A 55,292-nucleotide genomic window follows, 5' to 3' on the forward strand; every position below is an offset into this window, starting at 1 on the left:
TGATAATCTGCACCGACAGGGCACACAGAATCAGCCCCAGTACGCGGATCACGACGACCATGCCGACGCGACCCAGCATCTTGGAAATATGGCCGGTAAACAGGAAGGTCAGAAGAACCGCCAGCGAGGTGGTAGCAATAGCGCCCAGCCCCACCGCCATGCCGGTTATGCCATATTTTTGGGCCTCACCCGCCTGAATGATGACGGTCGAGATAGCGCCCGGCCCGATCAGAAGCGGAATAGCAAACGGCACGACGAACTTTTCAAATGTCTTTTTGGCGCGGTCACGCCCTCTGATCGGCGCCCCGTGGGCATCGACGGTATCCTCGGTCAGTGACTCGGTTTCCTCAAACATGGCAAGGAAATCGCCACGCGTCATGTCTAGCCCCAGCAGGAACAAAAGGATGCCACCGGCGATACGGAAGGCATCCATCGAAATGCCGAAGAACTGAAGAAGAGCCAGACCGGTAAAGAAGAAGAAGCTCAGAAAGAGCGCTGCAAAGGCCGAAATATAAACCACCAGCCATCGACGCGCCGATTCTGACTGAGTGCGCGTGGCGGCCGCAAAGATCGGCACATTGCCGATGGGATCGAGCAGCGCGAACAGGGTTATGAAGAAATTCACATAAAGCTCAACCAGCCCTAATGAGCCACCCGACATTATTCACCCTCCTGCAATCGACTCGATTTGTAACAGAGCCACCCATCCGGTTACAGGGAAAACTTTCCCACAAACCGGGAGCGCAGGGTTCACGTTTTCCACATTGTGCCCCGCAAAATCCGGTGTATGTGAAACCGACTGCTACCGGAGCGCCGTTATGACCCTGCCTGCCGATCCTCGTATCATCGTTGCCCTTGATGAACCTGATCTCGCCGCCGCCCGCCATCTAGTCGAGGTTCTGGGTGATCACGTCAGCTTCTACAAGGTCGGTCTGACGCTTCTGGGCCAGGGCGGTCTGTCTTTAACTGAGGAATTAGGACGTCGCGGCAAAAAGGTCTTCCAGGACTGGAAGCTGCATGACATCGGCGCTCAGGTCGAAGGCGCCGCCGAAGCCATATCGCGAGGGGCCTGCGATATGCTGACTGTCCATGCCGAGCCGCAGGTCATGAAGGCCGCCGTGCGCGGCCGCCAGGGCAACACGAAGCTTCTCGGCGTTACGGTCATGACAACGCTTAAACAAGAGGACCTCGATGAGATGGGCTATGGCACGGCGCTGGAGGATCTTGTCAGGCGCCGCGTCGATCAGGCCGTAGACGCAGGTATGGACGGCGTGGTCGCCAGCCCGCACGAAGCGGCAATGATCCGAGCGCGGGTACCGGCTGATTTCCTGATTGTTACTCCGGGCGTGCGCCCGGCGTGGGCCGATGCCAATGATCAAAAGCGCATCGCGACGCCCGCCGATGCTGTCAGTAGCGGAGCCTCGCACATGGTCATCGGTCGGCCGATTACGCGCGCGCCCGACCCCGTGGTGGCCGTGCAAGCCATTCTGGCGGAGCTGCAGGGGTAAAACCCTGCAATCAGGCGCTGTCCGATTTAGAAATCGCTGACGATGCCCTTGCGTTCCCAGTCCCCAAAGCGTGTGGGTTCAAGTCCTGCAGGGCCACCTTCTTCATAAGGCCGCTCAGCAGCCTCATTTTCGGCTCGCGCCCGTCGCTCGGCGGCTTCGGCGAGCGCGCGCCTGGCCTCTGGAGTCAAAACGCGCTCGGCAATGCTCTCCTTTTCAGCATCATCAATCGATTGCGAAGTCGTTTCGTTATTTTTTTCAGATGACATTTTCGTCAGTGCCTTAAATTTGTCTGCGCTTTCCTTATATGTATTTTGCAAGGGCTGCCATCGCAACCCTATTACTTAACTTTGAGGAGAGCTTCTTACCCATGAACCCGTTTAAGACCTTTATGCTACTGGCTGGTATGACCGCGCTGTTTGGCGCGATCGGTCTGGCGATTGGCGGGCCTACGGGTATGCTGATCGCGCTTGGCCTTGCTCTTGCCATGAACGCTTTTGCCTATTGGAACTCCGATAAGATGGTCTTGAAGGCCTACCGGGCCGAACCCGTCGATCCCGCCAGCGCCACCGGCCTGATCCGTACGTATTACGACGATATTGCCGAAATGAGTCACCGGGCGGGACTTCCGATGCCGGCGGTCTACATCATTCATAATGATCAGCCCAATGCCTTTGCCACCGGACGCAATCCGCAAAACGCTGCCGTTGCCGCAACGACCGGATTATTGCGCATGCTCGACCGCAGCGAGATTCGCGGCGTTATGGCCCATGAGCTTGCACACGTGAAAAATCGCGACACCCTGATCATGACGGTGACGGCGACACTGGCCGGTGCCATTTCATCGATTGCCAACTTCGCCATGTTCTTTGGCGGGAATAATGATGATGAAGACGGCATCAACCCGGCTGCCGCTATCCTCATGGCCATCGTCGCCCCGTTGGCGGCCATGCTGGTGCAGATGGCCATTTCACGCGTCCGCGAATATGAAGCCGACCGCGTCGGGGCAGAACTTTGTGGCGATCCAGAGAGCCTTGCCCGTGCGTTGCACAAGATTGAGCAGTACGCCCACGGCATTCCAAACCACGAAGCCGAGCGTAACCCGGCATCGGCGCACATGTTCATTATTAATCCTCTGTCGGGAAAGCGGATGGACAATCTCTTCTCGACTCACCCCGCCACGGACAATCGGGTCCGGGCCTTGATGGAGCTGGGTGTGCGGATGGGCAATCGTCGTGGGGGCATGACCAGCGTGCCGACGACATAAGCGGGTTGGGGCGCGACACTTTTGCTGATATAGCCGCGCCTTAGCCGCCCTTTGCGGCCACTGTCTCCGCTCAATACGGGGATACCGACGTAACGCACAGCATCTTCTGAGAGTTTGCATGCCCCAAAATTCCGGCCGCACTTCCGGCAAACCATCACGCGCCCGCGCCGCCACCGCGCGCCCTTCCGCCCGCCCGAGCCGTCCGAACGCGGACGCCGCAGAAACCATGGAGAACGATATCGGCATCGCGGCGCGCGTGACGGCCATAACCCTGATTGACGCGGCGCTGGAAAAGCGTAGCGGCTTTGACGAAGCGGCCGCGAGCCCCGATTTTCTCAAACTGTCAGAAACAGAACGCGCCTTCGCGCGCGCCCTGTCCCTGCTGGTCCTGCGTCGACTGGGGCAGCTCGATCACGTCATTCACAAAAAGACGCAGAAAATGCCGCCTGAAGCGGTACGCCAGCTTCTGCGCATCGGCATGGCGCAGATCTTCTTTATGCAGGTGCCGGATTTCGCTGCCGTTTCTACCACAGTGAAGATCGCTGAGCGTGAAAACAAGACCCGTCCGTTCAAGGGTCTGATCAATGCCATTCTGCGCGGCCTCATCCGCGAGGGCAAACTGTCCGACGTCAATCCGAAGCGGCTCGTCCCCGACTGGCTGTGGCAACGCTGGGTGCAGACCTATGGCGAGGACAATGCCGAGGGCATGGCCACGGTCCTGACCGAAGAGCCGGCCACCGATCTCAGCTTCCGTAATCCAGCGGAGCGCGACGCACTTAAGGAGGCTCTGCAAGGTGAGGTCGTGGGGCCCGTCAACCTGCGCTCGGCACTGCGTGGCGATTTGCGCCAGTGGGCCGACTACGAGGCGGGCAAGTGGTGGGTGCAGGACATCGCTGCTGCCACCCCGGTCAATCTTCTGGGTGACCTCAGCGGTAAGACCGCGCTCGATGTCTGCGCCGCCCCAGGCGGCAAGACGATGCAACTGATCGCCAGGGGCGCGCAGACCGTTGCTATCGACCGCTCCAAAAACCGTCTGCGGCGCGTCGAGGACAATCTGGCGCGCGTAGGGATGAGCGCCGAAATCCATAATGCCGACGCCTCGACCTTTGATGATCCGCGTGCCTTCGACGTCGTGCTGGTCGATGCGCCCTGTTCGGCCACGGGCACCTATCGGCGTCAGCCAGACGTTTTGTGGGCCACCCGCCCCGCCGACGTCGCCAAACTGGCGGACGTTCAGCATCGCCTGCTAGATGCACTGGCCCCGCGCGTTAAACCCGGTGGCGACTTCCTTTACTGCACGTGTTCGCTGGAACGTGAGGAAGGCGAAACGCAGATCCTGGCCTTCCTGCGCCGGAACAAGGATTTCACCCTCGTCCGCCACGGCGCTGATCAGCACCCGGACATACCCGCCGCCTCATTTGCGCCCGAAGGCTGGTTGAGATTGCTGCCGCATCAGCGTAAGGGAGGGCAGGACGGCTTCTTCGTCGCGCACCTGAAACGCAACCCCGCTTAAGAGTTTTGCATGACCACGCCGCTGATTTGCCCTTCGATTCTGGCCTCCGACTTCTCCAAGCTGGGTGAGGAAGTTCGCGCCATAGACGCAGCCGGGGCCGACTGGATTCATATCGATGTGATGGACGGGCATTTCGTTCCCAACCTGACCATCGGGCCCGATGTGGTGAAAAGTCTGCGTCCGCATACGCAAAAGACCTTTGACGTGCACCTGATGGTGACACCGGTCGATCCCTATCTCGAGGCCTTCCGCGCCGCCGGCGCGGATGTCATGAGCGTCCACCCGGAATCGGGCCCTCATCTGCACCGCACGTTGAAGCAGATCCGCCATCTGGGGGCCAAGGCCGGGGTCGTACTCAATCCTGCGACACCGCTCGACGGTCTGGAGTGGATCATGGAGGACCTCGATCTGATTCTCCTGATGAGCGTCAATCCGGGTTTTGGCGGGCAGAGCTTTATCGAGAGCCAGTTGCGCAAGATCGAAGCCGTACGCAAAAAGCTCGACGCACTGGGCCATAGCGCCGTGCTTCAGGTTGATGGTGGCGTAAACCTGCAAAACGCCGCCGCCTGCGTTGCGGCCGGTGCCACAGCGCTTGTCGCCGGTACGGCTGTCTTCAAGGGCGGGCCGGACGCCTATGCCGCCAATATTAAGTCGCTCAAGGGTCTCTGACCCGATGCAGGTCTATGAGCAGCCCATTGCCATAGCCGGTCACGCCGCGGTTCGAACACCGTGGGGTAAGGTCGTGCGGGCGTGGGCACGCCGTCAGGCCGCAGCCGAAATTTTCGGGATGCCGGGCTATCGCCTTTCCTTACGCGGCCCCGACATCGAAGGCTTTATCGCCGCGCCTCACGAAATTCGCCCGCCCAATCCGCATTTAGGCAAGGCCATGATGTCGGGGCGTTACAGTCTGGGTGGGGCTCGCATGAGCGTGCAGGGAACCGGCGATCCGTGGAACCGCCCCTCCCCCACGCGCGCCTTCGCGATTGAGCTTCACGGCTTCTGCTGGTTACGCCACCTCTTCACGCAAGGCGAGGAGGGAATCAAGGAAGGCCTGCGCCTCTTCCTCCTGTGGGACAAGACATTCCGCAAATGGACACCCTTCGCCTGGGATCAGGGGGTCCTTGCGCGTCGTCTGATCAGTTTAAGCGTCTTTGCGCGGCGACTGTCGGCCTATGCGTCCGAGGCTGAGGTCCACACTCTGGCGCAATCCATGGCGGAACAGGCCCGCCATCTTTGGCGGTTACCGCGCAATCTGGCATGGTACACGCAAAAGGCAACAGCGCTTGTGCTCGTTGGCTGCGTCCTTTCCGGGCGCGCGGGCGACAGTCTGCGGCGCAAAGGGCTGCAGATTCTGCCAAAGGCGCTAAAGCGCACCATCCTGCCAGATGGCTCGCACGTCTCTCGCAGCGTTCAGGCCGGACTTGAGCTGCTCTATGATCTGCTGCTGATAGAGGATGGGTTGAACCAGCGTGGCCTGGCCCTGCCCGACTATCTCGAGACCGCTATCGAACGCCTCGGCCGTTTTGTGCGTACCCTGTCGCACCCGGACGGATCGCTGTGCGCTTTTCAGGGATCAGAATCCCTGCTGGCCGAACAGGTCGCCCCGGCCCTGCTGCACGAAGAAAAGCGCCCTCTCGCCCCATCTTCCCTGCCGGTTTCGCTCGAACACGGCCGTTATCAGCGTCTGACCGGGCGCTCCTTGTCAGTCTACGTTGATACAGGAGAGCCTCGCTTTGGCGCTATGGGCTATGCGGCCTGCGATCACCCGATGAATTTCGAAGTGTCGGGCGGGCGTGACAAGCTGTTTGTGACCCCTGGATGGGCACCGGGGCAGTCAGATCACCACGAATTCCGCATCATTAATGCTGCCAATACCCTGACGCTCGGTGATCTGCCTATCCTCAGCCCCATCACCGGGCGCTTTGGAGAGCTGCTGCATTTCGGGCTTGAGGGGATGCGCTACCGCATCCGCAGCCGCCGTATCGAATCCGAAGACGCCGGCTCGCTAATCGAGATGGAACACGAAGGCTGGCGCCCCGTCTTTGGCATCAAACACGAGCGCCGCCTCTATGTCGATCCGCAGCGCGACGAACTTCGCGGAGAGGAAAAGCTGATCCCGGTCGAACCGAAGAAGGAGCTTCCGGAGCAGGCCCCCTATGCCCTGCGCTTTGTGCTGCATCCGGAGGTACAGGCCTCACTCGCGCGCGATAAGCGCTCTGTCCTTCTGCGCGGCCCCGGTGGACGTGGCTGGTGGCTCAGGCACGACGCGCGCGAGGTGAGTATCGAAGAATCGAGCGTGTTTGAACGCGGACAGCCGCGCAAATCGACAACGCTTCTGCTGCGAGGCACGGTCCGTCTTGCTACGCCGCTGCGCATCCGCTGGAAGCTCTCGCCCGCAGAAGCCTAAAAGCTACGAGGCGGCGAAAGCCACTTAAACGTTTCACTTCCAGACCTCACATTTTCCGTTACAAATGAAGGGGGATTGTGGGTTTTCTTTTACGCCCCCCTTGTGTAAACCGCGCGCATCTTTCCCCCAAATACTGGATGCGCCCATGCCCGCCGCCCCTGATTTTCCGCCCGCCCCCGACCTCGTCACGCCCAGGCGCGCGCTTATTTCTCTGTCGGACAAGACCGGCCTGATCGAAGTGGCGCAGGCTCTGGTATCAGCGGGTGTCGAAATCATCTCGACCGGCGGGACGCGCGGTGCGATTGAGAAGGCCGGCATCGCCGTCAAGGACGTGTCCGACCTTACGCAGTTTCCGGAAATGATGGACGGTCGCGTCAAGACGCTGCACCCGAAGGTGCATGGCGGCCTTCTGGCCTATCGCGATGCGCCAGAACACGCCAAGGCACTCATTGATCACGATATCGCCCCCATCGACATCGTGTGGATCGACCTCTACCCCTTTGAAAAGACGGTCGCTTCGGGCGGTGGCTTTGAAGCGGCAATTGAAAATATCGACATCGGCGGGCCGGCCATGATCCGTTCGTCGGCTAAGAATCACCCTTACGTGGCTGTCTGCGTCGATAAGACCGGCATGGACGAAGTGATCGCCGCCCTGAAAGACAGTGGTCAGACGAGTCTGTCTTTGCGTAAATCGCTGGCCGCGCGTGCCTTTGCCCGCACCGCCGGTTATGACAGCGCCGTTTCGACCTGGTTTGCCGGGCAACTGGGCGACAGCTATCCTTTGCACAAGGCCGTTGCCGGGACGCGGCTACAAACCATGCGTTATGGCGAAAATCCGCATCAGTCAGCTGCCTTTTATAAGACAGGCGAAAACCGTCCGGGTGTGGCTACGGCGAAGCAGCTTCAGGGCAAGGAGCTGAGCTATAACAACGTTGCCGACACGGACGCGGCCATTGAGCTCGTGGCCGAATTTGAGCAACCGGCCTGCGTCATCGTCAAGCACGCCAATCCCTGCGGGGTGGCGGTGGGGCCGGACCTCCTGACCGCCTATAAGCGCGCCCTGGAATGCGACGATGTGTCAGCGTTTGGGGGCATTGTGGCGCTGAACCGCAAGCTTGACGCTGCCACGGCGGAAAAAATCGTTGAAATCTTCACTGAAGTGATCGTCGCCCCCGAGGCCGACGAGGAGGCGCTGGAGATTGTCAAAGCCAAGAAGAATTTGCGTCTGCTGGTCACAGGTGCCCTGCCCGATCCGCTGTCAGGCGGTCAGGTGTTCCGCTCGGTGGCGGGCGGCCTTCTGGTGCAGTCGCGCGACACCGCGCGCATTAGCGCCGCGGACCTCAAAATCGTCACCAAACGTCAGCCGACGCCGACGGAGATCGAGGACATGTTGTTTGCCTTTACCGTCGCTAAGCACGTCAAGTCGAACGCGATTGTCTATGCCAAGGACGGCCGCACAGCGGGTATTGGGGCCGGCCAGATGAACAGGCGCGACTCCGCACGTATTGCCGCCCTGCGCGCCCAGGAAGCGGCGGAAAAGATCGGCTTTGCCGAGTCGCTGGCAAAGGGTTCAGCCTGTGCCTCGGAAGCCTTCTTCCCCTTTCCGGACGGCCTTCTTGAAGCTGCCGCCGCAGGTGCCACTGCGGTGATCCAGCCAGGCGGTTCGATCAAGGACGCCGATGTTATCGCCGCCGCCGACGAGGCGGGCCTGACCATGGCCTTCACCGGCGTTCGCGTATTCCGCCATTGATTAAAGCGGATGAATGCTTTGACGACGGTCTAGGATATCACGTCCCTCCCGGCGAGAGCCGGGAGGGACCTTTGCTTCGGTGACACGGGCACACCCCACCCGAAAGCGTAAGCAAAAATCAAATTGTGCATCACCTTTCCCGGGAACTGGTTTTCGGACAGGCAGGCAAGGATGTACAAAGTCACATCAAGTGCTATCTATCCTTCGGGGACGTGTTTCGGAGGGATTTTTGATGCCTGAGACTTTGGCTGAACGGTGGGCCCGACTGTCGCCTTGTACCGAGGTATTCGGACCGAATGATGCGTCACCACGGCCGGCCTTGATACTGTTTCACGGGTGCGGAGGTGTGCGCCCGCACATCTACCACTACGCCGAAGCCGCCGCCGCCGTCGGGGTGCGTGCCTATGTTGTTGACTCCCTGAAAGCCCGCGGATGGGGCAGATCCCACGGTGTGACCCTCGTTTGCACTGGTCTGGCCCTGCAAGGGTATGAGCGTTCAGGCGACGTTCTGGCCGCCATCAAGGGCATTTCTGCCCTTTCGGAAGTTCAGTCAGATCAGATCGTCCTATCGGGCTGGAGTCACGGGGGCTGGTCGATCATGGACCTGATGACCGAGCCCCTCAAAAGGCCGGGTGAGGCCAGGCTCGCGGACCCCGATCCCGCTCTCATCGACCATGTGCGCGGCCTCTTCCTCGTCTATCCCTACATCAGCTTCCCGGCCCGCAGCCTGCGTCACCCCTGGATTTACCGTCCGCGCACCCGGGTCGCTCTGGCGCGCAAGGACCATCTGACCGCCTATGCCCGAGCCGTATCGGTACTGGAGCGGCTGAAGGCTGATGGTCTTCCGGTCGATATGCTCAGCTTCGACGCCACGCATGCCTATGACGAAGAAAGCTTCGGAGGTATCGGCCCGATGCACCATGACCAGGCTGCGATGGACGGCACGACCGAAGGCCTGATCGGCTTCCTGCGTGAGGTGTTTAACATGGACCTGCCTTCACAGGCTGTCGCGGCCGGCTGATGGACAGCCTGAAAGAGCGGTTTGAACGATTATGGCCGCACGTCACGGTGCACGGTGCGCCCGACGTGACGCCTCGCCTGACGGTCGTGCTGTTTCATGGCTGTGGCGGTGTCGGACGAAACATCACCCTGTTTGCTGATTACGCCGTATCTCTGGGCCTGCGGGCCGTAATCGTCGATTCCTATGCCCCGCGAGGCATTAAGCGGCGCCTTGCCGCTTTTCTGGCCTGCAATGGGCTTTGGCTGAGAGGCTACAGGCGCTCCGGCGACGTGCTGGCCCTGCTTTGGGGCCTCTCGCAACGGCCGGAGGTAAACGGCATCTTGCTGGCGGGCTGGAGCCACGGCGCATGGGCAATCATGGACCTGATGACGCAAGCCCTGACCCGTCGCGGGGAAGCGCAACTGAGCGATCCAAGCCCTGAACCCCTGACACGGGTGCGCGGCCTGTTTCTGATGTACCCCTATGTCAACTTCCTCGCCCGTTCGATGGGTAAGGCGTGGCGGCGGCAAGTACCAACCCTCATGGTCATTGCGCTAAAGGATCATCTGGCGCGCTTCAGCCTGTCTTTAAAGGCCGTGCGCCGTCTGCGCGCTCAGGGCGTGCCGCTGGAGACGATCGTGGTCGATTCTACCCATGCCTTTGATGAACTAGGCGCGGACCGCTTCGGCTTCATGAAATACGACCCGCATTCGGTTGCCACCGTACGGGCCGCGTTTTGCGAGTTTGTCGCGAAATTTAAAGCTTAATGCCCACTGTGCTGGGACGCGTCCGACAAAGGCGCATTCGAAACGGGGGCTTCGATCTTCACCGCCCCCGCCTTGGCGAAGTTGAGCGTCAGACTAAGCGTGTCACCGTCTGCGGGGCGGGTCTTCAGCCCTATAAACATGATGTGGTTGCTGCCCGGCTTCAGTTCGAGCGTCTGGCCGGCCTTGATCTCAAAGCCCTCGGGCATAGGCGCCATCATCATCTTGTCGCCGTCCATCTTCATGGTGTGCAACTCGACCTTTTCAGCGCAATCACAGGTCACCGAGACCAGACGATCATCATCCTTGCCGATATTGCGGACGGTGACATAGCCGCCTGTATTGGGATTCTGGCCGAGCGCCGCGCGCACGGCATAGTGCGATAACTCAAGACCGCTTTCGGTCTTCACACCGTTTTCGTCTGTCTTGGTCTTTACCGTTGTGACACCGTTGGACTCGATTTCGGTCTTGACCTCAGATGTCGAATGGCGGCCGTCACAAGCCGTCAGGGAACCCAGCGAAAACGCCATCACAGACAAAAGAATAAACTTACGCACGGTTTCCTCCCAATTTGGATCTGCCCTGGTTTCACGCAAGGCCTGGCTCAACCCCACAGGCCGACGATCTTTTTGACATCTCTGACCACCGGTTCTGCCGCTGCTTCAGCCGCTTCGGCCCCGAGCTTAAGCACCCGGTCAACCTCTGCCGGATCGTTCAATAGCGCGCGCAGGCGCTCGGAGATAGGCGACATCTTGTCCACTACCACCTCGGCCAGCGCGGGCTTGAATACGCCGAAGCCCTTGCCGCCAAACTCATTGAGCACGTCCTGCACCGATACTCCGGCCAAGGCTGCATAGATACCAACGAGATTCTTGGCTTCCGGTCGTTCAGACAGACCGGTCTCCTCTGCCGGCAGAACTTCGGCGTCAGACTTGGCCTTCTTGATCTTCGAAGCGATGGTGTCGGCATCGTCTGTCAGGTTGATGCGCGAATTGTCCGAAGGGTCTGACTTCGACATCTTAGCCAGCCCGTCACGCAAGCTCATGATGCGCGCGCCTGGCCCCTGATAAAGGGTGTCGGGCAAGGGGAAGTAGTCCACCTTATAGTCGTGATTGAACTTCTTGGCCACGTCGCGTGTCAGCTCTAGATGCTGCCGCTGGTCTTCGCCCACCGGCACATGGGTGGCCTTATAGAGCAGGATGTCGGCGGCCTGAAGGACCGGATAGGTATAGAGGCCAATTGAGGCGCGTTCCTTATCCTTGCCCGCCTTATCCTTGAACTGAGTCATTCGGTCAAGCCAGCCCAGACGCGCAACGCAGTTGAAAATCCACGCCAGCTCCGTATGGGCGCGTACCGCCGACTGCGGAAAGATGGCCGACTTTGCCGGGTCCACGCCCGCCGCCAGGTAGCAGGCAGCGATTTCGCGGGTCTGGGACAAAAGCTTTTCAGGGTCCTGCCACACGGTGATCGCGTGCAGATCGGCAATCATGTAAAAGCGCGTGGCCTCAAGAGACTGCATATCGGCGAACTTTTTGAGCGCGCCGAGATAGTTGCCGAGGTGAAGCGACCCGGACGCCTGAATACCGGACAGAATACGCATGTATGGACCTTCTTACCCCTTACGCAGGGCCTTCTTTATGTCGGACGGGCGAACAGCCCGCGTAACGAACAGAAGGGCGATATAAACGAAAAGTCCGAGGAGACAAACGCCCACAATGGCGATTTCCTTGGTCATATGATGCAACAGGGGGTGAAGGGCCCCTTCAATTACCGCGCGATAGTGAGAGGCCAGAGCGCAAAAGGCCCCCATCAATATACCGGCCAGGATGATCTTGAAAAGTCCGGTCGCCGCCTTGGGGCCCAGTGACCATGTTTTGCGGCGGCTCAGCGTCCACCACATCAGGCCGACATTGACCCAGGCCGCCGCGGAGGTGCCGATCGCCAGACCGGCCACGCCGATCAGCGGGAACAGTGTCAGACCACAGGCCAGATTGACCACGACTGACACCATGGCAAACTTCATCGGTCCGTAGGTGTCTTTGCGCGCAAAAAAGGCCGGGGTCAGCACGCGCGCCAGCACAAAGGCGGGCACACCCCAGCCGTAATGCAACAGGGCGCGGGCCGTTTCCTGCGCGTCGTGCGCAAGGAACTCCCCCCGCGTGTAAAGGCCGTCGATCAGGAAGAAGGGCATGGCGATCAGCGCCGCCGCCGCCGGCAGGGTCAGGGCCATGGCAAACAGCACGGCATCATCCATGACGTTTTGCGAACGTTGCGTATCGCCTGACTGCACCGCCCGCGACAGGGTTGGCAAAAGGGCTACACCGATGGCCACCCCAACCAGACCCAGCGGCAACTGATATAGGCGGTCTGCAACGCTCAGCCAGGTTCGTGCCCCGTTTACGCCCGATGCCAGAAGCGAGGAAACGAAGACATTGATCTGCGTCGCGGCGGCGGCCAGCGCACCGGGCACTGCCAGCAGCAGAAGGCCGCGCATCTCAGTCGTAAGCTTCGGCCATACAAAGCCAATGCGCGCCCCGGTCCTGCGGCAGCCCCATACGAGCAGCGCCGCCTGAGCCACACCGGCACTCAGCACACCGGTTGCCGCCAGATAGGAGGCGTGTATCGGGTCCTTACCGAACCACACAAAGACCAGCATGAACAAGTTCAGAAGCGTCGGCACAAAGGCCGACAGGGCAAAGCGTCCACGCGCATTCAGCACCCCGGACAGGAGCGCCACCATGGTCATGCACGGCAAATAAGGCATGGTAATTTGGGTGAGGATGATCGTCAGACGCATCTTGGCAGGGTCGTCGGCATAGCCGTGCGAAAAGACGGCCATGACCTGGGGCATGAAGATCATAGCCAGTGCGCTCAGAACAATGGCGATCATGGTCATGGTGGCCATGGCGTCGCGCGCCAGCCTGTCGGCGGCTTCGGGGCCTTCCTTTTCCAGCGCAGCGGAATAGGCGGGGACGAAGGCGGCGGTGAAGGCACCTTCAGCAAAAATACGGCGGAACAGATTGGGGAAGGTCAGCGCCGTGGCGTAGGCATCGGCGGCGATATTGCCCGAGGCCCCCATGACGGCCGTGATTACCAGATCGCGGGCAAAGCCCATTACGCGACTGACCAGAGTCATCCCACCAAAGACAAGCGAGGAGCGGACAACGCTGGTGGGTTTCGACCCGGTTTCTTGAGACACGTAAGCCTGCCTGTAAGGAGAGCAATCGGTTTCGCTCTTACTCCAGCCGCAGGAATTAGCAAGCGTGGAGGTGTTAATCGTGAGGGACCAATTATGTCGAGCCAAGGGTCTGCCACCCACGGCGCAAGCTTTACTCGCTCACACCTGCGGTAGCAAATTACAAAAAACCGGCAAGGCGGCGGCCCCTATGGCGGTCTGGAAGGCCCCTAGGCGCGACGCTTCCACCGCAGGTGCGCCAACCCCCAGATTCACGGCTTGCGCCAGCTCTTTGAGGAGGAGCGGGCTGAGACGACCGGTAAGGATAATCGCGTCCGGACTGAGGAAGGGGCTGAGTTTGGAGAGACCTGCCGACAGACGTGCGGCGGCCCCGTGCGTCCAGTCCGCGATCACGCCTTGCGCCGCCTCGGGCAGGATATCGAGATCGCTGAGGTCGCCCACTCCAAATCCGGCTTTGGTTAGCACCCGCATCAGGTCACGGCCATCCGGACCCGATTTAACATCTGAACCCTCATTAAAAAACTGCCCGATCTGACCGGCGCCTGACATACTCTGCCCTCCCCGGAACGGGCGCCCTTCAATAAACAGCGCCCCGCCGATCTCAAGTCCGATATGGACGATTAGATAGGTCTGATAGCGTGCACCGGCACCGAAAACGCGCTCACCAATGCCGCAGGCCAGAGGTTCGACTTCAATAAAGGCCGACCCCTCCAGATTGTTGGCAAAATAGCTGGTCAGTTCCTCGCGGCGATAGGCCAGATTCCACGCCTGCGCCTGTTCGGGCGGCAGGTCGCAGGGCACACCGATCCCGAAGCCCAGTTGCCGCCAGCGCACCACATGGCTCTTGCCATAGGCGCTTTCCAGTTGTTGCTGCACGGTCTCCAGCACGGCACGCGGGCTAGGCTCGGCCAGGGGCGTGCGCGTGCGCCCGACCACGCGACCCCCCAGATCCATCGCCACCAGATCGAGTGCACCGGCTGTGAAGCCGATACCGAAGGCATAGGCCGCGCCCGAACGCAGCGACACCGGCTTTTGTGGCTGACCCCGCCGCCCGGTGTGCACATAGGCCCCGTTATCTTCCTCGACCAATCCCCAGTCCATCAGGTCGCGCACCAGATTGGTCACCGCCGGTCGCGTGTAGCCGGACGCTTCCGCCAGTTCGGCGCGCGCTGCCGTCCCATGGCGAACCAGCGCCTCAAGCACCTTGCGATGGCCGTGGGTCAGGTGGGGAAACATCTATACGTCCGAAAAGTCGATAACCCGGTAGTCTCGGCCCAGCTTGTTCAGAAAACGCCGGAAATCGGCCTGATCGAGCGCTGTGGTCGCCGTATTGATGAGCGGGTGGAAGTTGACGATCTCAGCTTCATAAAGTCGCTGATCAAGAATAAATCTGACCTTGTGATCCGGGTCGTTGATAAGGGCCAGCGCCGTGACCGAACCGGGCCGCACGCCAAGCGCCTGATAGAGCCGGTCTTCGGAACCGAAACTCAGGCGTCCGGAGCCGATGACTTTCGGCAGGGCTTTCAGATTGATCTGTGTTTGCTGTTCGGCGCTGATCAGCCACAATTGCCCCTTATCGTCCTTCAGGAACAGGTTTTTAGTGTGTGCACCGGGCAGCTTATCCTTGATCTCTTCGCCTTCACCGACACGAAACACCGCCTCATGCGCGGTCGTCCGCGGCAACAGGCCCCAGCTGTTTAGGACTTGAAGCAGGGTGCTTTGCGTATAAAAGCTTTTTTCGGTCATTCGACGCGTTTACAGGAGCCCGAAGCGTAATGGAATTGGAATGTTTTGTCGTTCAGGCCGGCCCGCGTGAAATCATTCCCGGCCGCACCGACCGCGACTGGATGGATGCGTTTTCCAACCGCTTCCCCTATCGCTGTCTGCCTCTCACCATGGCCAATTCGACGGGCTGGGAACTGCTGGTTCCCGAAGACATTACGATCGAATGGAATGGCGGTAAACTGGCCAGTGATATCATCATCACCGCCGACCGCCCTGGCGTGCACGTCGAACACTTTGTGCAGAGCCATTTCAGTCAGGGCATCGTCACCTTCCATACGGGTTATCTCTTCCGCACGCCGCCGGGATTTGCCCTTTGGGCCACAGGCGCACCCAACCACGTCAAGGACGGCATTGCACCCCTGACCGGTCTGATCGAAACCGACTGGCTGCCGTTTCCCTTTACGATGAACTGGCGCTTCACACGACCTGGCGTCGTGCATTTTCAGAAGGGTGAACCCTTCTGCTTCATCAATGTCATCGAACATCGAAAGACCGATGAGGTGCAGCCGGTGGTCAAGCCGATCGAGGCCGATCCGGACCTGCTGGAGCAATTTAAGGCGTGGTCGGAAAGCCGCGCCAAGTTCAATGAAAGCCTTGTCAACCGCGACCCGGCGGCCATCAAACAGGCCTGGCAGAAGTTTTACCACAAGGGTGAACTGCCGGATCAGTCGGAAGCGCCGCAGGAGCACATGAACCGTCGCCGCGTAAACCCTGTTCGCTATGACGGGATCGAAGAGCCGAAATAAAAAAGGGAGCCTTCAGGCTCCCTTTATGGTTCAGCGACGATCCGTCGTCGGTCGCACAATACGCGGGTCGAGGTTCTGTTTCACCTCGCGCGCATCATAGGCGTTGGGATCGTTCGGCTTTTCGCCTTTGCCGAAGATGACTTCGGCCGAGGTTTCATAGCGGTAGAAAGTCGTCTGATCCTCTTCCCACGCGCCCCACGAGCCCCAACCGCCGCGATAATAGCGGTAGTAGAATCCGCCGTAGAGGCGCGGGAACGGATCACGATAAGTAGTAGTGGTCGTGCGGTCTTCCTTGGTGTTGCGGCCCACCAGACTGAACCAGTCGTAGCCGTTTTCCAGCGCCAGCTCCGCCGCGCGGTAGAGCATATAGTCCTCGACCGTCTCACGCGAAGTAGAAGAGTTGCCGGAGAATTTCAGCCGGTAGCGATTGGCTTCGATCCGCTGGTCGGAATAGCCTCGGGCCAGAGACGAGGTCGGATCACCAGTTACGGGCTGATAGGGGGTGGGGGTCGCGCAGGCGGCGAGCGTTACCAGAGAGACGCCAAGTGCCGCACCAATCATCATCTTACGCATGGTCTTAACACTCAACTCCCTGTGAAAAAGCCCCTATTGGCGAGGGAGTATCGAGCCTCCACTATCAAACGTCAATGTGGCTTTAATACGCCACACAGGCCGTTACAGATCAGGCACGCCCTTCAAACCGTGTAGGTTTTCATCAGGGTAGCGACCCAATCGATAAACACCCTCACCCGGCGCGCCAGATGACGTCGTTGCGGGTAGATCAGCGATACTGGCAGGGCCTCAGCCACATGGTCGGGCAATAGTTCAATCAGCCGTCCCTGCGCCACGTGTTCTATCATGCCGACACGTGGGGCCTGAACGATTCCGAGACCCGCCAGTGCCGCGTGACGATAGGCTTCTGAATTGTTTACGGTCACCACGCCCTCCATGGTAATGGTCTGCCACTGGGTACCGTCGAAATAGTCAAAGCCGTCCGGGCGCGCCCCCATCTGGGTCACGTAATGGATTAGCCGGTGGCCCTTCAGATCCTCCAGCGTGCGCGGCCTACCCCATCGCGCCAGATAGGCAGGGCTGGCAAAATTACCCATGGAAAGCTTACCCAGCGAACGGACCGTCAGGCCGGAATCGCTCAGGGTCCCCACCCGGATGACGGCGTCAAAGCCTTCGCGCACAATATCGACGATGCGATCCGTCGAAGACAGTTCAACGCGCAAGGCCGGATGGCGCTCAAGCAGCGCGGGTAAGTTGGGCAGGACAAGGTTCTGCGCCACGGGTAGCGGCATATCCACGCGGATGCGCCCACTTACCTCACGCGTCTGAAACAGGCCCGACAGGTCTTCGGCATCAGCCAGCAGGTCCTTGGCGCGCTCATAGAAAACCTGACCATCGTGGGTGAGCTGAACCCGTCGCGTGGTGCGATAGAGGAGTTGCGTCCCAAGATGCGCCTCCAGCGTTTGCACCGCCGTTGATACCGTGGCCTTAGGCAGGCCAAGCGTTTCGGCCGCCTGCGTGAAAGACGATAGTTCCGCCACGCGGGTGAACATCAGCAGGGCATCTAATCGCAGCATACGCGCATTATTGTTCATTTATCGGAACAGTCTAGCTGGAATTTGCGGATTTATCCTGCCTCATGGGTCAACTAGTCATCGGTCATCCGCTTTCATACAGGAGAGATTACATGACCATCGCACTCATCACCGGCGGCAGCCGGGGCCTTGGCCGCAACGCCGCCCTGCATCTGGCCCGCGACGGGGTGGACGTCATCTTCACCTATCGATCAAACTTCACAGAAGCTCAGAGCCTTGTGGCTGAGATCGAAGCCCTGGGGCGCCGCGCTGTGGGCATGCCGCTGGACGTTGGCAATACGACAGGATTCGCCCCCTTCGTGGCAAAGGTTCAGGAAACCCTGACCGCCTGGGGCGAAGACCGCTTCGACTATCTCGTCAACAATGCCGGCACCGGTGTACATGCCAGCTTTACCGATACCACCGAAGCGCAGTTCGACGAACTGGTGAATGTGCATTTCAAAGGCCCGTTCTTCCTTACCCAGGCTCTACTGCCCCTGATGCGCGACGGTGGTCGCATCCTCAATGTCTCCTCAGGTCTGGCGCGCTTCGCCCTTCCGGGTTACGCCGCCTATGCGTCGATAAAGGGGGCGATGGAGGTGCTGACGCGTTATCAGGCCAAGGAATTGGGAGCCCGCGGCATTGCCGTCAATGTCCTCGCTCCGGGGGCGATAGAGACGGATTTCGGAGGCGGGGCTGTGCGTGACAATGCGGGACTGAATGCCTTTGTGGCGTCAAATACGGCGCTGGGTCGTGTGGGTCTGCCCGACGATATTGGGGGTGTCGTTGCGGCCATTCTGTCGCCCGGCAGCCGTTGGATCAATGCGCAGCGGATCGAGGCATCGGGCGGCATGTTCCTCTAATCAAGAGCCTGATGTGCGCCCGCTTCGCCCTTCAGCCAATAGCCAGAGGCCTTGATCCCTTTCGGATTGAGGCCTTTGTCGTGCAGATGCGCGCGCACCGTCCGGGCCCACTGTGCCTCTCCGGCGATCCATATATGCGTGTCCGCAGGGAGGGTCAGGGCGTCGATGACGCTCAGCACATCATCGGCTTGCGCACGATAAAGCCAGTGAATGTCCGCCTTGGCCTGAGTGACCCACGCCTGACGCTCAGCGGCGGTTTCGACCATGACCAGGACGGTGATCGCCTGACCCGCAGGGGCGGTTTCCAGGCGACGACCGATAGCCGGCAAGGCCGTTTCATCCCCGATCAGAATATAATGAGCGAACACATCCGGCCAAACCAGCGAACCGCGCGGCCCGCCAATGTGGAGCGTATCGCCGACCTTTGCTTGTAACGCCCATTGGGTGGCCGGGCCGGCCGGGTCATGCAGGGCAAAGTCGAGGGTCAGCCGCCCATTGCTTACATCAAAGGCACGCGGCGTGTAGTCGCGCATAACCGGCGTTTCTCCGCCCTGGGGATCGGCAAACAAGAGCTTCACATGGTCATCGAAGCCCAGCGACTGAAACCCCTCCAGATCGCCACTGAGGATCAAACGCATCATATTCGGTGTCAGTCGGATGCGCTCAGCAACCCTCAATTCACGACGGCGCAGTTCAAAGCGAACGCGCAAGGGCGTGCAATTGTCTTCAGCCATCTCACGACCTCTCAATACGGCGAGCCAGATCGTCGATACCATCGACAATGGCGTGCAGTTCGTCTTGCGTCAGCGGGCGGGCGGCGCGATTGCGCAGAGCCGCCTTGAGATTGTCCATGGCGCGAAAAATGGGCACGAAATCCGGTCCTTCCGAGGTGCTTTGCGGGGCTTCGGCAAACAGACGCTCCAGTTCTTCGGCGCGTTCAGCCAAAAGGGCCGTTCCCGCTTCGGTGATGGTGGCGACCTTGCGGCCTTCAGCGTCGGGGGTGATGGTGATAAAGCCACCATCTTCCAGCCAATTCAGGGCCGGATAGACAATACCAGGCGACGGTGCGTACTGACCGTTGAAATGGTCGTCGATAGCGCGGATGAGTTCATAACCGTGGCTGGGCTTATCGCTGATCAGCCTGAGCAATACGAGCCGCAGGCCGCCATGCCCGAAACCGCGACCGCCACGTCCACCCTGGCCACGCCGACCGGGCCCGCGCTCACCAAACGGGCCGCCACGGCCCTCTTCGGGCCAGCCGCGATGATGACCACCGCCTCGCCCGGGTCCAAAGGGAAAGTCCCTCATGATTCAGATACCTTTCTAAGTGGTCACAAATCAGGATCACGGTGAATTCTGTGTGTCTCTGATGTGTATTTATATATATCTGAATTGTGTTTGAAATAGGTCAATAAGATTTCAGGCCTGTCCGCGTCAACGAACAGGCCTGAAAAAGGTTCTAACTTTTGGCGTATCAATGATCAGTCTGAGGGTCTGGCTCTGCCGGAACGATCACCTCATCCGGCGGCGCAATCACCACATAGCCTGCGCCGATATTCACCTCCGGCACGTTTTCACGGGTGAACATCAGGAAATAACTGGCGCCGCCTTTGGGCTGGATGTCGAGCAGATCTCCGGCGCCAAAATCCTCAACGCCTTTGAGCCGTCCGATCACGGACCCATCGGTGCCACGAACTTCAAGGCCAATCAGGTCGGTGATATAGAAATCGTCCTCGTCCTCGACTTCGGGCAGGTCTTCGCGGCGCACATAGAGTTTCATTCCCTTAAGCGCATCGGCCTTGTCCTTGTCGCTTATGCCTTCGGCCTTAACGACCAAAGCGCCCTTATGCACACGCGCCGCCGTAATCACCAGTGCAGGTTCGCCGCGCGGGTTATAAAGGGGATTATACTCCAGTACGCTCAGCGGATCGTCCATATGGCTGATCAGCTTGAATTCGCCGCGCACACCGAAGCTGGCGGCGACCTGGGCCACGAAAACCAGTTCCGTCATCAGAGAATGCTTTGGCCCGTGCTGGCCCAGTCGGCGAGGAAGGTTTCCAGACCCTTGTCGGTCAGGTCGTGCTGGAACATGGCCTTGATGACCGCGGGCGGCAGGGTGGCGCAATCGGCCCCCGCAATGGCGGCCTGAGCGACGTGGGTAGTGTTGCGCAAGGACGCGGCGAGGATGGCCGTTTCAAACTCATAATTATCGAACACGGTGCGGATATCGCGGATCAGCTGCATCCCGTCTTCACCGCGATCGTCCAGACGCCCGACGAAGGGAGATACGAAGGTCGCCCCGGCCTTGGCGGCCAGGAGCGCCTGCGTCACCGAGAAACACAGGGTGACATTGGTCATCAGGCCCTGATCGGAAAAGACGCGCGTGGCTTTCAGGCCATCAACAGTGAGCGGCACCTTGATCACCACATTGTCGGCGATCTTGGCGAGTTTTTCGCCCTCGGCCACCATCTGCTCGAATTCCGTGGCCGCGACCTCGGCCGAAACCGGACCGTCAATCATGGCGCAGATTTCCCTGGTGACCTCAAGGATATTGCGGCCCGACTTGGCGATCAGGGTCGGGTTGGTGGTCACGCCGTCGATCAGGCCCGTCTCATTGAGTTCGGCCAGAAGCGCGGTGTCGGCAGTGTCGGCAAAGATCAGCATGGTTTTTCCTTGGGCGTCTTTGTGTTTGGAGGCATTTGCGTGTATGAGGCCGCATTAATCCGTATAACAGAGCAAGTTCAAGTTTTTTTGCATGAGTAACGCCCCCGCCACTTCTGACGCCCCCAAGGTCGGTTTTGTCTCGCTCGGCTGCCCAAAGGCGCTGGTCGATTCCGAACGCATACTGACGCGCCTGAAAGGCGAAGGCTATGCCACGGCCGCCGAATATGCCGGGGCCGATGTGGTGGTGGTCAATACCTGCGGCTTTCTGGATTCGGCGCGCGACGAAAGCCTGAATGCCATTGGCGAAGCTCTGGCCGAAAACGGCAAGGTGGTGGTGACTGGCTGTCTGGGGGCCGAAGCCGACCTGATCCGCGAACGCTTTCCCAATGTCGCCGCCGTCACCGGGGCGCATCAGTACGAAGAGGTGATGGAGGCGGTGCGCCGCATAGTGCCCGCTAAGCCCGACCCCTTCCGCCCGCTGGTGCCGGAGAATGATCCCGGCGTAAGACTGACGCCCAAACACTATGCCTATCTGAAGATTTCCGAAGGTTGCGACCACCGCTGTTCCTTCTGCATCATCCCCTCCCTGCGCGGTGATCTGGCCTCGCGGCCAGTTGATGAGGTCTTGCGCGAGGCCGAGGTTCTGGCTGCCAATGGCGTCAAAGAGCTGCTGGTCGTTTCGCAGGACACCTCGGCCTATGGGCTCGATATTCGCTATGCCGAAGGCCGCTGGCGCAATGATTACTATAAGGCGTCGTTCGAAGACCTGTCGCGGGGCCTGGGTGAATTGGGTATCTGGGTGCGGATGCACTATGTCTATCCTTACCCGCACGTGAACAGCGTCATCCCACTGATGGCCGAAGGCAAGATCCTGCCCTATCTGGATATTCCGTTCCAGCACGCCAGCCCGAAGGTACTGAAGGCCATGCGCCGCCCCGGTAATCAGGACAAGACGCTCGAGCGCATCTTAAGCTGGCGCGAGATCTGTCCGGACCTGACGCTGCGTTCGACCTTCGTTGTCGGCTTCCCCGGTGAGACCGAGGCCGACTTCAACCTGCTGCTCGACTGGCTGGAAGCGGCGCAGATCGACCGGGTTGGGGCCTTTGCCTACGAAAACGTCGAAGGCGCCGCCGCGCGCGACCTGCCAGACCACGTCCCAGAGGAGGTCAAACAGGACCGCCTGGCGCGCTTTATGGCTGTAGCGTCGCGCATCTCGGCGCAGAAGCTGCAAAACAAGGTCAGTCAGGTGGTCGATGTGCTGGTGGACGAAATCCGCTCAGACGGCGTCGCGGTGGCGCGCACCAAGGGCGATGCGCCGGAAATCGACGGCCATATCTACCTGAAAGGCTTTACCGGCCTGAGCGTCGGTGACTATGCGAAGGCCAAGGTGACGCGCGCCGATGCCTACGACCTGTGGGGCGAACCGGAAGGGCTGATCAAGCTCAACCGCGTGCCGACGGCGCGTCCGGCGGGGCGCACGCACCGGCTGATTTCGCGGATTTAGTTCAGGGTACCAGCCAGAACCCGAACCGTGAAATCGGGTGCGCGATATCTTTCAGCGGCCAGCCATGCTGCGCCGCCAGGGCCTTAAGCGTGCGTCGCGGGGCCAGCACCCAGCAACGTTGCGACAGGTGCCATCCGTCTTGGCTGTGCGATTTCGGAATGAAATAGAGGTCGTGCGCGTCCATCTCGATACTGTCGATCTGATCCAGCGGCAGGGCCTTATGATCCGGAGAGATGAATTCGCGGCGTTCGGGGTCATAGCTGAACAGGGGCTTGTTCAGCACGCTCAGGCTGATCATGCCAAACAGCAAAAGGCCCAGAATTAACACCCCAATCCCCTTGCCTTGCGTTATCATAAGTGCCGCCCAGAAGGGCGAGATCAGCATCAGGGCGATGGTATAGGTGTTGAGCAAGGTCGCGCTCCAGCGCACCTCGACCACAGCTGTTTCAGGCGTTTCGTCAGACTTCATACCTGATGCCATATCCTGAACCGAGGCAGCATTCCACCTGCATTTTACCATCCACACCTTGCGGCGACCTGGGGGAGGACGCATATCGGAAACGCGGAGGAAGCGATGTCCCGGTTTATAGTGTTCGACAGCCCGTTCCTGCTGGGGTTCGATGAGACCCGCAGCCTGATCGAGCGCGTCAGCCGCGCTTCCGACAATTACCCGCCTTATAATGTCGAAGCCCTTTCGGCCAATCACCTGCGCCTGACCGTGGCGGTGGCGGGTTTCACCCCCGATACGCTGCGTCTCAGCCTGCAAGGGCCACAACTGACGCTTCAGGCGTTTAAGGATCCGGGCAAGGAGCCGTCAGAGGCCGAACCGCGCGAATTCATCCATCGGGGCATCGCGCAGCGCGGGTTTACGCGCAGCTTCGTCGTCGGCGAAGGGTTTGAGGTCGAGGGCGCGGTAATGGAATACGGTTTGCTGCACATCGACCTCAAGCGGCCTCACGCGCCGGAGGATGTGCGCATCATCCCCATTAAAGCGCGGTGATTTCACCTATGCGCATTTAGTCGCACCAGCGAAAAACGCCTTGCGCGGGCTTGCGGCACAGAGTCATTACTTCCGGACAACCCGGAGTATGCGTTTATGAACGGCCAGATTTCCACCCCTGCCCAAGCGATGGACAGCGAAATCCTTGCGCGTATTCGCTGCCCTGATCTGCTGACGCGCATTGCCACGCCAGACCAGGCCGCCAGCCTGATCCACGACGGCATGACCCTCGGCCTGAGCGGTTTCACCCGTGCCGGTGACGCCAAAGCGGTGCCTTTGGCCCTGGCCGAGCGCGCTAAAACCCACCCTATGAAACTTACGGTCATTACCGGGGCCTCGCTGGGGCACAATACCGATAAACTGCTATATGAGGCCGGGCTGCTCGCACGACGGATGCCGTTTCAGGTTGACGACACCCTGCGTGCCGCCATCAATCGCGGCGAGGTGATGTTCATCGATCAACACCTGTCTGAAACGGTCGAAGCCCTGCGTTCGCGGCAGGTCGGCCCGGTCGATTTGGCGGTGATCGAGGCCGTGGCCATCACCGAAGACGGCGGCATCGTGCCCTCCACCTCGGTCGGCAACAGCGCCTCGTTCGCTATACTGGCGCCTAAGGTGATCATCGAGCTGAACCTCACCTATTCGGCGGCCATGGAAGGAATGCACGACATCTATATCCCGGCCAAACGCCCGTCGCGCACGCCCGTGCCGGTCGTCACCTGCGACAGCCGCGTCGGCACGCCCTATATCCCCATCGACCCCGCCAAGATCGCCGCTATCGTCATCACCCGAGAGGGCGACAGCCCCGCCCGCGTCGCGACACCCGACCCGGCGACCACCGCCATCGGCGCGTATCTGGTCGATTTTCTGCAAAACGAAGTCAGGCAGGGCCGTCTGCCACCATCTCTCAACCCCATTCAGGCCGGCATCGGTGTTATCGCCAATGCGGTCTTAAGCGAGTTGAACCGCTCGGACTTTCATAATCTGCGCATGTATTCCGAGGTGTTGCAGGATTCGACTTTTGAACTGATCGATTCGGGCAAGCTGCTCTATGCCTCCGGCTGTTCGGTGACGCTAAGCGCAGCATGGGCGGAGCGCGTCTTCAATCACATTAACGCCTATCGCGATCGCATCATCCTGCGGCCACAGGAAATTTCCAACCATCCGGAAGTCATCCGCCGCCTCGGCATCATCGCCATCAATACGGCGCTGGAATTCGATCTTTATGGCAATGTCAACTCAACCCATGTCAGCGGAACCCACATGATGAACGGCATTGGTGGCTCGGGCGATTTCGCCCGCAATGCCTATCTGTCGATCTTCGTCGCCAAGTCGCAGGCCAAGGCCGGGGCCATATCCGCCGTAGTGCCTATGGCCAGTCACGTCGACCATACGGAGCACGATGTCGATATACTGGTGACGGAAAACGGACTGGCAGATTTACGCGGTCTGGCCCCGCGCGAACGGGCGCGTCAGGTCATCGCCCATTGCGCCCACGCCGATTTCCGCGACCTGCTGAACGATTATTTCGATCGCGCCTGCCGCGAGCGCGGTGGGCAGACCCCGCACCTGTTGTCTGAGGCCTTGAGCTGGCACGAACGCTACCTTCGCACCGGCCATATGAAACCCTAAGCGCTCATATTGCAGCCCGGCATTTCGGCTCTATAGTGGTCGAATGTATCTGGGCCAGCTTGACGTCGCGATCCGGGCAGGGGCTAGCGTTACCATCCTGCTTCTGGGCTGGCTTCTGCTGGCCCAGCGCCGACAGGCTGGCCTGCCGGCCGTCCTGTTCGCACCCCTGGCCCTGTGCCTTACAGGCTTTGTTGTCACCAACAGCCCACTTGCTTCGCTGACCCCAACGGGGGCCATAGGCAGGCTCGCGCACACGGTGAGCGGCTTCACCGTCATCTTTCTATGGTGGTTCTGTCTGTCATGCTTTGACAGGCAGTTTCGCTTGAAAGGCGGCGTGTTGGGCGTTGGCCTGCTTTGGGCTACTATTGCAGCTCTTGATCGCGGACTTTTGGGGGACGCTTTTGCAGACAAGGACTTATCCCGTCTGCTTGTACCGCTTGGCTTTGCGATTGTGGGGCATCTCGTCTGGCGTCTTCTGGGCGAACGTCCAGGTGATTTGATTCCGCAACGTCAGGACGCGCGGATCAGGGTCGCTGCCCTCCTCGGCGGGATGCTGTTCATTGATCTGACGGCCGATACCCTTTTCGGATTTGCCTGGCGTCCGCTGGCCTTCGCCATGATCCAGAACGCGATGCTCCTGAGCTTTGGTCTATGGCTGACAAGCCAGCTTTTGAGCGTGCGCTCCGGCGTCCTGACCTTCAGCGCCGGAACGAACGCCCCCTCCGCGACGGCAATACCTTTAAGACCACACCTGCGCCCAGACGATGAACGCCATCACCGCCTGTTGTCCCTGGTGGAAAAAGACCGCGTGTTCCTCGACCCCGAACTGAGCTTTGCCACCTTTGTTGCGCGCATGGGCACGTCGGAGCGGGCCGTGCGCACGCTGATCAATCAGGAACTGGGCTACGATCATTTCCGCACCTTCCTGAATCATTATCGGGTGGCCGAAGCGCGTCGCCTGCTCAGAGAGCGAGACCCGGCCGAAAAGCTGATTGCCATTGCGCTCGACAGCGGCTTTGCCTCTCTGGCCAGTTTCAACCGGGCCTTCCGCACCATCGAAGGGCGTTCGCCCAGCGACTTCCGCGCCGCTGTGCGTCGGGATGAATCGGGTGCATAGCTGGGTATTGAGGAACGAAAGGACGGCTTTTGAGGAGAGAGACTGGCTAAAAAGCCATAATCTGCGGGGCGTTGCAGACGATGGAGAGGTGCGCATGAACGGGTTGATGGGTTTAGGAGGGACACTGGCGATCCTTCTTGTGCTGGGAGCGGTGATAGGCCTTTTGGATCGACGTCACTTTTCGCCCCTGTGGCTATTGATCGCGGCCCTGCTGGTGGCTGTCAATGACGGCCTTCTCACCCGGGGTTACGGCACAATGCCCGACCTCATCGGTGGAGACTGGAACTGGCAAGGCAAGGGACTGGCCTTGGCCGCGACCCTCGCCCTGATGGCGTTTCCTGTGTTTGGTTTCCGCAATACCGGACTGACGCTGGGGTTAACACCAGACAGTCTTAAGAGCGTGTGGCCGCCGGCACTCCTGTACGCAGCCTTTTTCGTCGCTATTGCCGTAGTCTTTCCGGGAGGCAAGACCAATGCCGAAGAGATCGCCTTCCAACTGACCATGCCCGGCCTTGAAGAGGAACTCTTCTACCGCGGCCTTCTATTGTTCGCGCTCGATCGGGCGTTCACGGGCAGAAAGCGCTTTCTGGGCGTTGATTGGGGCTGGGGGGCGTTTCTGTCCTGCGTCCTGTTCGGCTTGACGCACGCCTTCGGCTTTTCGCACGGCCACTATTCTTTCGACGCCATTACAATGGCCCTGACGGCTATCCCCTCCGTCTTGGCTGTGTGGATTCGTCTGCGGACAGGCAGCGTGCTTCTGCCGGTGGTGCTTCACAACTTCGGCAATTCGATTTCACTGCTGATTTAGAGAGCGTTCGGAAACCGGGTTCGGCGAAGCCAAAAGCGTGAACGGTTTTTCCGCAAAAACATCGCGACAAAAAAATCTAGAGCGAAATGACGTCTTCATTCCACGTCATTTCGCTCTGAAGCGGTGATAACTCAGGCCGCGTGGCTGGTTTCGGTGCGGTTGAGAAGCGCGTAGAGGGCATCGGCCGTATCGACCTGACGCAGTTGCTCGCGCAATTCCTTCTGACGCAGGATGCGCGACACCTTGGCCAGGGCCCGAAGATGCTCGGTACCGGCGTCTTCAGGCGCAAAAAGCGCGAAGATCAGATCGACCGGGACATCGTCGATGGCCTCATAACTGACCGGAGTTTCCAGACGAATGAAGACGCCGTGCATGCGGGTCAGGCCAGGCAGGGCGGCGTGCGGAACCGCTACGCCCTGACCCACACCGGTGGAGCTGAGCTTTTCACGCTCCAGCAGACCCTGAAGGATGGCATCGGCCTCAAGTCCGTAGGCCCCAAGCGTACGCTCTGCCAGGTCAGCGACGATCTGCAAGGCATTGCGCTTGGAATTGGCGCTTACCGGCCCGGCTACACTGTTCCGGTCAAGCACTTCGGTGAGGAACATACCATATCCATCAGTTTGTGGGCACAGGACCGGTAGAGCCATGCGCGGTCATCCGCCGCTCGAACGGCGCTACGCGACCGCGTCAGCCCTTACAGACAGCGCCCGTTCAAGTCAACTTCGGCTCATTTGCCTGTTTATGAAATTTTCGCGGCAGCGCGTCCAGCCGAAGCACGTTTCGATTGAATCCGATCGAAACGTGCTCTGGATACTTCGCTTTGGCGCGCATCTTATCCGCAAAGTGGTCCCACTTTTCGGAATGCGTTTCAGTGCGCCTTACCGTTGAGTTTCGGTTTGGTGCGTTCCGGGTCGATCCAGCCGATATTGCCGTCCGGACGGCGATAGAGCACCGACAGCCCACCATGCCCCGCGTTACGGAACATGATGACCGGGTAGTTGGAAAGCTCCAGCTCGGCCACGGCCTGAGACACACTCAGCGTGCGGATCGCCGCCTCGGTTTCCGCAATGATCATTGGCTGCGGCGGGCTGTTGTGATCCATGCCGTCGTCAAAATCGGTGTCGTCGTCAATCACGTCGCTGCCCTGAATAACGGTCAGCGGCGCCATTTCATGCTTGGTCGGCGCATTGGTCGGATAGTGGTCTTTTAGGCGGCGTTTATAGCGGCGGATACGCTTTTCCATGTGGTCGAGCGTGCCATCAAAAGCCGCATGGGCGTCACCGCCAAAAGCATGCGCAACAAGGGTCTGACCGGAGGCGAGGCGCACCCAGCAGTCGGCCTTAAACTGATGGCCCTGCTTCGAGATCGTCACTTCGGCGGACGCGCCGCCCCGATCAAAATATTTGGTGATACCCGCATTGAGTTCGGTTTCGATGCGCTCCTGAAGCGCGGCACCCAATTCAACTTTTTTCCCGGTAACCTGTATTTGCATGGCGATAACTCGCTCCTTTAATCTGCAAAGACGTCGCCACACTGGAGGGTGGGCGACCTTGAGCCCCAGCCGTGTTTACGGACCGTGGTCCGTCTTCGACTTTACGCTTCTGGGTCCAGATGAAAAATCAAGAAAATGTGTAGGGCCTGCGACCCTAAAACGCAGGCTTCGCCTTGAATTTTAACGGTTAATTACCCACAAACTGCGCCAACGATTGCGCACGTCTACCTCTTGCGCAGGCAGCTCTTTGGGCCCGTGCTGTTCGGCGTATGGCCTAGGTCTAGCGGATCATGCGCTTGCGCTCGACCGAAGACGGGATGCGCAAGGCTTCTCGGTACTTAGCCACGGTGCGGCGGGCAATATCGACACCGGCTTCCTTGAGGATTTCGACGATACGGTCGTCCGACAACACCTCGCCCGATGCCTTTTCGCCCTCGATCAGGTGCTTGATCTTGTGGCGCACCGACTCGGCGGAGTGGGCCTCTGAGCCGTCGGCGGCCGCAATGGCCGAGGTGAAGAAGAATTTGAGTTCAAACACGCCGCGCGGGGTCGAGATATATTTATTGGTAGTGACCCGCGAAATGGTCGATTCGTGCATTCCCACGGCCTCAGCCACGGTTTTAAGGTTCAGCGGGCGCAGGTGCTCAACACCATAGACGAAGAACCCATCCTGCTGACGCACGATTTCCGCCGACACCTTGAGGATGGTGCGCGCGCGTTGATCCAGGCTCTTGATCAGCCAGTTGGCCTGCGACAGACATTCGCTGAGGTAGGTCTTTTCCTGATCCGAACGGGCTGAGTTCACCACCTTGGCGTGATAGCTCTGATCGACCAGCACGCGCGGCAGGGTGTCGCTGTTGAGATCGACACGCCAGCCACCCGACAGGTCCTGACGCACAAAGACATCGGGCACCACGCCGGCCTGCGGTTCGGCACCGAAGGCTGCCCCCGGACGGGGGGTCAGGGCCTTCAGTTCACGGATCATCTCCGCCAGATCTTCGTCATCGACACCACAGACACGGCGCAGCGCGCTCAGATCGCGGCGCGCCAGAAGCTCCAGGTTGTCGATCAGCGCCGCCATGGCCGGATCGAAGCGATTACGCTCGATCAGTTGCAGTTTCAGGCATTCGGGAACAGAACGGGCCATCACGCCGGTCGGCTCAAAGCCCTGACAGACACCCAGGACCTTTTCGATCAGGGCCATGGAACAGCCGAGGCGTTCGGCGATTTCCGTCAGATCGGCGCGCAGGTAGCCGCCTTCATCCACGGCGTCAATTAAGATTTGCGCCACTGCCATTTCAGGGGCGCTGAAACCGGCGATCAGGGCCTGATCCATCAGATGTTCAGCCAGCGTCTTATCGCGGCTCATAGCATGGTCGAGCGTATCGCCGTCGCCATCGAAACCACCGCCCTTGCCGGCGCGGCTCCAATCGACCATCGGACCCTCGCCCATGTCAGCAGACGCTACGGGTTCACGCACCGTCGGCTCATCGTCGCCATAGACGTCGCCTTCAGAGGCGTCGAGATCGGAATTGGCCTGCTGGGTATCGCGGTCCGACAGCTCCAGTTCGCCGCGTTCCTCGCGGGGCGTGTCGTTGTCATTATCCGGTGTGTCGGGGCCGCCTTCGCCGTCTTCGCGAAGCAGAAGGGGGTTGCGCTCCAGCTCGGCCTCGACCACAGCCTCCAGCTCGAGATTCGACAATTGCAGAAGCTTGATCGCTTGCTGCAACTGGGGCGTGATGACGAGCCCCTGCCCTTGTCTAATTTCCAGCCTTTGACCTAATGACATGCGCCGGACGTTAGACGTTAAGACCTTAAATTAGGTTAACCCCTTTCCAAAGGCCGGAAAAAACCAGGAAAAGCCGTGGAAAAGGGATCAGAGCCCGCTATCGAGAGGTAGGAGAGTTTTCGACAAAACATCCAGGCAGACAGATATTCAGAGCAGGATAACGCGTCCATAGACGTTCATCCCGTTCTATCCGTCGAAATCCTCACCCAGATAGACCCGGCGCACTTCGGGGTTATGACGGATCTCGTCCGGCGTACCTTCGAAGAGGACTTCACCAGAGTGGATGATCGAAGCGCGGTCGATAATGTCGAGGGTTTCGCGCACATTGTGGTCGGTGATCAGGATACCGATACCGCGATGTTTGAGATAGCCCACCACGTCGCGGATGTCGGAAATGGCAAGTGGGTCGATACCCGCAAAGGGCTCGTCGAGCAGGATGAAGGACGGATCGCCGGCCAGAGCACGTGCAATTTCCACGCGGCGGCGCTCACCGCCGGACAGGGCCGTCGCCGGCGATTTGCGGATATGGGTGATGTGCAGTTCTTCGAGCAGACGCGTCACCTCGGCTTCAATTTCCGAACGGTTTTTGAGCCGCAGTTCCAGTACAGCCTGAAGATTTTGTTCCACACTCAGACCGCGAAAGATCGACGATTCCTGTGGCAGATAACCGAGGCCCATGCGCGCGCGCTGATACATGGGCTGAGCCGTAATGTCGTGGCCATCCAGACTGATGGTGCCGTAGTCGGGCTGCACCAGACCAGTGATCATGTAGAAGCAGGTCGTCTTGCCGGCGCCGTTGGGCCCGAGCAAACCCACGGCCTCGCCGCGACGCAGGGTTAGCGAGACGGTCTTGACCACCGCCCGCTCCTTATAGGACTTGCCTATGCCTTCGACACGCAGGCCGTCAGCGGTTTCGGGCACGTCAGCGATGCGAATATCGGCGGCGCTGCGGACGTCCAGCGTGGGAAGGGTGACCATTACTGCGACTTCTTTTGCTGATCCGGATAGAAGACCCCGCGCACACGGCTCTTGCTGCCGGTGGTCGGCACGCCGTCCATACTCGATTTTTTGGCCCCGACATTATAGACGAGGCGGCTGCCTTCCATCACGTTCTGACCCTGTTTAAGGACCACATTACCGGTCAGCACCAGCGTGTCGGTGCTCTTGGTATAGACCGCGCGGCTACCCGTCATCACCTGATCGTCCACAACGTAATAGACATTGCCGAGTGCTTCGGCGGTCGAGAGAACGTCCCATTTGCCGGTCGCCTGATTCTGGCCGTAGGTAACAGTGACCTTATCAGCCCGCAACCGGGACGTATCCTGAAGAAATTCGACACTACCCGTAAAGACGGCGGTATGGTTGCCTTCGTCCGCTTCGAACGTATCGGCGGCATAGGCGATGGGGCTGTCCTTGGTCGGCGCAAACTGCGCCCACGCCACCGGCGCCGCCAGCAAGGCGGCCGCCCCCATCACCCACACGGTTGTCCTGATCTGCATGGCCGGATACATCCCTCAAATAAATGTCAGTCTTCGCCGCCCGAAAGCGTGCCGGTCACCTGCTGACCCGGCTTGCCGTAAAATACCACCTTGCGCCCGTTTTGCTCGACGCGAAAGCCCTGGGCATTGACGCTGCCGGTCTGCCAGCGGCCTTCGACCGGCGCATCGCCGCTGATTACGGCATTTTGCAAATCGACGTCTGCCGCCTGGGTGCGCAGCGCCATACCGTTGCCCGACGACAGGGTCACGTCCTTGTTGACGGTGAAACGGCGCCGGGTGTCATCATACACACCGGCCGCCCCCTCCAGAGACGACGGGCGGCTGTTTTCCGACCGGATTTCCAGACGCGGCGCGGTTAGGCTGACGATCTGCGAATTCCGCCCCTTACGCACCGCCTCAAGACCGCGCATCTCATAGCGCTCACCGTTGCGGCTGCGGTCGGTATAAAAGGGGTTGGTCATGCGGATGTCTTCACCACTGGTGGTGTACACATTCATCGAATTGATGACGCTCTGTACCACGATCCACACGATCATAAGCCCGATCATGCCGATAATGAGGCCAGGAAAGATGAGACGAAGACGCGCGATCTTGCGCGAACGCTTTTTCCACGCCAGCGCCTGAACGTTCAGGCGGTGACGGTCGGCAGCAGTGTCGTGCGTCGCGGTGTCGATGGCCGGCATGGCGGCGGTAATCCTTGTCAAGGGCGCTCACGGTTCAGATCGCGCCATGTCTCCAAACGTCGGAGCTCGACGTCGGAGGGCGGGTTTTAGCTCCACGAGTGGGCGAATATATCCGTATCTTCCCAGCCTGCCAAATCCAGTTTGACGCGGTGCGGCAGAAAATCAAAGCAACCCTGCGCCAGTTCGGCGCGGCCTTCGCGCGACAGCATAGCATCGAGCTTTTCCCGAAGCGCATGGAGGTGCAGAACATCGGACGCCGCATAGGCCAGTTGTTCCGTCGAGAGCGTGGCCGCCCCCCAGTCCGAGCTTTGCTGCGCCTTGGAAATATCGACGGCGAGCAGTTCACGCACCAGGTCCTTCAGACCGTGGCGATCCGTGTAGGTGCGCGCCAGCTTGGAGGCGATCTTAGTGCAATAGACCGGCGTGGTAACGACGCCCAGATGCAGCAGGAACATGCCGATGTCAAAACGCCCAAAGTGAAACAGCTTCAACACCTTCGGATCGGTCAGCAGGGCCTTGAGATTGGGACAGTCATAGGTCGGTCGATTAAGCCGTACCACATGCGCATCGCCGTCGCCCGCCGACAACTGCACAACACACAGGCCGTCGCGCCCGAAGCGCAGGCCCATGGTTTCGGAGTCGATGGCCACCACCGCGCCAAGATCCAAGCCGGTGGGAAGGTCGCCTTCATGATAATGGATGGTCACGCTCTCAAAACCTCTGACGATTGTCCTGATGTTCGCCTAAGCCATAGGCCGTGCGCCGTCAATTCCTGTCGGTAGACAGGTATGCGAAACCGATTGTTCGTGCCCATGTGTCTGACACCCCTTGTCACGACGCGCGGCTTCGATCAAATGCGCAGTCAAACACATAAGACGTTTAACAGTATCAGGGTCAGTCGATGCCAGCACACCCCAAGACGGACAAGGTAACGAAGGCCGCCGGCCTGCGAACCATTGTGGCGGCGTCCGCCGCCGGGACGACATTCGAATGGTATGACTTCTTTATCTTCGGGGCCCTGACCTCGATCATTACCAGGAACTTCTTTACCGGGCTTGATGATACCACCGGCATGATCCTGGCGCTTTTGACCTTCGCGCTGGGGTTTCTGTCGCGGCCCTTCGGCGCGCTGCTGTTCGGTCACATTGGCGACCGCAAAGGACGCAAAGGCACATTTCTCTACACTATTTTGCTGATGGGCATGGCCACGGTTCTGATCGGCTTCCTCCCCACCTATGAACAGGCGGGGATATGGTCGCCTCTGCTGTTGGTCGCCCTGCGTATTCTGCAGGGTATCGCCATGGGCGGTGAATATGGCGGAGCGGTGGTCTATGTTGCCGAACACGCCCCGGCCGACAAACGTGGTGCCTACACGGCGTGGATTCAGGCCTCTGCCTCTCTGGGCCTCGTCATCGCCCTGCTGGTCGTCTTTTTGACCCGTACCATCATCAAGGAAGAGGCCTTCGGCGCGTGGGGCTGGCGCATTCCCTTCATTGTTTCATCGGTCCTTCTGGCCATTTCGGTTTATATCCGCGCCAAGACCGCCGAAAGCCCGGCCTTCCGCGCCCTGCACGACAGCGGCAACGTCTCCAAGGCCCCGTTCAAGGAGGCCTTCGGTCAGTGGTCCAACCTGCGACAGGTGCTAATCGCCCTGTTCGGTTTCATGACGGCGCAGGGCGTCGTGTGGTACACTACCTTCTTCTACACTCAGGTGTTTCTGGAAAAGAGCGTCAAGCTGGCGCCCACCACCGTCAACCTGCTGGTGATGGGTATTTCGATCGTCAGCGCGGTGCTCTATGTCTTCTGGGGCAGCCTGTCGGACCGCGTGGGACGCAAACCGGTTATGATCCTGGGCATTGCCATTGCTGTCCTGAGTTTTGTGCCCGGCTTCCACCTGATGGCGCGCTTTGCCAATCCGGCGCTGGACGATGCCGTCAACCGCACGCCGGTGGTCATCTTCGCCGACGCGCGCAAATGTTCGGTGCAGTTTGATCCCGTTGGGAAGGCGCAATTCACCTCCTCCTGCGACCTTGCGAAATCACTGGTGACCAGCCTGGGCGTACCCTATGTCAACAAACCAACTGAGCCGGGGGCGACGTTTGCTACGGTGCAGATCGGTCAGCGCACCGTAGCGGTTCAATCGGGTGACACCCTGTCAAAGGCCGATCTGGCGACGCTGAAAACCAACGCGCTGACCGATCTTAAGGCCGCGCTGAAAGCGGCGGGCTATCCCGAAGCCGCCGATCCCAAACGGGTCAATATTCTGGGCATTTTTTCGGTCCTGTTTGTCTTTACCGTCGGGGCGACGGCCCTCTATGGCCCCATGGCCTCGGCCCTGGTGGAGATGTTCCCCACCCGCATCCGCTACACAGCCCTGTCCCTGCCCTATAACATCGGGACCGGATGGTTCGGGGGGCTTCTGCCTGCCATTTCCTTCGCCATGGTGGCCGGTTCCGGCAATCTGTTCTTCGGCCTGTGGTATCCTGTGATCATCGGCGCCACAGCCATCGTCGTCGCGCTCATCTTTATGAAGGAAACGCGCGGGCGCGATCTGCATACCATGGAAGACTAGTTAGGAAGCCGATGTTCGGAAAATTCGCCTCAACGGCGAAAAAACACGGAAATGTGCATTGAGTTTTTCCACAACCGTGTCATTATTCCCACAGCTCCGGACGGAGTGTAAACGGCGGCATTGACGTCTCCTGTGTGCGTTTTTCCCTTTATCTCTTCGTGTTATGTGCCAAACATCTGACCCGGTCAGTCTCACTGACCGGGTTTTTTTATGCGTCAGGAAGCCCTTATGCGTTTGTCGATTGCCTCATGGAACATCAACTCTGTGCGACTGAGGATTGATCAGGTCATACGTTTTCTCGACTTGGCGCGTCCGGACATCCTGTGCCTTCAGGAAATCAAGTGCCAGAACGGTGAGTTTCCGCGTAAGGCGTTTGAGGAAGCGGGCTATCCGCACATCCTTGTCACCGGTCAGAAGGGGTGGCACGGGGTAGCGCTGGTGTCGAAACTGCCGTTTGAAACCAACGAAATCCTGCCCTTCTGCCGCCGGGGTGAAGCGCGCGTTCAGGGGATAAAGGCAGCCGGCATAGACCTTTGGAATTTCTATATTCCGGCGGGTGGCGATGTCCCCGACCGGGAAGCCAATGACAAGTTCGATCATAAACTTGAATTTTATGAACGCCTGACCGCGTATCTGAAATCCCGCAATCCCGATGCACCCCTTCTGATTGCCGGCGACCTCAATATTGCGCCCGGTGAAAACGACGTGTGGAGCCACCGTCAGATGCTGAAGGTGGTCAGCCATACCCCGCCTGAGCTGGAGGCGTTCGCCAATCTGATGGACGCGGGCGGTTTTCACGACGCCTTCCGCGAACTGTGGCCGGAACCGCAAAAGCTGTTTACCTGGTGGAGCTATCGCGCCGCCGATTTCCGCAAGTCCAATCGCGGGCTACGACTCGATCACCTGCTAATCAATCCCGCCTTGAAGGCGCGTATCACGTCGCCTATAGCCGCCATTATCCACGACCGCGTCCGCGAATGGGACCGGCCGTCGGATCACGCCCCTATTCAGATCGAGTTCGACCTATGACCGAAGACGCCCTGCCGGCAGAAGCCGGGCTACCCGCCGAAATTCTGGCCAAGGCCGATTTCCGTTACAATGAATATGCCTGGAGGATCAAAGACATCCCCGAAGTTATCCGCGCTGCAACCAGGGCCGGATTTATGAGTCTGGGCGGCCAACTTCAGATCCGCATTCCGGACGCCATCGGCGAATGTCACTGGGTCGAAACCGACCCGGCGGGTTTGGCTCCGGCTGACCTGCCTTGGGCAGTGCGTATCCGCATGGTTGAGGAGCTGGCGCTACAGGACTGGGAAGAACTGAAAGCGCATTACGACTTCGCCGAGCAGGTCAGACTGGCCTTTCCGGCGGTACTGGAACCCTATCTGGCCAAGGGCGGTAAGCTGGAAGATGCCCTATGGTTTACGTGGTACGTCATTGACGAGGAAAATGAGCGCCAGCACCGCGAAGCGGAGGGATTGGAAGAATAGCCCTCTCCCCATATCTCGGCAATGGGAGAAGGGTCAGCGTAGCTCCTTGCGTACCATCAGCTTCAAACCCGACCACACGTCGCTGACGGCGCAGACCTTCACATCGACAAAGCCCAGCGGTAGACAGACCTCGCGGATAACGTCTTCAGTAATATCGGTGGGCACTTTTGAAGCCTTCTTGGGCCACGATACCCAGACCATGCCGTCTGGTCTCAGGGCCCTACGCCAATGCGTCAGCGCCGCTTCCAGAATTACACGCTCATTGGTGAAAATGTGCACCAGTTCCGGGTCATCAGCCCCGAACTCCACACCGTCGGGTAACGGTTCAAGCCAGTTGTTATAGTCTTCCGGTGCGCCGACTAAAACCGCACGCATACCCGGTTTGTAACCGAGTTTCCTGGCCAAAGGTGTGCCGGAGTATCCTGCGCTGGATTTAGTCATTGATGTCCCAGCCTTCATAAACCCCTTTGTTGACTTGGACATCATGATCCCAGCGCCACCGTGCGTCCCGCAGAGATTGTCTTTCGGCCATCATTAAAAGGGTGATGGTGACGCGCCACAGCGTCTGATCTGCGTCCAGAGACAGTGTCAAATCCGCCTGAGACTTCACACTGTCCAGAAAAGTCTGCGCCTTTTCTTCTGAAGGAAAGCTGTATCGAAAACGCAATCGCTGAGGCTTTGTCAGATCGAAACCATCGCGCCAAAAAGAATAGGACCTAGCGTAATCATCATCATTGTAAATACTTATCGAATAAGTCTTTACACGATTAAAACCAAAGAACTGTGTCCCCCAGCGAATTAGCCAAGATACGACCAGAAAGCCCGCAATAAGTGCGGCTGTTATCCAAATCGTCTCCCACACAGCTTTTCCCCCAACAAAAAACCGGGACCATCAGGCCCCGGCTTTCTAAAACTGCAACCTGTACCCACCCGCGTCAGTCATCAGCAGACGGGCATTGGCCGGATCAGGCTCGATCTTTTGGCGCAGACGATAGACATGGGTTTCCAGCGTGTGCGTGGTCACCCCGGCATTATAGCCCCACACCTCGGTCAGCAGTTCTTCGCGTGAAATCGGCTTGCCGCCGGCGCGATAGAGGTATTTGAGGATGTTGGTTTCTTTTTCGGTCAGGCGGATCTTCTTCTGCACCTGATCGATCAGCAATTTGAGCGCCGGTTTGAATTCGTAAGGCCCGATGCGGAAGGTCGCGTCTTCGGACGTTTCGTGGCTGCGGACCTGAGCGCGGATACGCGCCAGCAGGACGGCAAAGCGAAACGGCTTGGTGACATAGTCATTGGCCCCCGCATCCAGCCCCAGAATCTGATCGGAATCAGACGCCGCCCCGGTCAGCATGATCACCGGCGTGGTCAGGCCGGATTTACGCAACAGGCGGCAGGCTTCACGCCCATCCATATCCGGCAAATCAACATCCAGCAGGATCAGGTCGGCATTGATGGTCTTCCCAAGGCGGATGCCTTCGGTGCCGTTCGATGCCTGAGTGACCTTGAACTCTTCGTGAAGTTCAAGTTGTTCGGCCAGCGCCTCGCGCAGTTCGTCATCGTCATCAACGATCAGCAGGGTTTTTTGTTGCACCTTAATCCTGTAGCGTTGTGGGTGTTTTTTTCAGTTCAGGGTGTAAACCGGCCTATGGTCAAGATTTTTACCGCATACGCCGAGGGTTTTCTAGTCTTAAACTCAGATAGGGTGCATTGCGCGCTGGGTAAAGGGGGCGTTGTTCCGGCGGCCGACAAAAGAGAAGGCGATCTGCGCTCGCCGCTCGGGATGTGGCCGGTGCGTTATGTCTGGTACCGTCCGGACCGCCTGCCCGTGCCGGAAACCGTCCTTCCGGTAAAGGCCCTGTCGCCCGATGACGGCTGGTGCGACGATGTAAGCAGTAATCTTTATAATCTGCCCGTCAAACTCCCCTTTGATGGATCGCACGAAACGCTGTGGCGCGAGGATCATGTCTATGACCTGATCGTTGTGCTGGGTCATAATGACGACCCGCCGGTCAAGGGGCTGGGCTCAGCCATATTCCTGCATCTGGCGCGTGAGGACTATTCCGGCACCGAAGGTTGCGTGGCGCTCAGTCTGGACCATCTGCGCGAACTGCTGAAAACGGCCGACGCCGAAACCTATGTGGAGATAAGCCGATAATCTCCGCCGTTGCCAAGGCATGGCGAGGCGATTCAGCGCTGACCGAAAATCGCCGTGCCTACGCGGATCTCGTTCGATCCGAAGCGCAGGGCCGTTTCGAAGTCGTCACTCATTCCCATGCTGAGATGCCCGATGCCGTTGCGCTCGGCGATCTTGCGTAACAGGGCGAAATAGGGACCGCGCGGTCCTTCGACCGGCGGAATACACATCAGGCCGCGCGGCTCAAGCCCATAGCTGCGCACTGTCGCGATAAAGGCGTCGGCTTCAGTCGGCAAAATCCCGGCCTTTTGCGCTTCTTCGCCGATATTGACCTGCACATAGATGTGCGGTGAGCGACCCTGCTTTTGTGCCTCATCCGAGATGGCACGGGCGATCTTTTCCCGATCAACGCTTTCGATAATATCGAAAAAAGCCACGGCATCGGCGGCCTTATTGCTTTGAAGCGGGCCGATGAGGCACAATGTCAGATCGGGATATTGATCCTTTACCGGCCTCCAGCGTTCCATCGCTTCCTGCACACGGTTCTCGCCAAATCGCCGATGGCCAGCCTCCAGCACCGGGCGTATAACCTCCCAGGGTTGGTTTTTGGACACCGCGGTTAGGCAAGCGGAATCTTCCGGCCGCCCGGTCAGTTTCAGCGTCTTGTGCAGACCTTTGACAATACGCGCGTAATTTTCCGCCGAAGGTGAAGATGACATACCGAACCCGCTACGCCTTTCTGATGAACCGGGCCAAAGACATAGCCCGCCACGCACATATGTCCAGTGCGAACGGGCGCGACCTGCCTCCTCTGTTTTACCTAACTGATCCCAAACGCACACCGCATCCGGAAGAGATTGTCGCGCACCTGCCTACCGGAGCGGGTGTGATCTACCGCCATTTCGGTGACCCCCATGCCGAGGCCCATGCCCGTGTCTTACGCACCCTGTGCGCCGACAACGGCGTGAGACTTCTGATTGGGCAAGACGACGCTCTCGCCGAAGAGGTGGGGGCCGACGGAGTGCATCTGCCGGAACGGGCACTGTCAAAAGGGCCGGATATACGCGAACGGCACCCGTACTGGCTGATTACCGGCGCCTGTCACGGCTGCGAGACTTTAGATTTGGGAGAGGTCACAGCGCTGGATGGCCTCTTCATTTCACCGATTTTCACCAGTCAGAGCCCGTCGGCAAAGGATATCGCGCCTCTGGGCGTGAAGGGTATCCAGATGTTTTGCGACCTCAGCCCGGTACCGGTTCTGGGTTTAGGGGGGATCAGTGCAGACAATGCCGATCAGTTGACGCACTCCGGACTGGCCGGTTTTGGCGCGATAGACGCGTTTCAGCTTAAATGATCAGAACTTGAATGTGGTTTCCAGACGCACGCGGGGCTGGTCCTTATCGGCCGCCGGATCGCGCGGTTGCAGCGACTTGGTCTTTTCACCGAAGCCGACCGTACCGCCCACGCGCACGGAGGGCGAAATCTTGTAGAAGGCACCCGCGTCCACATCGTTCCAGCCGGACGGGCGTGCCTCGTCCTGGTTGAGATCGAGTTTCAAACCCCAGCGGCCTTTGACGGACCACTGATAGATTTTCGACTGCTGGCGGCTAGCGCCCGTGGTATCGGTGGAAATCGTGCTGAGGCTGAGCGGCGCGGAGCTTTCGCTGGCTTTGGGCTTACTGTTCTGGCTATTAAGCGCATAGGCAGGCATGGAGGCGACGAGCGCCACGGCCATAACCGATACCCCTGCTGCAATAACCCGTTTCATAACACTGCCACATTAGACGATCGGCCCGCAGGCCAGCCACGCTCACTAATCAAGGACACGCCATATATGGGTGATATGACGGATTTTTGAAACCGCCGTCAGCACCGTTTTTTAGCCTGTCCGACCATAGCCTGCACCCTGATTTGGGCACAGATATGTTACACATCGCTTAAAAGCCTGTACCGACGAAATCAATAGTGATCGACGTTATTTGGCAAAGCTGTCAAATTCGCTCAAAAGATGTGATCAAATAGACACGCCGTCTGGCATCCGAAGAGATGCACATTTCGAACCGAATGCGACTTTGCCGCACAACTGCCGCGATTGGGTGCCAGCCTGCCCCGGATTTCGCTCGCGCGCCTCCTGTCGGGAGTCTGGCCAGGCGGGCAAGGCAGGGGCCGGGGGACAAGGAAAGGCTTGTCATACCCCCGTTTGCTCATGCTATAGAGCGGTTAACAGGCCGGGTGCCCATCTGCCTTTCCGGAAGGTGGCGCGTCGGGACAGAATGCGGAGTGGACGACACACTATGAAGACGATCAAGAAGGCGGCTCTGATTACGCTGGCCGCAGCCCTGTCTCTGAGCCTGACGGGCTGCCTGAGCTTAGGCAAGAAGAACGAGACGACCATCGACGCTAAGGCCGAAAAGCGCGGTTTCCTGGGTCTCGGGGGTGCCAAGCCGATCAGCGAACAGGCCAACGCGACGATCGGCGTCAACTCTTATCTGTGGCGCGCCTCGCTCGACACCATTTCGTTCATGCCGCTGGCCTCCGCCGATCCGTGGGGCGGCATCATCGTCACTGACTGGTACGCCAACCCGGAAAAGCCGGATGAGCGTTTCAAGGCCACGGTCTATATCCTTGATACCCGTCTGCGCGCAGACGCTCTGAACGTCTCGCTGTACAAGCAGGTCAATACGGGCGGTCAGTGGGTGGACGCCAGTGTCTCGGCCCAGACCCAGATCGACATCGAAAACGCTATTCTGACGCGCGCGCGTCAGCTGCGTCTGTCCAATGTGAAATAAGCCCTTCTCCGGCTGCAAAATTAAGGGCGTTCGGGCTTTGACCCGGACGCTCTTTTTGTTTATGCCGGACGCCTGTTTTTCGCGCCAATCGCGCTAAAGGTCCGTTGATGTCCCGCTACAATCCCAAAGAGTCCGAACCGAAACAACGCGCCCGCTGGGATGCCGCCCAGACTTTCCTGACCCGGTCGAAGGAGCAGGCTGGCGACAAGCCGAAATACTACGTCCTTGAGATGTTCCCCTACCCGTCCGGCCGCATCCATATGGGCCATGTGCGCAACTACGCCATGGGTGACCTCGTGGCGCGCTTTAAACGCGCGCGCGGTTTCAACGTGCTGCACCCGATGGGCTGGGACGCCTTTGGTATGCCGGCGGAAAACGCGGCCATGGAACGCGGTATCCACCCGAAGGGCTGGACCTACGACAATATCGCCAGCATGAAAGCGCAACTTCAGCGCCTGGGCCTGTCGATCGACTGGACGCGCGAATTTGCCACCTGCGATCCTAGCTATTATGGCAAGCAGCAGAAGTGGTTCCTCGACCTGCTAAAGCACGGCCTCGTCTACCGCAAGGAGTCTCAGGTCAACTGGGACCCGGTGGACAATACGGTTCTGGCGAATGAACAGGTCATCGACGGCAAGGGCTGGCGTTCGGGTGCTGTGGTCGAAAAGCGCAACCTGACCCAGTGGTTCCTCAAGATCACCCAGTACGCCGACGATCTGGTCGAAGGGCTTTCGACACTTGACCGCTGGCCGGACAAGGTGCGCCTGATGCAGGCCAACTGGATCGGCCGCTCCAAGGGTCTGAAGTTCAAATTCGACTTCGCGGGCGACGTGGCGCACGAACCGCTGGAAGTCTATACCACCCGTCCGGACACCCTGTTCGGCGCGGGCTTCGTCGCCGTGGCCGCCGATCATCCGCTGGTTAAGGCCCTGCCTGTGACCCCGGAACTGGACGCCTTCCTAGATCAGGTCAAAAAGGGCGGTACGACACAGGAAGAGATCGACACCGGCGAAAAGCTTGGTTTCAACACCGGTCTGAAGGTCGTGCATCCGTTCAAGCCGGGTGAGACTCTGGACGTGTGGATCGCCAACTTCGTCCTGATGGGCTACGGCACCGGAGCCATTTTCGGCTGCCCAGCGCATGACCAGCGCGATCTCGACTTTGCCCGTAAATACGATTTGCCGGTGCGCGAAGTGGTCCTGCCAGCCGATGCCGATGCGGCCAGTTTCAAGGTGGAAACCGAGGCCTATACCGGTCCCGGCACGATCTTCAATTCCGAATTCCTCGACGGTCTGGACATCGAAACCGCAAAGGCGACGGCGATTGAAAAGATCGAGTCCATGGGTCATGGCGAAGGCGCCATCATCTATCGCCTTCGTGATTGGGGCGTGTCGCGCCAGCGCTACTGGGGTTGCCCCATCCCGGTCATCCATTGTGACGATTGCGGCGTCGTGCCGGTGCCGGACGACCAGTTGCCCGTTACCCTGCCCGAAGACGTGACCTTCGACGTGCCGGGCAACCCGCTGGACCGTCACCCGACCTGGAAGCATGTCAATTGCCCCCACTGTGGCAAGTCGGCGCGCCGCGAAACCGACACGCTCGACACCTTTGTGGATTCGTCGTGGTATTTCGCGCGCTTTACGGCTCCCGACGCCTCAGAGGCCATTCGCAAGGCCGATGCTGACTACTGGCTGCCCGTTGATCAGTATATCGGGGGTATTGAGCACGCCATCCTGCACCTGCTCTATTCGCGCTTTATCACCCGCGCGCTCAACACCTGCGGCTATTTGGATGTGAAGGAGCCGTTCGCCGGCCTGTTTACCCAAGGTATGCTGACGCACGAGACCTATAAGACAGCTTCAGGCGAGTGGGTTGATCCGTCAGACGTCGAAGTCACCAGCGAAGGCAGCAAGCGTAGCGCCATCAAGCTGTCCACCGGCGAAGCGCTGAAAATCGGCGACGTCGAAAAGATGTCGAAGTCGAAAAAGAACGTCGTCGCTCCGGAAGACATTTTCGACACCTATGGCGTCGATGCGGCGCGTTTGTTCGTGTTGTCCGACTCCCCGCCTGAGCGCGATGTGCAGTGGACCGCATCGGGCGTCGAAGGCTCGTGGCGCTTTACATCACGCGTGTGGGCGGAATTCGACAGCCTGCCTGAGGGTGATGTTCCGGCTACGGACGAAGCCGCCGCGCTCGAGCTGCGCAAGGTGGCGCATAAGGCTGCCAAGGCCGTGACCGAAGGCTTCGAAGGCTTCCGCTTCAACGGCGCGATCGCAAAGCTTTATGAGTTCGTCAACGCCCTGCGCGCTTCGGACGTACAAAAGACCGGTACCGCAGCGCGCCGGGAAGCCCTGACCATTCTGGCTGGGCTGATCGCCCCCGTGACACCGCACCTGGCCGAAGAAGGCTGGGCACGTCTGGGGCATGATGGCCTGATCGCCGACGCCGCCTGGCCGCAATTTGATCCGGCTCTGGCCACCGACGACGTCTATACCCTGCCCGTTCAGGTCAACGGTAAGAAGCGTGGTGAGCTTCAGGTGCCGCTCAATGCCACCGAGGCGGAGATCCGTGAAATGGCGCTTGCCGACGAGGGCGTGAAGCGTCATCTTGACGGCGTCACGGTGCGTAAGGTCATCGTCGTTCCGAACCGCATCCTCAACTTTGTCGTAGGCTGACCATGATCCGCAAAGCCCTTCTGGCCTTCGCCCTGCTGAGCGCGCCGCTTGCCTTGAGCGGGTGCGGCTTTACGCCGGTCTATGCACAGAAGGGCCTGCCCGGAGAGCTGGCCAATATCGACGTCATCACCACGGATTCGCGCACTGGCTACTTCCTGCGGAAAAATCTGGTGTCGGGCTTCAACACCCTTGAGGGCCAGAAGCGATATCGACTGAGCGTCAAACTCGATGAAAAGCGCTACGATATCGGTATCGGGGTCAATGATATCGCTGTACGGTCGGAAATCTCGACCACAGTGGAATACAGCCTGATCGAAACGGCGACACGTAAAGTTCTGACCAAAGGAACCTTCGTCGATACAACCACTTACGACGCCAATGGTCAGTCGCCCTATGCCGGTGTTGCCGCTCAGAAGGACGGTCAGCAACGCGCCGCCACAGCCATCAGTGAGCGCATCCGTAGTGAACTGGTGCTATTCTTTCATGATAAGACTGCCGCCCCGGCCCGCTAAGCCATATGAAACTGGTCAAGCGTCCTGAGATTGAGGGATTCCTCAAATCACCGCCGCGCGAGGTGATCGCCTGTCTGATTTACGGCAAGGACCGTGGGCAGGTGCTGGAGCGGGGACAGGTCTTGGCCCAGAAAATCGTCCCCGACATCAAGGACCCGTTCAACGTATCGCTGTTGACCGATACGGATATCGACGCCGATCCCGCGCGCCTTGAGGACGAGCTTCAGGCGCAATCGCTGATGGGCGGTCGGCGACTGGTGCGGCTCAAATTCTTTTCGGAAAAGGCCGCTCTCGACAAACAGGTGGCAGCCGCGCTCAAGGCCCATGCCTCGGGTGAGCTGAACCGCGATGCCTTCTTTCTGATCGAGGCCGGAGGTCTGGGCGGCGACTCCGCCGTGCGCAAGCTGGCCGACGCCGACAAGGTCATCGCCTCTATTGCCTGCTACGAGGACGAGACCGGCGACGTAGTGCGTATGGCGCGTGAGACTCTGGCGCAGAACGAGGTCGCCCTGACCCCCGACGCCATGGATATCTTCGCTGCCCGCCTGCCCAAGGAACGGGGCGTGGCGCGCCAGGAGATCGAGCGCCTGTGTTTGTTCATCGGGCCGGGTTCGCGCCGCACCATCGACGACAAGGAACTACAGGAATTTTTGGGCGTCGAACCCGATGCCTCGCTATTCGATGCCGCTCTACAGGCCTTTGGCGCCAAAATGGCCCCGGCTCAGGCGGGTTTGCGCCGCGCCTTTGCCGAAGGCGAAGACGGCTCTGCGGCCCTGCGAGCCCTCAACGGCCATCTGGTCAAACTGCGGCTCATTCAGGCCCAGATGGCCAAGGGCATCGACGCCAAACAAGCCACCCGTGCGGCAGGTGTCTTCTGGAAGCAGGAGGCGGAGTTTCTGCGTCAGGCCCGCGCCTGGTCGGATTATTACCTCGACCCGTTGTCCAAAGAACTGATCGAGACTGACAAGCAGTGCAAATCGACGGGGATGCCGGACCTATTGTTGGCCGAACGCCTCTATATGAGCATTGCCGGGCGGGCCAAGCGGCTGGGGTTATAAACCCCTCTCCTTATCCCCATAATTCGAGGCCTTATTCCTTCGGCATCTTCCATTTTTGAAATGCGGCAGAGCGAATAGAACCTGGCTTTAGCAATTCCCTGTAAGAAGCAAATTTCATCAGTCTCCAAAGGCCGACGAAGACATATCCGCCTAGGCAGAGCAAGAGATAGAACAAACAGCCTACAATCGCCGCGTGTTTGAACGAGTCCCACGACAAGCGTCCGAAGACCGCATTGAGCGATACGACCAGAAGCCATATCACCACGACGAACACACCAATACGCGCAAACCAAAACTGATTAAGGCGCGCAAACATGACTTACCTCAGCGAGGAACCCGCCATCAGGCGGCGACAGACGTCATCCAGTTGCTCAAGGCTGGCATAGGCGATGCGAACCTCACCCTTGCCGCCCTTGTCGTCCAGCTTGACGTTGAGGCCCAGAAGTTCTTGGAGGTCCTGCTCCAACGACAGTACATCGGCATTGGCTTGCGCCTTAGGACGCGCCGGTTTGGCCTCGTCACCAAGCGCGGTGCGCGCCAGCGATTCCGCCTGACGTACTGACAGACCTTTTTGAATGATCACCTCAGCCAGGGCTTCGGGATTAGCCGCCGTGGCAATGGCGCGGGCGTGGCCAGCACTCAGGCGGCCGTGAATGACGTGGTCCTGAATAACCTCCGGCAGACCCAGCAGGCGCATCATATTGGCAATATGGCTGCGTGATTTTGAAACCACCTGCGCCACCGCGTCCTGCGTGCGGCCAAATCGTTCCATCAATACCTTATAGGCGCGCGCCTCTTCGATGGGGTTCAGGTCTTCGCGCTGCACGTTTTCGATGATGCCGATTTCCAGCACCTCAAGATCGTCCAGTTCACGCACGATCACGGGCACGGTTTTGAGGCCCGCCTTTTGCGCGGCACGCCAGCGGCGTTCACCGGCGATGATCTGAAACTGCCCCGCTTGATTAGGCAACGGCCGGACCAGAATGGGCGACAGCACGCCCTTCTCCTTGATCGAGGCGCTGAGGTCGTCGATCTCGGCTTCCGAGAAGAAACGTCGTGGTTGATCCGGATTGCGCTGCAGAAGCTCAATCGGCTTTTCCATCGTGGCGGCGGGCTTGCCATCGGCGGTGGCTATGGGCACAGATCCCTGATTGTCGCTCAGCAGTGCTGACAGACCGCGACCCAACCCTCTTTGTTTCTCAGACATATGTATCCTTCAGTCCTGGTCAAGCAGCCGCGCGGCGCACTTTTTCACGTTGAACGACCTCGCGGGCCAGTTTCAGATAGGCCTGCGAACCCGTGCATTTCAGATCGTAGATCAAAGCGGGCTTACCGAACGATGGGGCCTCAGACACACGCACATTACGCGGGATGACGGTGTCATAAACCTTCTCACCGAAATGCGAGCGCACGTCCCTCGCCACATGACCCGACAAGGCATTGCGGCGGTCGAACATGGTCAGGACGATGCCCTGAAGCTCCAGTCTGGGGTTCAGTGAACCCTTGACCAGATCAATGGTGCGCATCAGTTGCGACAGGCCTTCCAGCGCAAAGAACTCGCATTGCAGCGGCACGAGCACCGCATCGGCGGCGCTCATGGCGTTGATAGTCAGGAGGTTCAGAGACGGCGGACAGTCGATCAGCACATAGGAATAGGCCAGTTCACCGACCTGCGCCTGATGCTCAAGCGCATCGCGCAAACGATAGGAACGGCGGTCGGCCTGACCCAGCTCGATCTCCACCCCCGACAGGTCGGGATCCGACGGGATGATGTACAGGCCGGGCACTGAGGTCTTGACCGCGCATTCGCCAATGGGCTGCTGATCGACGATCACATCATAGATGGTAGTGGTACGCGCCGAACGCGGCACGCCTAGACCGGTTGAGGCGTTACCCTGCGGGTCCATGTCGATGATCAGCACCGTCTCGCCGACAGCCGCCAGAGCGGTGCCGAGATTGATCGCCGTCGTCGTCTTGCCCACCCCACCCTTCTGGTTAGACACCGCCAGAACGCGGGGCATGGGGTGCGGGGGGAAACTATCTGGCACGGCGAACGCTCCGAATATGCAGGACGCGACCACGCGGGTCGCTCAAGGACGTGAACAGATCAGACTGAAAGGCCCAGTTTTTGTGCGCTTCAGCGATTTCCGCCTCGACGTTTTCGCCTTTCAGCAACCAGCCCTCGGCCCCTTTGCGGAAAAAGCTTTCGGCAAATCCGATCAGCTTCGGCAAAGGCGCCATGGCGCGGGCGGTAACCACATCGACCTTCAAAGAGACATTCTCCGCCCGGTCGTTGATCACCGTCGCCGGCAGGTCCAAGTCTCGCACAACTTCGCCTAAAAAGCGACAGCGCTTGGCCAGAGAGTCGATGAGAAACACGCGCCGGTCTGTGGGTGATTCGCCTGAATCTGTGGACAGGTGTTTCAAAAGTATGGCCAGTACGACGCCGGGAAAACCCGCCCCTGCCCCAAGGTCCGCCCAGCTTCTGGCCCACGGTGCATGGTTCAATAGTTGCGCGGAATCAAGGACGTGCCGCGACCAGTAATGCGGGATCGTCGCGGGGCCAACAAGGTTCATCACCTCATTGCGCTCGGCCAGCACCTGACCAAAGCGGGTAAGGTCATCAATGGCCGCCTGTTTCACGTGAAACACCAGATGCGCGGCCATCTCCTCAGGCGTCATGGGTTGGGCAAGCTCAACCGACGACATCAGGCCGCGCCTTTTTTCAGGTTGCGCACGTAAAACAGGAGCGCCGTCAAGGCACCCGGAGTCATACCCTCTATGCGGCGGGCTTGACCGAGCGTCAGGGGTCTGACCCGGCTCAGCTTCTCTCTGGCTTCATTGGACAACCCGCCCACCATCGCATAGTCGAGGTCTTGGGGCAGGGCCAGGTTTTCGTCCTTGCGAAAAGCGTCGATCTCTGCCGCCTGACGACCGAGATAGCCCGAATAAAGGGCGTCGATTTCGATCTGCTCGAACACGCTGTCAGACCAGTCTTTAAGCTCCGGCCACACCGCTTCCAGCTTATCCCGCGAACAGGTGTCGTAGGACAGGAGCTGCAGCAGGTTGCGCTTCTGACCATCGGCATTGACGCGGATACCCAAAACATTGGCCTCATTGGGCGTCAGCTTAAGCTCATCCGCGCGTTGACGCGCTGTGGCCAACGCCTGCTTCTTCTCAAGCCAGTGCGCCTTGCGCCGGTCTCCCATAAGGCCGATTTTCAGCGCGATATCCGACAGACGCTGATCCGCATTGTCGGCGCGCAGCTTCAGGCGGAACTCCGCACGGCTTGTAAACATGCGATAGGGTTCCGTGACGCCCTTGGTCACCAGATCGTCGATCATCACCCCGATATAGGCTTCGTCACGCCCCAGCACCAACGGGCTCAGGCCACCGGCACGCGCGGCCGCGTTCAGGCCAGCCATCAGGCCCTGCGCCCCCGCCTCTTCATAGCCCGTTGTGCCGTTGATCTGCCCGGCCAGAAACAGGCCCGGCAGACGCTTCAGCTCAAGCGTCGGGTAAAGCTCACGCGGATCAACATAGTCGTATTCAATGGCGTAGGCGTAACGCTTTATAACCACATTTTCGAGGCCGCGAATGGTGCGTAAGAAGGCTTCCTGCGTTGCCTCAGACACGCTGGTCGAGATACCGTTCGGATAGACGGTGTCATCGTCATAGCCTTCGGGCTCCAGAAACACCTGGTGGCTGTCCTTGTCCGAAAAGCGCACCACCTTGTCCTCAATGGAGGGACAATAACGCGGGCCGCGTCCGGACAGGTGGCCACCATAGACCGCCGATTCCGTGATCCGCTCCTGAATGATACGGTGCGTATCGGCATTCGTATAGGTGATGCCACAGGTGATCTGCGGCCGGTCGATGGCTGCGTTCAGGGTCGAAAACGGCGTCGGAACCGCGTCGCCTTCCTGCTTTTCCAGAATATCCCAGTTAATCGTCTTGCCATCCAGCCGCGCCGGCGTACCGGTTTTCAGGCGGCCCATATCGAGTTTCAGATCATAAAGGCGTTGCCCCAGACCATTGGCCGGCTCATCGCCAAACCGCCCGGCCGCCATGCGCTTCTCGCCGATATGAATGATGCCACGCAAAAAGGTGCCGGTCGTCAGCACCACGGCCTTCGAGCGGTATTCGAAACCCTGCGCATCGACTGTGCCAACGACCGTATCATCCTCAAGGATCAGGTCTTCGACCGCTGCCGCGATAATCGTCAGGTTTTCGGTGCTTAGCAGTTCGGCCTGCATGGCTTCACGATAAAGCTTACGGTCGATCTGAGCGCGCGGGCCACGGACGGCTGGCCCCTTGGAGCGATTGAGCATCTTGAACTGGATGCCGCCAATATCGGCCATGCGGCCCATCACGCCGTCCAAAGCGTCGATTTCGCGCACCAGATGGCCCTTGCCCAAGCCTCCAATGGCTGGGTTGCATGACATCTCACCCAGGGTTTCGATCTTGTGCGTCAGAAGAAGGGTCTTGGCACCCATGCGCGCCGCAGCCGTCGCGGCTTCGGCGCCCGCATGACCTCCACCGACGACAATGACATCCCAAAACCGGGTCATAGAGCTTCAACCTGTGAGGAAAACCAGTGAGGGCTGGCTATAGCAGATCAGGCCGGACGGGTCGAATCGAGAAGTGTTAATTTTGGCGTTATCCGTGTTTCACGTGAAACACTCCTATTTGCCTATGCAGAAACTGGAGAAGATATGATCGAGAACCTGCTCGACATCCGTGCGACCAAACAAAGCATCAAAAGCGGAAAGCGCCTGGCGAAGGTCTTCGGCCATCAATTCAGGTGTGGCGAAACCGATACCCAGAGCACGATCCAAAGCCGCATCAACCTCCCGCAGACGTTCGCCATGCCGTTCCCGCGTCGCTGCCGGAAACGTACTGAGAGAAAGGGCCGCTTCGAGATCAGTCTCCAAGGCGCGTTGAACCGCCTCAATCCCCTCACCTTTGGTCAGGCTGGTTTCCAGAAGGCGGACCTTTTTGTCCTCATGCTGAGATCGAAGCGCTGCAAGGGATTCCGCAGATATTTGATCTGTCTTGTTGAGGATCAGATAGTCCCCGGGTTGAATATCCGACAGATCTTCCGCAGCATCCGACACATCCACGACCCACAAGCGCAAATCTGCCGATTGCCCCCTCGCCTTCGCACGGCGGATACCTTCGAACTCGACCACATCCTCGGTTTCGCGCAAGCCCGCCGTGTCATAGATCAAGGCCACAAAGGGTCCGATACGAATGGGAGACTCGATCACATCGCGCGTCGTGCCGGCAATCGGTGTGACAATGGCCGCGTCAGTTTGCAGCAAGGCGTTAAACAGGCTCGACTTGCCGGCATTGGGTTTACCCATAATGGCGATGCGATAACCTTCGCGGATCTGCTGTCCGCGCCGCGCATCGGAAATCGCAGCTCCGACGTCTGTTTTCAGCGTGATAATATCCGCAATAATGCGTTCGCTAAGGTGCTCCGGAATATCCTCATCCGGGAAATCGACAATGGCTTCGATGTGAGCCAGAATGCGGATCAGGGCATCGCGCCATTGGGCATAGCGATCGCGAAAGCCGCCCTCGAGCTGCATCAGGGCCTGACGCCGCTGCGCCTCGGACTCAGCTTCGACCAGATCGGAAATCGCCTCGGCCTGAGTCAGGTCGAGCTTGCCATTTTCAAAAGCCCGCCGTGAGAACTCACCTGGTTCAGCGTGGCGCAGGCCCTCAGCGCGAAACACCGCATAAAGGCGTTCCAGCACAGCGCGAGAGCCATGAATATGGAACTCGGCACAGTCTTCGCCGGTAAAACTGTTCGGACTCTTGAACCACAGGACCAGAGCCTGATCGATCAGTTCACCCTCATAGCGCAGATGTCCGAGCGTCGTGTAACGCGGACGTGGCAAGCGCCCCAACAAGGCCTCAACCACCTGCGCGGCTTGAGGCCCAGAAACGCGGATGACTGATACGCCGGCCCGGCCCTGTGCCGACGCCAAAGCAAAAATCGTCTGTTTCACGTGAAACACGAGAGCCTACTTACCGCCCTTGAAACCGCCCATGCTGGCGGTAGCCGCGGATTGCATCATCTTGAGGAAGTGATCCTGCGCCTGCACGCCGAAGCTCGACCAGGTCTTGATGATCTCCTCGGGCTGCATTGATTGGATATTTTGTTCGACGCGGGCCTTCATCTGCTCAACCATATAGTCGTTTAGCGTCTCGACATTGGGGAGGCCCAAAAACGCGCGGGCCTCCTGCGGCGTGCATTCGATATCGAAGGTGACTTTCATAGCGGGTCTCCGCAAGGCTCGCATCAACAAATGAGAGCGGATAAAGAAAGGGCCGGATTGCTCCGGCCCGGATAGATTGACAATGATCCTGTGTTGCCTGATTTGGCAAGGATCAGGTGTTCATGCTCTGGAAGAATTCGCCGTTGTTCTTGGTCTGACGCAGCTTGTCGATCAGGAACTCGATAGCATCCTGCGCACCCATCGGGTTGAGAATCCGACGTAGCACGTAGGTTTTTTGCAGGTCCGACTTATCGACGAGCAGGTCTTCCTTACGCGTGCCCGACTTAAGGATGTCCATAGCCGGGAAGACGCGCTTGTCGGCGACCTTACGATCCAGCACGATTTCCGAGTTACCCGTGCCCTTGAACTCTTCAAAGATCACTTCGTCCATGCGCGAACCGGTGTCGATCAGCGCGGTGGCGATGATGGTCAGCGAGCCGCCTTCTTCGATGTTACGCGCTGCACCGAAGAAGCGCTTGGGGCGTTGCAGGGCGTTGGCATCGACACCGCCCGTCAGCACCTTGCCCGACGACGGCACAACCGTGTTGTAAGCGCGGCCAAGGCGGGTGATAGAGTCGAGCAGGATAACCACGTCGCGCTTATGTTCCACCAGGCGCTTGGCCTTTTCGATGACCATTTCGGCCACCTGAACGTGGCGCGTCGCCGGCTCATCAAAAGTCGAGGAGATGACTTCGCCGCGCACGGTGCGCTGCATGTCCGTCACTTCTTCCGGGCGTTCGTCGATCAGCAGCACCATCAGGTAGCATTCGGGATGGTTGGCGGCGATTGACTTGGCGATGTTTTGCAACATCACCGTCTTACCGACGCGCGGCGGGGCCACGATCAGGCAACGCTGACCCTTACCCAGAGGCGCCACTATGTCGATGATGCGGCCCGAACGGTCCCTGATTGTCGGGTCCTCGATTTCCATCTTCAGGCGCTCTTCAGGATAGAGCGGCGTCAGGTTATCGAAATGCACCTTATGACGGATGGCTTCAGGGTCTTCGAAATTGATCGTTTTGATCTTCGACAGGGCGAAATAACGCTCGCCTTCGCGCGGGCTGCGGATCGGCCCTTCGACAGTGTCCCCGGTGCGTAAAGCGTGGCGGCGGATCTGCTGCGGCGATACATAGATATCATCAGGACCGGGCAAATAGTTGGCTTCGGGCGAACGCAGGAAGCCAAAACCGTCTTGCAGTACTTCAATGACGCCGGAGCCGGTGATTTCGACACCTTCTTCAGCCAGCGTTTTCAAGACCGCAAACATCAGGTCCTGCATCCGCATGGAGGCGGCGTTTTCAACACCGATCTGCTCGGCAAAGGCCAAGAGATCGGCCGGCGACTTGTCCTTCAGCTCCTGAAGGGACAGCTTTTCCTGATTGGGGTTCTCCGAATCGTCATCGCCATTGTCGCTGCCGTTTTCGTCTTCGGCGGCGTCTTCCAGCGTGGTGTCGTATTCGATTTCGTTGTCTTCGGACATGGGAGGGGTCTCTGATACGGCACGCGATCACGATGACTTTATAAACAAAGTCAAGGTCTTAGGCTGTGCCTGTCTGATAAGCCAGCGCGTAAACGCTGTATGGAAACTGGGGAAGGCCTTGAAACCACGAGAACCGTGGGGCCGGGAAATGCGCGACTTAAAACCCGTTCGGTGCGCGCAATGGCTCTGAGAAATACACCCAAACGCCGAAAGGTCAAGGGCGGACCTCTCCTGACCTTAGCGGCAAAGGAGAGGTGATTTCAGATCGTGAACATTTCGGTGGTCACGGCAATGACCATGACAATGGCAATGACGGCCGGAATCTCGTTGGCAATGCGCCAGAACTTTTCCGAACCAATGTCTTCACCGCGCTGCAGCTTCTTGAAACGAACCGCCAGAAAATGATGATAGCCGGTGATCAGCACAATACCGATCATCTTCACCACAAACCACGGCTCGTAAAAGAACTTCCAGCCAAAGCGATCGTGCACATTGCTGTAGATCAGCCCGGCTCCGAATAGCCACGCAGCGATCATGGCCGGGTTCATGATAAAGCGCAGCAGACGCCGCTCCATACCGCTTAAGACCTCGACCACCTGCGGTTTGTCACGATTGGCGATATGGTTGATGAAAAGACGCGGCAGATAGAGCAGTCCGGCCATCCACGCAATGACGGCCAGTATGTGCAGGCCACGCAGGAGATCGTAATGGTTCATGCTCAAAAGCCCTTTCGTTTGGGGCATTGTCCGTGGCAAGCCTCACAGGCGTAATCGGCCATGATAGGGGCCTCTGATCCGATAGCCCGCACCACCTCATCCCCCAGCGCCCGGATAAACAGTGGCTCGATACCGACCACCGGAACCCGGACATAGTCCTTTGCCCCCTGCTCATCTGCGAGATGTTTATACTCCATATCGAGTTCGACAAGCGTTTCGATGTGTTCGGAGACAAAGGCCACCGGCACAATCACGGGCGATTTACCGCTTTTGACCGTTTCAATAATCGTCTGATCGGTCGAAGGGCCGATCCATTTCAACGGCCCCACCCGGCTCTGATAACAGACGACATGGTCAATCTGCATCCCCACCTGTTCCATGATGGCAGCGACGCTGGCTTCCACCTGGGCCTGATAAGGGTCGCCCTTTTTGATGATCTTTTCCGGCAGACCGTGCGCTGAAAAGAGCAGACGGTAATCCTTGAGGTTGGTCAGAGCTGAGAGCTTCTGGCGGATCAGATCGGCATAAGATTTGGCAAAGGCTGGATTTTGTGGGTAGCAGCAAAGATATTTGACGGGGGCTGCGCCCTTATAAGCCTTTTTGAAGGTCACAAACGACGACAGGGTGGTGGTGGTCGAAAACTGCGGATAAAGCGGCATGGCCACCACCTGATCCGGCATCCACGCTTCAACGGCCTTTACCGTATCTTCGATAAACGGGTGCCAGTAGCGCATCCCGATAAAGACTTTAAATTCCAGGTCCTTGACAGTTTTCGACAGATGGTTGCTCAAGGCGTCAGCCTGCGCCTCCGTTTCCTTAACAATGGGAGACCCGCCACCCATCAGGCTGTAATTCGCCTGAGCTGAGGTCTCGCGGCGAGAGGAAATCAGGCGCGCCACCATCTGCCGTAAAGGCGACGGCAGGCCGATGATGTATTTGTCGCTGAACAGATTGTAGAGAAACGGTTTGACATCGGCCTGGGTCAGGGGACCGCCGAGATTGAACAGAA

General features: G+C 59.2%; 60 protein-coding genes (2 of these 60 cut by a window edge). 24 read left to right on the plus strand and 36 right to left on the minus strand.

Features of this window, described 5'->3' with window-relative positions; all coding sequences use genetic code 11:
- On the minus strand, positions 1-661 hold the 5' portion of the coding sequence (locus tag PQU94_RS01420; RefSeq protein ID WP_272739711.1) for a MarC family protein. 71 nt of this gene lie to the left of the window's left edge; 661 of the gene's 732 nt are visible here — the first part of the coding sequence; its start codon is at positions 659-661; its stop codon lies off the left edge, out of view.
- Positions 662-824: 163 nt separating this feature from the next.
- On the opposite strand from PQU94_RS01420, the gene pyrF reads away from it, so the two are divergent.
- Positions 825-1,508: an orotidine-5'-phosphate decarboxylase gene (gene pyrF / locus PQU94_RS01425; protein ID WP_272740047.1), complete on the plus strand. Its 684-nt coding sequence runs from the start codon at positions 825-827 to the stop codon at positions 1,506-1,508.
- Between the two features lie 26 nt (positions 1,509-1,534).
- On the opposite strand, the gene PQU94_RS01430 is transcribed toward pyrF, so the two are convergent.
- Positions 1,535-1,774, minus strand: a complete 240-nt coding sequence (locus PQU94_RS01430; RefSeq protein WP_272739712.1) for a DUF1674 domain-containing protein — start codon at positions 1,772-1,774, stop codon at positions 1,535-1,537.
- Between the two features lie 101 nt (positions 1,775-1,875).
- Here PQU94_RS01430 and htpX point away from each other — a divergent pair, with 101 nt between their 5' ends.
- The 7 genes from htpX to PQU94_RS01465 all read left to right on the plus strand — a co-directional run bounded on the left by htpX (position 1,876) and on the right by PQU94_RS01465 (position 10,209).
- Positions 1,876-2,772 carry a zinc metalloprotease HtpX gene (gene htpX / locus PQU94_RS01435; protein ID WP_272739713.1) on the plus strand — a complete coding sequence of 299 codons (897 nt, stop codon included), beginning with the start codon at positions 1,876-1,878 and terminating at the stop codon, positions 2,770-2,772.
- A 118-nt stretch (positions 2,773-2,890) separates the two neighbouring features.
- Complete coding sequence (locus tag PQU94_RS01440; protein ID WP_272739714.1) at positions 2,891-4,285, plus strand: RsmB/NOP family class I SAM-dependent RNA methyltransferase; 1,395 nt, start codon at positions 2,891-2,893, stop codon at positions 4,283-4,285.
- Positions 4,286-4,294: 9 nt separating this feature from the next.
- Positions 4,295-4,954: a ribulose-phosphate 3-epimerase gene (gene rpe / locus PQU94_RS01445; RefSeq protein WP_272739715.1), complete on the plus strand. Its 660-nt coding sequence runs from the start codon at positions 4,295-4,297 to the stop codon at positions 4,952-4,954.
- Between the two features lie 4 nt (positions 4,955-4,958).
- A complete protein-coding gene (locus PQU94_RS01450) occupies positions 4,959-6,692 on the plus strand; it encodes a heparinase II/III family protein (RefSeq protein WP_272739716.1) in 1,734 nt (577 codons plus the stop codon).
- Positions 6,693-6,837: 145 nt separating this feature from the next.
- On the plus strand, positions 6,838-8,442 hold the full coding sequence (gene purH, locus PQU94_RS01455; protein ID WP_272739717.1) for a bifunctional phosphoribosylaminoimidazolecarboxamide formyltransferase/IMP cyclohydrolase: 1,605 nt from the start codon (positions 6,838-6,840) through the stop codon (positions 8,440-8,442).
- 346 nt (positions 8,443-8,788) lie between these two features.
- Complete coding sequence (locus PQU94_RS01460; RefSeq protein ID WP_272739718.1) at positions 8,789-9,463, plus strand: dienelactone hydrolase family protein; 675 nt, start codon at positions 8,789-8,791, stop codon at positions 9,461-9,463.
- Positions 9,463-10,209 (plus strand): dienelactone hydrolase family protein, encoded by a 747-nt coding sequence (locus PQU94_RS01465; RefSeq protein ID WP_272739719.1) that lies wholly within the window; start codon positions 9,463-9,465, stop codon positions 10,207-10,209. Before PQU94_RS01460 ends, PQU94_RS01465 begins: the two co-directional genes overlap by 1 nt.
- On the opposite strand, the gene PQU94_RS01470 is transcribed toward PQU94_RS01465, so the two are convergent.
- The 5 genes from PQU94_RS01470 to PQU94_RS01490 all read right to left on the minus strand — a co-directional run bounded on the left by PQU94_RS01470 (position 10,206) and on the right by PQU94_RS01490 (position 15,148).
- Positions 10,206-10,763 (minus strand): copper chaperone PCu(A)C, encoded by a 558-nt coding sequence (locus tag PQU94_RS01470; protein WP_272739720.1) that lies wholly within the window; start codon positions 10,761-10,763, stop codon positions 10,206-10,208. The genes PQU94_RS01465 and PQU94_RS01470 overlap by 4 nt on opposite strands.
- Positions 10,764-10,810: 47 nt before the next feature.
- Complete coding sequence (gene trpS / locus PQU94_RS01475; protein WP_272739721.1) at positions 10,811-11,806, minus strand: tryptophan--tRNA ligase; 996 nt, start codon at positions 11,804-11,806, stop codon at positions 10,811-10,813.
- A gap of 12 nt (positions 11,807-11,818) precedes the next feature.
- Positions 11,819-13,405: a murein biosynthesis integral membrane protein MurJ gene (gene murJ, locus PQU94_RS01480; RefSeq protein ID WP_272739722.1), complete on the minus strand. Its 1,587-nt coding sequence runs from the start codon at positions 13,403-13,405 to the stop codon at positions 11,819-11,821.
- A gap of 138 nt (positions 13,406-13,543) precedes the next feature.
- Positions 13,544-14,638 carry an ROK family transcriptional regulator gene (locus PQU94_RS01485; protein WP_272739723.1) on the minus strand — a complete coding sequence of 365 codons (1,095 nt, stop codon included), beginning with the start codon at positions 14,636-14,638 and terminating at the stop codon, positions 13,544-13,546.
- A complete protein-coding gene (locus PQU94_RS01490) occupies positions 14,639-15,148 on the minus strand; it encodes a prolyl-tRNA synthetase associated domain-containing protein (RefSeq protein ID WP_272739724.1) in 510 nt (169 codons plus the stop codon). It abuts the gene before it with no gap.
- 29 nt (positions 15,149-15,177) lie between these two features.
- Here PQU94_RS01490 and PQU94_RS01495 point away from each other — a divergent pair, with 29 nt between their 5' ends.
- Positions 15,178-15,933, plus strand: a complete 756-nt coding sequence (locus tag PQU94_RS01495; RefSeq protein WP_272739725.1) for a DUF6065 family protein — start codon at positions 15,178-15,180, stop codon at positions 15,931-15,933.
- A gap of 30 nt (positions 15,934-15,963) precedes the next feature.
- Here the strand turns inward: PQU94_RS01495 and PQU94_RS01500 are convergent, their stop codons facing one another.
- Entirely contained in the window at positions 15,964-16,506 is a 543-nt protein-coding gene (locus tag PQU94_RS01500; protein WP_272739726.1) for a CC0125/CC1285 family lipoprotein, read from the minus strand.
- 122 nt (positions 16,507-16,628) lie between these two features.
- Positions 16,629-17,522, minus strand: a complete 894-nt coding sequence (locus PQU94_RS01505) for a LysR family transcriptional regulator (RefSeq protein WP_272739727.1) — start codon at positions 17,520-17,522, stop codon at positions 16,629-16,631.
- Positions 17,523-17,632: 110 nt separating this feature from the next.
- Between PQU94_RS01505 and PQU94_RS01510 the strand changes: the two genes are divergently transcribed.
- Entirely contained in the window at positions 17,633-18,382 is a 750-nt protein-coding gene (locus PQU94_RS01510; RefSeq protein ID WP_272739728.1) for an SDR family NAD(P)-dependent oxidoreductase, read from the plus strand.
- Here PQU94_RS01510 and PQU94_RS01515 read toward each other — a convergent pair.
- The 4 genes from PQU94_RS01515 to fsa form a co-directional block, all read right to left on the minus strand.
- The gene (locus PQU94_RS01515; RefSeq protein WP_272739729.1) at positions 18,379-19,116 is read right to left on the minus strand and encodes a siderophore-interacting protein; all 738 of its coding nucleotides are present in this window, start codon (positions 19,114-19,116) and stop codon (positions 18,379-18,381) included. The two genes, PQU94_RS01510 and PQU94_RS01515, sit on opposite strands and share 4 nt — an antisense overlap.
- A gap of 1 nt (position 19,117) precedes the next feature.
- On the minus strand, positions 19,118-19,690 hold the full coding sequence (locus PQU94_RS01520) for a PadR family transcriptional regulator (RefSeq protein WP_272739730.1): 573 nt from the start codon (positions 19,688-19,690) through the stop codon (positions 19,118-19,120).
- Positions 19,691-19,856: 166 nt separating this feature from the next.
- On the minus strand, positions 19,857-20,393 hold the full coding sequence (rimM, locus tag PQU94_RS01525) for a ribosome maturation factor RimM (protein ID WP_272739731.1): 537 nt from the start codon (positions 20,391-20,393) through the stop codon (positions 19,857-19,859).
- Entirely contained in the window at positions 20,393-21,046 is a 654-nt protein-coding gene (fsa, locus tag PQU94_RS01530) for a fructose-6-phosphate aldolase (RefSeq protein WP_272739732.1), read from the minus strand. Before fsa ends, rimM begins: the two co-directional genes overlap by 1 nt.
- A gap of 91 nt (positions 21,047-21,137) precedes the next feature.
- Here fsa and rimO point away from each other — a divergent pair, with 91 nt between their 5' ends.
- A complete protein-coding gene (gene rimO, locus PQU94_RS01535) occupies positions 21,138-22,550 on the plus strand; it encodes a 30S ribosomal protein S12 methylthiotransferase RimO (protein WP_272739733.1) in 1,413 nt (470 codons plus the stop codon).
- A 1-nt stretch (position 22,551) separates the two neighbouring features.
- Here the strand turns inward: rimO and PQU94_RS01540 are convergent, their stop codons facing one another.
- Positions 22,552-23,019, minus strand: coding sequence for a hypothetical protein (locus tag PQU94_RS01540; protein ID WP_272739734.1), 468 nt, complete (start codon positions 23,017-23,019; stop codon positions 22,552-22,554).
- A 105-nt stretch (positions 23,020-23,124) separates the two neighbouring features.
- On the opposite strand from PQU94_RS01540, the gene PQU94_RS01545 reads away from it, so the two are divergent.
- The 4 genes from PQU94_RS01545 (at position 23,125) to PQU94_RS01560 (ending at position 27,107) form a co-directional block, all read left to right on the plus strand.
- Complete coding sequence (locus PQU94_RS01545) at positions 23,125-23,550, plus strand: Hsp20 family protein (protein WP_272739735.1); 426 nt, start codon at positions 23,125-23,127, stop codon at positions 23,548-23,550.
- A 96-nt stretch (positions 23,551-23,646) separates the two neighbouring features.
- Entirely contained in the window at positions 23,647-25,182 is a 1,536-nt protein-coding gene (gene scpC / locus PQU94_RS01550) for a succinyl-CoA:acetate CoA-transferase ScpC (RefSeq protein WP_272739736.1), read from the plus strand.
- A gap of 43 nt (positions 25,183-25,225) precedes the next feature.
- The gene (locus PQU94_RS01555; RefSeq protein ID WP_272739737.1) at positions 25,226-26,299 is read left to right on the plus strand and encodes a helix-turn-helix domain-containing protein; all 1,074 of its coding nucleotides are present in this window, start codon (positions 25,226-25,228) and stop codon (positions 26,297-26,299) included.
- Between the two features lie 94 nt (positions 26,300-26,393).
- Positions 26,394-27,107, plus strand: a complete 714-nt coding sequence (locus PQU94_RS01560; RefSeq protein WP_272739738.1) for a CPBP family intramembrane glutamic endopeptidase, BDIM_20840 family — start codon at positions 26,394-26,396, stop codon at positions 27,105-27,107.
- Between the two features lie 131 nt (positions 27,108-27,238).
- Here the strand turns inward: PQU94_RS01560 and ptsN are convergent, their stop codons facing one another.
- From ptsN to PQU94_RS01595, 7 genes are all read right to left on the minus strand, one after another.
- Positions 27,239-27,712: a PTS IIA-like nitrogen regulatory protein PtsN gene (gene ptsN / locus PQU94_RS01565; RefSeq protein ID WP_272739739.1), complete on the minus strand. Its 474-nt coding sequence runs from the start codon at positions 27,710-27,712 to the stop codon at positions 27,239-27,241.
- 263 nt (positions 27,713-27,975) lie between these two features.
- Positions 27,976-28,599 carry a ribosome hibernation-promoting factor, HPF/YfiA family gene (gene hpf, locus PQU94_RS01570; protein ID WP_272739740.1) on the minus strand — a complete coding sequence of 208 codons (624 nt, stop codon included), beginning with the start codon at positions 28,597-28,599 and terminating at the stop codon, positions 27,976-27,978.
- A gap of 280 nt (positions 28,600-28,879) precedes the next feature.
- On the minus strand, positions 28,880-30,388 hold the full coding sequence (rpoN, locus tag PQU94_RS01575; protein ID WP_272739741.1) for an RNA polymerase factor sigma-54: 1,509 nt from the start codon (positions 30,386-30,388) through the stop codon (positions 28,880-28,882).
- Between the two features lie 186 nt (positions 30,389-30,574).
- Positions 30,575-31,366, minus strand: a complete 792-nt coding sequence (gene lptB, locus PQU94_RS01580; RefSeq protein ID WP_272739742.1) for an LPS export ABC transporter ATP-binding protein — start codon at positions 31,364-31,366, stop codon at positions 30,575-30,577.
- Complete coding sequence (gene lptA, locus PQU94_RS01585) at positions 31,366-31,887, minus strand: lipopolysaccharide transport periplasmic protein LptA (protein WP_272739743.1); 522 nt, start codon at positions 31,885-31,887, stop codon at positions 31,366-31,368. The genes lptB and lptA overlap by 1 nt, the downstream gene beginning before the upstream one ends.
- Before the next feature lie 26 nt (positions 31,888-31,913).
- Positions 31,914-32,570, minus strand: coding sequence for an LPS export ABC transporter periplasmic protein LptC (gene lptC, locus PQU94_RS01590; RefSeq protein ID WP_272739744.1), 657 nt, complete (start codon positions 32,568-32,570; stop codon positions 31,914-31,916).
- Positions 32,571-32,656: 86 nt separating this feature from the next.
- On the minus strand, positions 32,657-33,277 hold the full coding sequence (locus PQU94_RS01595) for a ribonuclease D (RefSeq protein ID WP_272739745.1): 621 nt from the start codon (positions 33,275-33,277) through the stop codon (positions 32,657-32,659).
- A 194-nt stretch (positions 33,278-33,471) separates the two neighbouring features.
- On the opposite strand from PQU94_RS01595, the gene PQU94_RS01600 reads away from it, so the two are divergent.
- The 3 genes from PQU94_RS01600 (at position 33,472) to PQU94_RS01610 (ending at position 36,632) form a co-directional block, all read left to right on the plus strand.
- On the plus strand, positions 33,472-35,142 hold the full coding sequence (locus PQU94_RS01600) for an MFS transporter (RefSeq protein WP_272739746.1): 1,671 nt from the start codon (positions 33,472-33,474) through the stop codon (positions 35,140-35,142).
- A gap of 228 nt (positions 35,143-35,370) precedes the next feature.
- Entirely contained in the window at positions 35,371-36,171 is an 801-nt protein-coding gene (xth, locus tag PQU94_RS01605; RefSeq protein WP_272739747.1) for an exodeoxyribonuclease III, read from the plus strand.
- Complete coding sequence (locus PQU94_RS01610) at positions 36,168-36,632, plus strand: hypothetical protein (RefSeq protein ID WP_272739748.1); 465 nt, start codon at positions 36,168-36,170, stop codon at positions 36,630-36,632. The genes xth and PQU94_RS01610 overlap by 4 nt, the downstream gene beginning before the upstream one ends.
- A 33-nt stretch (positions 36,633-36,665) precedes the next feature.
- Here the strand turns inward: PQU94_RS01610 and PQU94_RS01615 are convergent, their stop codons facing one another.
- The 3 genes from PQU94_RS01615 to PQU94_RS01625 are packed head-to-tail and all read right to left on the minus strand — an operon-like array spanning position 36,666 to position 38,223.
- Positions 36,666-37,007, minus strand: coding sequence for a DUF3052 domain-containing protein (locus PQU94_RS01615; protein WP_272739749.1), 342 nt, complete (start codon positions 37,005-37,007; stop codon positions 36,666-36,668).
- Between the two features lie 58 nt (positions 37,008-37,065).
- Positions 37,066-37,494 carry a ribonuclease E inhibitor RraB gene (locus PQU94_RS18135; RefSeq protein ID WP_272739750.1) on the minus strand — a complete coding sequence of 143 codons (429 nt, stop codon included), beginning with the start codon at positions 37,492-37,494 and terminating at the stop codon, positions 37,066-37,068.
- A 45-nt stretch (positions 37,495-37,539) separates the two neighbouring features.
- Entirely contained in the window at positions 37,540-38,223 is a 684-nt protein-coding gene (locus tag PQU94_RS01625) for a response regulator transcription factor (protein ID WP_013477663.1), read from the minus strand.
- 54 nt (positions 38,224-38,277) lie between these two features.
- On the opposite strand from PQU94_RS01625, the gene PQU94_RS01630 reads away from it, so the two are divergent.
- Entirely contained in the window at positions 38,278-38,787 is a 510-nt protein-coding gene (locus PQU94_RS01630) for a L,D-transpeptidase family protein (protein ID WP_272739751.1), read from the plus strand.
- 32 nt (positions 38,788-38,819) lie between these two features.
- On the opposite strand, the gene PQU94_RS01635 is transcribed toward PQU94_RS01630, so the two are convergent.
- Positions 38,820-39,485, minus strand: coding sequence for a YggS family pyridoxal phosphate-dependent enzyme (locus tag PQU94_RS01635; protein ID WP_272739752.1), 666 nt, complete (start codon positions 39,483-39,485; stop codon positions 38,820-38,822).
- Between PQU94_RS01635 and PQU94_RS01640 the strand changes: the two genes are divergently transcribed.
- Positions 39,479-40,120 (plus strand): thiamine phosphate synthase, encoded by a 642-nt coding sequence (locus PQU94_RS01640; RefSeq protein ID WP_272739753.1) that lies wholly within the window; start codon positions 39,479-39,481, stop codon positions 40,118-40,120. The two genes, PQU94_RS01635 and PQU94_RS01640, sit on opposite strands and share 7 nt — an antisense overlap.
- Here the strand turns inward: PQU94_RS01640 and PQU94_RS01645 are convergent, their stop codons facing one another.
- Positions 40,121-40,534, minus strand: coding sequence for an NtrZ family periplasmic regulatory protein (locus PQU94_RS01645; protein WP_272739754.1), 414 nt, complete (start codon positions 40,532-40,534; stop codon positions 40,121-40,123). It abuts the gene before it with no gap.
- Between the two features lie 526 nt (positions 40,535-41,060).
- Between PQU94_RS01645 and PQU94_RS01650 the strand changes: the two genes are divergently transcribed.
- The 4 genes from PQU94_RS01650 (at position 41,061) to holA (ending at position 45,800) form a co-directional block, all read left to right on the plus strand.
- The gene (locus PQU94_RS01650) at positions 41,061-41,555 is read left to right on the plus strand and encodes a DUF3576 domain-containing protein (protein WP_272739755.1); all 495 of its coding nucleotides are present in this window, start codon (positions 41,061-41,063) and stop codon (positions 41,553-41,555) included.
- Between the two features lie 107 nt (positions 41,556-41,662).
- Positions 41,663-44,230, plus strand: a complete 2,568-nt coding sequence (leuS, locus tag PQU94_RS01655) for a leucine--tRNA ligase (RefSeq protein WP_272739756.1) — start codon at positions 41,663-41,665, stop codon at positions 44,228-44,230.
- Positions 44,231-44,232: 2 nt separating this feature from the next.
- Entirely contained in the window at positions 44,233-44,742 is a 510-nt protein-coding gene (locus PQU94_RS01660; RefSeq protein WP_272739757.1) for a hypothetical protein, read from the plus strand.
- Positions 44,743-44,747: 5 nt separating this feature from the next.
- Complete coding sequence (gene holA / locus PQU94_RS01665) at positions 44,748-45,800, plus strand: DNA polymerase III subunit delta (protein WP_272739758.1); 1,053 nt, start codon at positions 44,748-44,750, stop codon at positions 45,798-45,800.
- Positions 45,801-45,831: 31 nt separating this feature from the next.
- On the opposite strand, the gene PQU94_RS01670 is transcribed toward holA, so the two are convergent.
- The 10 genes from PQU94_RS01670 to hemH all read right to left on the minus strand — a co-directional run.
- Positions 45,832-46,116: a hypothetical protein gene (locus tag PQU94_RS01670; RefSeq protein WP_272739759.1), complete on the minus strand. Its 285-nt coding sequence runs from the start codon at positions 46,114-46,116 to the stop codon at positions 45,832-45,834.
- A 3-nt stretch (positions 46,117-46,119) separates the two neighbouring features.
- The gene (locus tag PQU94_RS01675; protein WP_272739760.1) at positions 46,120-47,007 is read right to left on the minus strand and encodes a ParB/RepB/Spo0J family partition protein; all 888 of its coding nucleotides are present in this window, start codon (positions 47,005-47,007) and stop codon (positions 46,120-46,122) included.
- 19 nt (positions 47,008-47,026) lie between these two features.
- Entirely contained in the window at positions 47,027-47,821 is a 795-nt protein-coding gene (locus PQU94_RS01680) for a ParA family protein (RefSeq protein ID WP_272740048.1), read from the minus strand.
- Between the two features lie 16 nt (positions 47,822-47,837).
- Positions 47,838-48,482 carry a 16S rRNA (guanine(527)-N(7))-methyltransferase RsmG gene (rsmG, locus tag PQU94_RS01685; RefSeq protein ID WP_272740049.1) on the minus strand — a complete coding sequence of 215 codons (645 nt, stop codon included), beginning with the start codon at positions 48,480-48,482 and terminating at the stop codon, positions 47,838-47,840.
- Between the two features lie 26 nt (positions 48,483-48,508).
- Entirely contained in the window at positions 48,509-50,371 is a 1,863-nt protein-coding gene (gene mnmG / locus PQU94_RS01690; protein WP_272739761.1) for a tRNA uridine-5-carboxymethylaminomethyl(34) synthesis enzyme MnmG, read from the minus strand.
- 114 nt (positions 50,372-50,485) lie between these two features.
- Positions 50,486-51,826, minus strand: coding sequence for a tRNA uridine-5-carboxymethylaminomethyl(34) synthesis GTPase MnmE (gene mnmE / locus PQU94_RS01695; protein WP_272739762.1), 1,341 nt, complete (start codon positions 51,824-51,826; stop codon positions 50,486-50,488).
- Positions 51,827-51,832: 6 nt separating this feature from the next.
- The gene (locus PQU94_RS01700) at positions 51,833-52,087 is read right to left on the minus strand and encodes a DUF6489 family protein (protein ID WP_013477677.1); all 255 of its coding nucleotides are present in this window, start codon (positions 52,085-52,087) and stop codon (positions 51,833-51,835) included.
- Positions 52,088-52,199: 112 nt separating this feature from the next.
- The gene (rho, locus tag PQU94_RS01705) at positions 52,200-53,567 is read right to left on the minus strand and encodes a transcription termination factor Rho (protein ID WP_272739763.1); all 1,368 of its coding nucleotides are present in this window, start codon (positions 53,565-53,567) and stop codon (positions 52,200-52,202) included.
- A gap of 260 nt (positions 53,568-53,827) precedes the next feature.
- The gene (locus PQU94_RS01710; protein ID WP_272739764.1) at positions 53,828-54,283 is read right to left on the minus strand and encodes a CopD family protein; all 456 of its coding nucleotides are present in this window, start codon (positions 54,281-54,283) and stop codon (positions 53,828-53,830) included.
- Positions 54,284-54,285: 2 nt separating this feature from the next.
- On the minus strand, positions 54,286-55,292 hold the 3' portion of the coding sequence (hemH, locus tag PQU94_RS01715; RefSeq protein WP_409646074.1) for a ferrochelatase. Its footprint extends 22 nt past the window's final position; 1,007 of the gene's 1,029 nt are visible here — the last part of the coding sequence; its start codon lies beyond the right edge, outside the window; it ends in the stop codon at positions 54,286-54,288.

This window comes from Asticcacaulis currens (genome assembly GCF_028550395.1).
In the GTDB taxonomy this organism is placed as follows: domain Bacteria; phylum Pseudomonadota; class Alphaproteobacteria; order Caulobacterales; family Caulobacteraceae; genus Asticcacaulis; species Asticcacaulis currens.

Bases quoted from the DNA above. Each gene is read 5' to 3' on its own strand.
- hpf (WP_272739740.1), bottom strand. From the start codon at position 28,599: ATGCAAATACAGGTTACCGGGAAAAAAGTTGAATTGGGTGCCGCGCTT.
- leuS (WP_272739756.1), top strand. From the start codon at position 41,663: ATGTCCCGCTACAATCCCAAAGAGTCCGAACCGAAACAACGCGCCCGC.
- PQU94_RS01660 (WP_272739757.1), top strand. From the start codon at position 44,233: ATGATCCGCAAAGCCCTTCTGGCCTTCGCCCTGCTGAGCGCGCCGCTT.
- scpC (WP_272739736.1), top strand. From the start codon at position 23,647: ATGAACGGCCAGATTTCCACCCCTGCCCAAGCGATGGACAGCGAAATC.
- PQU94_RS01465 (WP_272739719.1), top strand. From the start codon at position 9,463: ATGGACAGCCTGAAAGAGCGGTTTGAACGATTATGGCCGCACGTCACG.
- PQU94_RS01710 (WP_272739764.1), bottom strand. From the start codon at position 54,283: ATGAACCATTACGATCTCCTGCGTGGCCTGCACATACTGGCCGTCATT.
- PQU94_RS01505 (WP_272739727.1), bottom strand. From the start codon at position 17,522: ATGCTGCGATTAGATGCCCTGCTGATGTTCACCCGCGTGGCGGAACTA.
- PQU94_RS01675 (WP_272739760.1), bottom strand. From the start codon at position 47,007: ATGTCTGAGAAACAAAGAGGGTTGGGTCGCGGTCTGTCAGCACTGCTG.
- PQU94_RS01500 (WP_272739726.1), bottom strand. From the start codon at position 16,506: ATGCGTAAGATGATGATTGGTGCGGCACTTGGCGTCTCTCTGGTAACG.
- PQU94_RS01490 (WP_272739724.1), bottom strand. From the start codon at position 15,148: ATGACCGAAAAAAGCTTTTATACGCAAAGCACCCTGCTTCAAGTCCTA.
- holA (WP_272739758.1), top strand. From the start codon at position 44,748: ATGAAACTGGTCAAGCGTCCTGAGATTGAGGGATTCCTCAAATCACCG.
- PQU94_RS01510 (WP_272739728.1), top strand. From the start codon at position 17,633: ATGACCATCGCACTCATCACCGGCGGCAGCCGGGGCCTTGGCCGCAAC.
- rimM (WP_272739731.1), bottom strand. From the start codon at position 20,393: ATGACGGAACTGGTTTTCGTGGCCCAGGTCGCCGCCAGCTTCGGTGTG.
- rpoN (WP_272739741.1), bottom strand. From the start codon at position 30,388: ATGTCATTAGGTCAAAGGCTGGAAATTAGACAAGGGCAGGGGCTCGTC.
- rpe (WP_272739715.1), top strand. From the start codon at position 4,295: ATGACCACGCCGCTGATTTGCCCTTCGATTCTGGCCTCCGACTTCTCC.
- PQU94_RS01430 (WP_272739712.1), bottom strand. From the start codon at position 1,774: ATGTCATCTGAAAAAAATAACGAAACGACTTCGCAATCGATTGATGAT.
- purH (WP_272739717.1), top strand. From the start codon at position 6,838: ATGCCCGCCGCCCCTGATTTTCCGCCCGCCCCCGACCTCGTCACGCCC.
- rimO (WP_272739733.1), top strand. From the start codon at position 21,138: ATGAGTAACGCCCCCGCCACTTCTGACGCCCCCAAGGTCGGTTTTGTC.
- trpS (WP_272739721.1), bottom strand. From the start codon at position 11,806: ATGCGTATTCTGTCCGGTATTCAGGCGTCCGGGTCGCTTCACCTCGGC.
- PQU94_RS01440 (WP_272739714.1), top strand. From the start codon at position 2,891: ATGCCCCAAAATTCCGGCCGCACTTCCGGCAAACCATCACGCGCCCGC.
- PQU94_RS01615 (WP_272739749.1), bottom strand. From the start codon at position 37,007: ATGCGTGCGGTTTTAGTCGGCGCACCGGAAGACTATAACAACTGGCTT.
- PQU94_RS01555 (WP_272739737.1), top strand. From the start codon at position 25,226: ATGTATCTGGGCCAGCTTGACGTCGCGATCCGGGCAGGGGCTAGCGTT.
- lptA (WP_272739743.1), bottom strand. From the start codon at position 31,887: ATGCAGATCAGGACAACCGTGTGGGTGATGGGGGCGGCCGCCTTGCTG.
- rsmG (WP_272740049.1), bottom strand. From the start codon at position 48,482: ATGACGCCTGAGGAGATGGCCGCGCATCTGGTGTTTCACGTGAAACAG.
- PQU94_RS01450 (WP_272739716.1), top strand. From the start codon at position 4,959: ATGCAGGTCTATGAGCAGCCCATTGCCATAGCCGGTCACGCCGCGGTT.
- PQU94_RS01630 (WP_272739751.1), top strand. From the start codon at position 38,278: ATGGTCAAGATTTTTACCGCATACGCCGAGGGTTTTCTAGTCTTAAAC.
- fsa (WP_272739732.1), bottom strand. From the start codon at position 21,046: ATGCTGATCTTTGCCGACACTGCCGACACCGCGCTTCTGGCCGAACTC.
- PQU94_RS01515 (WP_272739729.1), bottom strand. From the start codon at position 19,116: ATGGCTGAAGACAATTGCACGCCCTTGCGCGTTCGCTTTGAACTGCGC.
- PQU94_RS01680 (WP_272740048.1), bottom strand. From the start codon at position 47,821: ATGCCCCGCGTTCTGGCGGTGTCTAACCAGAAGGGTGGGGTGGGCAAG.
- PQU94_RS01485 (WP_272739723.1), bottom strand. From the start codon at position 14,638: ATGTTTCCCCACCTGACCCACGGCCATCGCAAGGTGCTTGAGGCGCTG.
- xth (WP_272739747.1), top strand. From the start codon at position 35,371: ATGCGTTTGTCGATTGCCTCATGGAACATCAACTCTGTGCGACTGAGG.
- PQU94_RS01635 (WP_272739752.1), bottom strand. From the start codon at position 39,485: ATGTCATCTTCACCTTCGGCGGAAAATTACGCGCGTATTGTCAAAGGT.
- mnmG (WP_272739761.1), bottom strand. From the start codon at position 50,371: ATGACCCGGTTTTGGGATGTCATTGTCGTCGGTGGAGGTCATGCGGGC.
- htpX (WP_272739713.1), top strand. From the start codon at position 1,876: ATGAACCCGTTTAAGACCTTTATGCTACTGGCTGGTATGACCGCGCTG.
- PQU94_RS01645 (WP_272739754.1), bottom strand. From the start codon at position 40,534: ATGAAACGGGTTATTGCAGCAGGGGTATCGGTTATGGCCGTGGCGCTC.
- PQU94_RS01495 (WP_272739725.1), top strand. From the start codon at position 15,178: ATGGAATTGGAATGTTTTGTCGTTCAGGCCGGCCCGCGTGAAATCATT.
- ptsN (WP_272739739.1), bottom strand. From the start codon at position 27,712: ATGTTCCTCACCGAAGTGCTTGACCGGAACAGTGTAGCCGGGCCGGTA.
- PQU94_RS01700 (WP_013477677.1), bottom strand. From the start codon at position 52,087: ATGAAAGTCACCTTCGATATCGAATGCACGCCGCAGGAGGCCCGCGCG.
- PQU94_RS01560 (WP_272739738.1), top strand. From the start codon at position 26,394: ATGAACGGGTTGATGGGTTTAGGAGGGACACTGGCGATCCTTCTTGTG.
- lptB (WP_272739742.1), bottom strand. From the start codon at position 31,366: ATGGTCACCCTTCCCACGCTGGACGTCCGCAGCGCCGCCGATATTCGC.
- PQU94_RS01520 (WP_272739730.1), bottom strand. From the start codon at position 19,690: ATGAGGGACTTTCCCTTTGGACCCGGGCGAGGCGGTGGTCATCATCGC.
- PQU94_RS01670 (WP_272739759.1), bottom strand. From the start codon at position 46,116: ATGTTTGCGCGCCTTAATCAGTTTTGGTTTGCGCGTATTGGTGTGTTC.
- lptC (WP_272739744.1), bottom strand. From the start codon at position 32,570: ATGCCGGCCATCGACACCGCGACGCACGACACTGCTGCCGACCGTCAC.
- PQU94_RS01650 (WP_272739755.1), top strand. From the start codon at position 41,061: ATGAAGACGATCAAGAAGGCGGCTCTGATTACGCTGGCCGCAGCCCTG.
- PQU94_RS01600 (WP_272739746.1), top strand. From the start codon at position 33,472: ATGCCAGCACACCCCAAGACGGACAAGGTAACGAAGGCCGCCGGCCTG.
- PQU94_RS01540 (WP_272739734.1), bottom strand. From the start codon at position 23,019: ATGAAGTCTGACGAAACGCCTGAAACAGCTGTGGTCGAGGTGCGCTGG.
- PQU94_RS01610 (WP_272739748.1), top strand. From the start codon at position 36,168: ATGACCGAAGACGCCCTGCCGGCAGAAGCCGGGCTACCCGCCGAAATT.
- PQU94_RS01640 (WP_272739753.1), top strand. From the start codon at position 39,479: ATGACATACCGAACCCGCTACGCCTTTCTGATGAACCGGGCCAAAGAC.
- PQU94_RS01545 (WP_272739735.1), top strand. From the start codon at position 23,125: ATGTCCCGGTTTATAGTGTTCGACAGCCCGTTCCTGCTGGGGTTCGAT.
- rho (WP_272739763.1), bottom strand. From the start codon at position 53,567: ATGTCCGAAGACAACGAAATCGAATACGACACCACGCTGGAAGACGCC.